Here is a 56,040-nt window from a genome sequence, read left to right as displayed (position 1 = left end):
CCGCGAGCAGCTTGACCAGGCGTGCCTGGACCGCCGGGCGGGTGGACTGGTTGACGTCCCAGCTGAAGGTCTTGGCACCAGTGACCATCGAGCTCTCGAGGGAGTCGGTGAAGTCGTTCTCGGGGCTCCAGGTGGGCGTGGAGAACTCCTTGCGCAGCCGCAGCGTCGCGCCCGCGGGGGCCTTGCCCGAGATGACCGCGTGGCTGCCGCGGTCGATGGCCTCCTCGAAGGCGATGAGGTACGCCTCGCGGTTGCCCTTGCCGGCGTACGCGCCTGCTCCGAGGTACTCGTCGACCACCTGGGCGAAGGGCGGGTGGAACTCGTCGGGGCCGATCTCGAAGGTGTAGCCGTAGCCGCCGGTGGCGTTGTAGGACCAGTCCTCGGTGGTGCCGGTCGTGTCGTAGAGCTCCCAGCCGTGGATGTTGGCATAGCCGTTCTGCGCGGTCATCCGCGCGCCGACCTTCTTCATCGCCTCCTCGTCGGGGGCGTCGCCCACCGGCAGCCCGTCGGCACCGATCGTCGTCGGGTTCACGCCGTTGGGCCGCAGCACCAGGTTGGAGAAGGTGTGGTTGGAGATCATCATCGTGACCTGCCGCGAGGAGATCAGGTCGCGCACGTTGCGGGTCTCCGGCTCCGAGAACGGCTCGGCGCCGCGGTAGGTCGGGTCGGCGAAGAGGTCCGAGGCGCCGGGCCCGCCCCACAGCCCGCCGTAGTTGCGGTTGAGGTCGGTGCCGACGAGGAAGCCGCCGGGGCTGGTCAGGCTGAAGGCGGCGCACGTGCCGTCGGGGGTGTCCTGGCCGTCGACGACCCGGCAGTTCTTGCGCTTGTAGGCGTTGCCGGGGGTGCCGAGGATCGAGGCGGTGCCGCCGCCGTCGAGCTCGCGCAGGTCGACCAGCTGGCCGTCGGTGAAGGAGAGGTGGAAGCCGTCGGGGTTCACCACCGGCACCACCACCATGCGGCCGCGGTCGAGAAGGCTGCGGATGCGCGGGTCGCCGGCGCGGGCGCCCTTGACGAGGTCGACGGCGAACTCCATCGCGTGCTCGCCCGAGGGCCACTCGCGGGCGTGGTGCACGCCGAACATCGCGAAGGTGGGTCGACCGTCACGGGCCGCGACGTCCGTCGCGATCTCGACGCCGTGGACCGTCCGCCCGTCCAGGGTCTTCTCGGGCAGCGTCAGCAGCCTGACCAGGCCGGGGTTGGCCTGGGCCATGGCCTTCATCTCGGAGTTGTAGTCGGCCAGGCTGCGGTAGGCGTCGCGGCCCGAGGGCAGCGCCGTGCGCAGCCGGGTGGCCGCGAAGAGGTCGTCGAGTCGGTTGATCTCGGCCTCGCGACGCAGCAGGTCGGGGATCCGCACGTCCCACGTGAAGCCGGCTGCCCGCAGGGCGTCACGGTCGGCGACGGTGTGGAGCACGATCTCGACGTAGTCGTGACCGGCGTGCTCGGTGAGGTCGAGGCCGAGTGCCTGGAGCCGCGACTTGTCGGCACGGGTCGGGGTGTCCACCGTGACCAGCCGCGGGGCGAACAGCTCGGTCGCGGAGGTGAGCGGGTCCTGGGCGGCGGACGGGACGGTGAGGGCTGCGACGGTGAGGGCGAGCGTCGAGGCCGCGAGTGCGGCCAGCGTCGACGCCTTCCGGAACCGGGACGGGTGAGTGCGCATGAGTTCCTCCGGGGGCGTGTGCGGCGGCTGAGGGGCGCCGCGTTGACCGGAACAACGCGGCGCCCTGCGTCAGGTCACGCCCACCGGAGGAGCTGCTGTCAGCGCGCCGGTGCGTTCCCCGCGATGTCGTCCGGGTCGCCGTACGGCATCTCGTGCGAGCTGTGCTCCACGAGGTCCTTCTGCACCCGCGGGTCGTCGGCGTCGGCGAAGTAGTCGAACGGGATCGTCTCGTCGCGACCGTTGGACACGTTCGCCGCCCGCAGCGCCACCGTCAGCACGGTCGCGACGGCCACGTTGATGACGAAGGCCGTCATCGCGATGTAGCCCATCTCGCCGATGCCGGGGATGTTGTCGAGCGAGCCGCCGAAGGCCTTCCCGGTGACCGGGTTCTTCACGTTGTAGGCCCCGACGGTGCCGTAGACCATGCCGACGGCCCAGCCGACGAGCAGGCCGTAGCGGTGGAACCACCGCGTGAAGAGGCTGAACACGATCACCGGGAAGGTCTGGAGCATCCAGATGCCGCCGAGGAGCTGGAAGTTGATCGCGTTCTGCTTGTCGAGGGTGAGCACGAAGATCAGCGCGAACGCCTTCACCAGCAGCGACATCAGCTTGGAGACCTTGGCCTCCTGCGCGGGGGTGGCGTCCTTCTTGAGCCACTCCTTGTAGATGTTGCGGCTGAACGTGTTGGCCGCGGCGATCGACATGATGGCGGCCGGCACGAGCGCGCCGATCGCGATCGCGGCGAAGGCGACCCCGGCGAACCACGCCGGGAACATGTCCTCGAACAGCTGCGGGATCACCAGCTGCGCGTTGGGCTCGCCGTCGAGGCCGATCGGCTGCGTGCCCGCAGCGATCGCGACCCAGCCGAGCAGGGCCAGCAGGCCGAGCACGAAGGAGTACGCCGGCAGGATGGCGGCGTTGCGACGGATCGTGTTGCGGGAGTTCGACGACAGTGACGCGGTGATCGAGTGCGGGTACATGAACAGCGCCAGCGCGGAGCCCAGCGCCAGGGTGGCGTACGCCCAGCCCTGGCCGGCGCCGGGGATGAACGATCCGGTGGGGCCGCCGGTCGCCTCGTTGGTGGCGGCCATCTTGTCCTCGGCCGCGCCGAAGATCGCGTCCCAGCCGCCGACCTGGCCGGGCAGGTAGACGATCGCCACGATGATCACGAGGTAGATCAGGATGTCCTTGACGAAGGCGATGACCGCCGGAGCCCGCAGGCCGCTGGAGTAGGTGTAGGCCGCGAGCAGCGCGAAGGCGATGAAGAGCGGCGCGTCCTTCTGGACGATGTTGTCGCCGCCGCCGAGCCCGGCCACCTCCAGCACCGCCTGGATGCCGACGAGCTGGAGCGCGATGTAGGGCATGGTGGCCACGAAGCCGGTGACCGCGACGGCGAGGGACAGCCCCCGGTCGTCGTACCTGCCGCGCACGAAGTCGGCCGTCGTGACGTAGCCGTGGCGGTGGCTCACCGACCACAGCCGCGCCATGAAGATGAAGATGATCGGGTAGAGCACGATCGTGTAGGGCACGGCGAAGAATCCGGCGACCGCACCGGTCGCGAACATCGCGGCCGGGACGGCGACGAAGGTGTACGCCGTGTAGAGGTCGCCGCCGAGCAGGAACCACGTGATCCAGGTGCCGAACTTGCGACCGCCCAGGCCCCACTCCTCGAGCGACTCCATCGAGTCCGCGCGCATGAAGCGGGTGGCCATGAAGCCGGCGACGGTCACCAGGGCGAAGAGGGCGATGAGGACCGAGAGCGCGACGCCGTTGATGCCGTCGGTCTCGGCGGCCATCACGGTCAGCTGCGGCGTCATCGGTCCCCACCCACCTTGTGCGTGGTCTTGCCGCGGGCCGACAGCGTGAGCTTGTACGCCGTCCAGGTCAGGGCGGAGCAGATGAAGACCCAGAGGAACTGGTACCAGAAGAAGAACGGGAAGCCGAGCAGCGTCGGCTCGACCTTCGCGTAGTGCGGCACCCAGAGGAGCACGACGATGGGGATGAGGAGCAGGACGGCGGCGAGCGCCATCTTGCCCTTGTCGGTCGGGGGGACGCCCGGGTCTTCAGGGCGCGACTGCAGAGGTGTGTTCCCGGAATTCACCCGCGAGACCTTACCGGCGCGGCGACGCGCGTCACCCCTCCGTCGGGGTGGCTCGACCAGCGGTCGATCTGCCGCGACGAGCGGTCAGAGGAGCTCGTCCGCCGCCGCCGGGCTGGATTCGCGGAGGAAGGTGGAGCAGCGCTCCCACTCGGGCGTCTCGCCGATGGCGCGCGCAGCCGTCGCGAGCAGGGCGAGCGAGCGCAGGAAGCCGCGGTTGGGCTCGTGCTCCCACGGCACGGGTCCGTGGCCCTTCCAGCCGTTGCGTCGCAGCCGGTCGAGTGAGCGGTGGTAGCCGACGCGGGCGTAGGCGTAGACGGTGACGTCGTCGGCGCCGGCCTGCTGGGCCTCGGCGGCCATCGCGGCCCAGGCGGCGGGCGACTCCGGGTGGCGGCGTACGACCGCGGCGGGGGCCTCGCCGCCGGCCAGCTCGGCGTCGGCGGGGTCGGCGGGAAGGTGGGTGGGCGGGGGACCGGCCATCAGGTCGCCGCCGAAGGGTCCGGAGGTCATGGCCCAACCCTAGGCGGGCGTCCGACACACTTCGGTCATGGCCCAGACCTTCACCACCGAGATCCAGGCGCGCTACCGCGACATCAACCTCGCCGGGCACGTCGACAACGTCGAGGCCGTGCGCGTGCTCGACGAGGCGCGCTACGAGTTCCTGCGCTTCGCGCACCTGCCGGGCCTGCCCGAGGGGGCGACCGGCCTGCTGCACGGCACGCCGGACGGGGTCTCGGAGCTGGTCGCGTCGCAGACCATCGAGTACCACGGTGAGATGCGGTTCGTCCCCTACCAGCCGTTCCTGGCCTCGCTCTGGGTGACGCGGGTCGGCCGGTCGTCGTTCACGGTCGCCGCGGAGCTGCGGGTCGAGGCGGGTGGCGCCCCGGCGGCGGTGTGGGAGTGCGTCAACGTCCTGTGGGACCACGCGGCGCAGTCGGCGTGGGCGATCAGCGACGCCGTGCGCGCCGACCTCGAGCGTTACCTCGGCGAGCCGGTCAGCTTCCGCAGCTGACCGGCCCACCGGGGCGTCGGAACGGTCGGTCAGCCGACGACGGCGCAGACGACGTCGATCGTCAGGGTGTCGGCGGTGTCGTAGTAGTTCGCGGCGTACGCCGTCGCCGACGTCGCGCTGAGGTCGATGCTGACCGCTGTTCCGGTGTAGGCCCCGGCGAGCTCGCCGGCGGCGCTGAGCACCTTCTTGCCGGGCGGGCAGTTGGCGACGACCTCACCGCCGTCGTCGGCCGGGATGACGGCAGACGCGGTGACGATCTGGTAGCCCGAGACGCCCGGCGCACCAGCGGCTCCCGGGGCCCCGGCGGGACCGGTGGCGCCCTTGAGCGAGGAGAGCGTCGACGACGACATGTCCCTCGTCGACAGGGTGCCGTTCTTGATGTCCTTCGTCGTGACCGTGTTGTCCTTGATCTGCTTGCCGGTGATGACGAGGGCAGCAGTGGCACCGCTCGTGGCCGAGGCCACGACGAGGGCGCCGGCGATGACGATGGTGGGGATGCCGCGGCGAACGGTGCCGAGCGCGTTGTTGAGCATGGATTTCCTCCGTGTGGTTGGGATGTCGGCATCCCACCACCGGCTCGTCAGGCCCGGCCTGACTTTCGGAATGTGCTCGAGGTGAAACGGCTCAGGCGCCGAGCAGCCGGCGCACCTTCGCCGGTCCCAGCGCCAGCACCAGCGTCGGCAGGCGCGGACCGCGGTCGGCGTCGACGAGGAGGTGGTAGAGCAGCCGGAAGAAGTCCTTCTGGTCCGCCTTCACCTCATGCGTCGGCGCGTCCTCGAAGCCGAGCCCGCGGGCGACCTTCGGCACGCCGTAGACGACCGAGGTGACCGCGTCGAGGTCGCCGTCCTCGGGGAGCCGGTCGAGGAAGATCCGCAGCCACAGCTCCTCGTCCTCGGACAACCTGGCCAGGCGCTCGGTGTCCGGCGTCTCGCGCACCGTGGTGCGCTCGTCGGCGGGCACGTGCTCGACCGTCCACTGCATGGCCTTGGACAGCCGCGGCTCGAGGTCGGCGACCGAGTCGTGCGGGAAGCCCGAGGACTCCACGATCCGAGAGATGAGCTCGGCCGAGCCCGCGGTCACGTCGGCGACCGAGGACAGGGTGCGGAACGGCACGGGGACGGCCGGGGTGGGCAGCCGGCCGGCGGACGCCGTCTCGCAGGCGCGGTGCCAGGCGAGGGTCGCGACGTCCGACTTCTCCGCAGCCTTGCGGCCGAGCGCGTCCCACTCGTCGTAGAGCCGCACGATGGCCGGACCGAAGTCGATGTCGAAGGCCTGGGTCGGGGCGCGGCGGACGTAGAGCCAGCGCAGCATCGGTGCCTCGAGGATGCGCAGCGCGTCGGTCGCGGTGGGCACGCCGCCGGCCGACGACGACATCTTCTGCACCCCGGCGAACCCGACGAAGGCGTAGATCACGCGGGCGGGCGCGCGCCAGTCGAAGATCGAGGGCGCGATCTCGGTGCCGACGGTGTAGGACGACCCGGGGGTCATGTGGTCGCGACCGGCCGGCTCGAAGTTGACCTTCTCGTAGGCCCAGCGCATCGGCCAGTCGACCTTCCACACGAGCTTGCCGTCGTTGTCGCTCGACAGGTCGGTGGTGCCGTCGTGGCCGCAGGAGGCGCAGGTGTAGGACAGCGTCGTGGTGGCCTCGTCGTACGCCGTGGTGGTGACGGTGTCGCGCCCGCACTCGCGGCAGTAGGGCCGGTAGGGGAAACGGACGATCGAGTCGGGGGAGGAGTCGGGAGAGGTCGTCGCCTCGTCGGCGTCCTCGTTGGCGACCGAGTCCGCGAGGTCGGCGGCCTCCTGCGCGGAGGCGTCGTCGCCGGCGCTCACCTTCTTGGTGCGGTGCCGGGCGAGCACCGCCTCGATGTCGTCGCGGCGCGCCACGGCCTCGAGGACCTGCCGGCGGTAGGCGCCGGAGGTGTACATCTCGGTCTGGGAGATCTCTTCCATCTCCACGCCGAGCTCGCGCAGCGCGTCCTGCAGGGGGGCCTTGAAGTGCTCGGCCCAGCTCGCGTGGCACTCCCACGGGTCGGGCACCGCGGTGAGGGGGCGCCCGATGTGGTCGGCCCACTCGGCCGGCACCCCGGCGGGGACCTTGCGGAAGCGGTCGAAGTCGTCCCACGAGTGGAGGTGGCGCACCGGCACGCCGCGTCGGCGCAGCTCCTCGGCGACGAAGTGGGGGGTGATGAACTCCCGCAGGTTGCCCAGGTGGATCGGACCGCTCGGCGAGGCGCCCGAGGCGACCGTCACCAGGTTGCCCTCGCCGGCGTGGCGTACGGCGTCGTCCGCCGCGCGCGTCACCCAGTCGATCGGCTCACCCTGTCCCTGTCGTCCACCTCGTGCCATGGCGCCAAGGCTATCGGTGGACACGGGCAGCGCCGGAGTCGTCCCCCGAAGCGACTCCGACGCTGTGCTCCCGAGGAGCTGACCTCGCCGCACACCCCCGCACGCGACTGGTCGCCTCATTATGGAGTGGCCGGTCGCTGCCACATGGTTCGCGAGTGCCGCTGGCACTAAACTGCCAGCATGGCCGGCGACCCCTCCTCCGTGCTTGCGGCGCTCGGGCTCACCCGCGACGCCGAGCAGCTCTACTTCCGCCTCGTCCCGGTCTCGGGCCACACCCTGGTCGGCGTCGCTCGCCTGGTGCAGGAGCCGCCCGAGGGCCTGCTGCGCGCCTTGAGGCCGCTGCAGGAGCGCGGGCTGGTGGCCCTCGACGGCGAGCGCCTCGTCGTACCCCCTCTCGTGGAGGTGCTGTCCGAGCTGGTGCGCAAGGAGTCGCAGCAGGCTGCGACCTCCGCGGCGCGGCTGGGTGAGCTGGCGAGCGCGGTGCCGCACCTGGTCGCCGCCGCCACGCGGCCCGACGAGAACGACCTCACCGAGATCCGTCCGCTCGACGGGGAGCTGAGCTCGGGCGGCAACCCGCTCGAGCTGCTCCAGCTGATGCTCCGCACCAGCCGCGGCGACATGCTCTGGCTGCGGCCCGACGCGTGGGCGATGCCGCGCGAGGCGCGGGTGAGCACGGTCCTCGCCGAGGCGATGGCGACGGGACGCCGCTCGCGGGCGATCTACCCCGTCCGGGCCCTCACCGAGGCGCCGGACGCTCTGCGCACGCGCGCCCAGCTCGGCGAGCAGGTGCGGGTGATGTCGGAGGTGCCGACCAGGATGTTCATCCTCGGTGATGCACACGCCGTGCTCCCCGAGCCGCTCGGCTACGCCGACGAGCCGCGCGTGCACGTGCGGCAGCGCTCGGTGGTCTCGGCGCTCACGCTCTGGTTCGAGCTCCTGTGGTCGCGCGCCGCACCCGTCCCCGAGCTGGAGTCGGGCCAGGGGAGCCCCGACGAGCGCCGGTTCCTCCTCGAGCAGCTGATGGCGGGGGCCACCGACGAGGTGATCGCCCGCAAGCTCGGGATCGGCCTGCGCACGGTGCGTCGCCGGATCTCGGCGCTGATGACCGACCTCGGCGTCGACACGCGCTTCCAGGCAGGGGTGGAGGCCGTGCGCCGCGGCTGGCTCTGAGCCGTGCCGGGAGCGTCAGGCCGGCAGGATGAGGCGGTACGCCGCGGGCTCGAGGCGCCAGCTCCGGCTGCGCTCCGGGCCCGATATCTCGCCGTCGGCCGCCAGCCAGAACTCGTCGCCGCTGACCTTGACCGTGCTCCCGCGCAGGGTCACCACGTCGTCGCGCTCGTCGTGGTCACCGGTGCGCAGGCGAGCGACGTAGCCGAGCTTGGCGAGCGGGGTCACGGCGCGGCTGATCATCACGTCGAGGCGCCCGTCCTCGGTGTCGGCGTCGGGGTTGAGCTCGGTGCCGCCGCCGACGTTGCCGCCGTTGCCGATGGCCACCATCAGGACCGGGCGGTCGACGTCGTTGACGACCTTGCCGTCGATCTCGACGCGCATCCGCCAGCTCGGCGGATGGAAGGCCGACAGCGCGGCACCGATCGGGTAGCCGAGCTTGCCGAGGTTGACCTTGCCCACGCCGGCCGACCCCAGACGGGTCTTCCACCTCGCGCCCTTGCGGCTGGCCTGGGCGCCGACGCCGACGTGGACGTTGTTGACCACGATGTTGCCGACCTCGTCGACGAGCAGGTCGACCTCGCGGGCCTCCCCGCTCAGCACCAGGCGGGCGGCGTCCTCGATCTCGAGGGGGATCCGGTTGCCGCGGGCGAAGTCGTTGCCGGTGCCCATCGGCAGCAGGGCCAGGGTGGTCTCGGCCAGCTCGTGGCGCTTGTGGAGGGCCTTCACCACCGCGTGCATGCTCCCGTCGCCACCGGCGACGACCACGGTGCGGCCGCCGGCGCGGTGCAGCACGCCGTCGAGCTCACCCGGGTTGGAGGTCTTGGCGACCTCGACGGAGGCGTCCTCGCGCAGGATGGCGAGGGCCACGGCCAGGCGCTCCTCGTCGGAGGTCCCGGCATCGGCGTTGGTGATGACGAGGAGTGAGCGCACGAGGCGGACACTAGTCCACGGCGACGAGTCCGAGGTGCGGTAGCGTGGCTCCGCAAGAGCCCCGATGCCTTGTGCCGGGGCTGTTTTCATTTCTGCCGGAAGACAGAGGAGGGCTGAGATGCCCGCAATCGTCGTGCTCGGCGCCCAGTGGGGCGACGAGGGCAAGGGCAAGGCCACCGACCTGCTCGCCACCACCGACCCGATCGACTTCGTGGTCCGCACCAGCGGCGGCCACAACGCCGGTCACACGATCGTGATCAACGGCGAGAAGTACGCCACCCACCTGCTGCCCAGCGGCATCCTGACGCGGGGCGCCACCTCGGTGATCGCCGGTGGCGTGGTCGTCTCGCCGGAGGCGCTGTTCCGTGAGCTCGACGGTCTCGTCGCCCGCGGGGTGGAGGTCGCCGACCTCAAGGTGAGCGCCAACGCCCACGTCATCGCCAGCTATCACGCGACGATCGACAAGGTCACCGAGCGCTTCCTCGGCAAGAACCAGATCGGCACCACCGGGCGCGGCATCGGCCCTGCCTACGCCGACAAGATCAACCGGGTCGGCGTACGCATCGCGGACCTCTTCGACGAGAAGATCCTCACCCAGAAGGTGGAGGCGGCGCTCGACGTGCGCAACCACCTGCTGACCAAGGTCTACAACCGGCGCGCCATCGAGGTCGACGTCGTCGTGGAGGAGCTGCTGTCCTACGCCGAGCGGCTGCAGCCGATGGTGTGCGACACCTCGCTCCTGCTCAACCAGGCGCTCGACGCCGCGCAGACGGTGCTCTTCGAGGGTGCCCAGGCCACCATGCTCGACGTCGACCACGGCACCTATCCGTTCGTGACGTCCTCCAACCCCGTCGCCGGTGGCGTCTGTGTCGGCGCGGGGGTCGGTCCGACCCGCATCGACCGCGTCATCGGGGTCATCAAGGCCTACACGACGCGTGTCGGCGCCGGTCCCTTCCCGACCGAGCTCTTCGACGAGGACGGCGTCCAGCTCCAGAAGCTCGGCGGCGAGATCGGCGTCTCGACCGGGCGCACCCGCCGCTGCGGCTGGTACGACGCGGTCGTCGCGCGCTACGCGAGCCGGGTCAACGGCCTCACCGAGTTCTTCCTCACCAAGCTCGACATCCTCGGTGCGTGGGACCGGATCCCGGTCTGCGTGGCCTACGAGATCGACGGCAAGCGGGTCGAGGAGATGCCGATGACGCAGACCGAGTTCCACCACGCGAAGCCGGTCTACGAGTACTTCGACGGCTGGAGGAGCGACATCTCCGGGTGCCGCAGCTTCGAGGACCTGCCCGCCAACGCGCAGGCCTACGTCCGGGCGCTCGAGGAGATCTCCGGCGCGAAGATCTGGGGCGTCGGCGTCGGGCCCGGTCGGGAGCAGACCGTGGTGGTGCACGGGTGAGGGTCCTCGTCGTCGGCACCGGCGGACGCGAGCACGCGCTGGCCCTGGCCCTGTCCCACGACGCGGCGGTGACGGAGGTGCACGCCGCCCCCGGCAACCCGGGCATCGGCGAGGTCGCCGCGCTCCACCCCGTCGACCTGATGGACGGGACGGCCGTCGCTGCGCTCGCGACGTCGATCGGCGCGGACCTGGTGGTCGTCGGCCCGGAGGCCCCGCTGGTCGCGGGCGTCGCCGACGACGTGCGCGACGCGGGCATCGCCGTCTTCGGCCCGTCCCGTGCCGCGGCCCTGCTCGAGGGGTCGAAGACCTTCTCCAAGGAGGTCATGGCGGCCGCGGGCGTGCCGACCGCCGGATCGCGCACGTGCACCACGCCCGAGGAGGTCGCCGCGGCGCTGGACGCCTTCGGAGCGCCGTACGTCGTGAAGGACGACGCGCTCGCCGCGGGCAAGGGCGTGGCGGTCACCACCGACCGCGCCGAGGCGCTGGCCCACGCGGCGGGCTGTGACCGGGTCGTCGTCGAGGAGTTCCTCGACGGTCCCGAGTTCTCGCTCTTCGTCGTCTGCGACGGCACCGTCGGCCGCCCGCTGCTGCCGGCCCAGGACTTCAAGCGCATCTTCGACGGCGGCCGCGGCCCCAACACGGGCGGCATGGGGTCCTACGCCCCGCTGACGTGGCTGCCCGACGGCATCGTCGACACCGTGATGGCCGAGGTCGTCGGACCGACGCTTGCCGAGATGCAGCAGCGCGGCGCACCCTTCGTCGGCTGCCTCTACGTCGGCCTCGCGCTGACCGCCTCGGGCCCGAAGGTCATCGAGTTCAACTGCCGCTTCGGCGACCCCGACGTCCAGCCCGTGCTCGCGCTGCTGACCTCGCCGTTCGGCACCCTGCTCCGCGCCGCGGCCGACGGCGACCTGTCGACCGTGCCGGCGCCGACCTTCGCCGACGGCGCCGCGGTCTCGGTCGTCATGGCCAGCGCGGGATACCCCGAGGGGTCGAGCACCGGCGACGTGATCGTCGGCACCGAGACCCTGGCCGTCGAGACCGACGTCGACGTCATCCACGCCGGCACCGCGCGGACCGACGCCGGACTGGTGACGGCCGGCGGCCGGGTGCTCGCCGTGCGTGCGACCGGCTCGGACGTCGCCGACGCTCGCGCGAAGGCGTACGAGGGCATCTCCTCGATCAGCTTCCCGGGCGCGCAGTGGCGTCGCGACATCGCCGCGGAGCCGCTCGGCGTCGTCGAGGGTGCCGCGTCCCGTGGCTGAGGTCCGGGGACCGGTCGTGCCCGGCAGGTGGGAGGATGACTGCCCGTGAGCGTCCCCAACGTCCTGGCCACCCGCTACGCCGGAGCCGACCTCGCCGAGATCTGGTCGCCAGAGCACAAGATCGTCCTGGAGCGGCAGCTCTGGATCGCGGTGCTCGAGGCCCAGCGCGACCTCGGGATCGACGTGCCCGACGGCGTCGTCGAGGCCTACGAGTCGGTCGTGGACACGGTCGACCTCGACTCGATCGCCGCCCGTGAGCGGGTCACCCGCCACGACGTGAAGGCCCGCATCGAGGAGTTCTCGGCGCTGGCCGGTCACGAGCACATCCACAAGGGCATGACCTCGCGCGACCTCACCGAGAACGTCGAGCAGCTGCAGGTACGCCGCTCGCTCGAGGTGGTGCGCGACCGCGCCGTCGCCGCGCTGGTCCGCCTCGGCCGGCTCGCCGCCGAGCACGAGGCGACGGTCATGGCCGGCCGCTCGCACAACGTCGCCGCCCAGGCCACCACGCTCGGCAAGCGCTTCGCGAGCATCGCCGACGAGATGCTCATCGGTGTGCAGCGGATCGAGGAGCTGCTCGCGCGCTACCCCCTGCGTGGCATCAAGGGCCCGATGGGCACCTCCCAGGACATGCTCGACCTGCTCGACGGCGACGACGCCTTGCTCGACGACCTCGAGCAGCGGGTCGCCTCCCACCTCGGCTTCGAGCAGACCCTGACCAGCGTCGGCCAGGTCTATCCCCGCTCGCTCGACTTCGACGTCGTCGCCGCGCTGGTGCAGCTCGTCAGTGGTCCCTCCAACCTCGCGACCACCGTGCGCCTGATGGCCGGCCACGAGCTGGTCACCGAGGGCTTCAAGGAGGGCCAGGTCGGCTCGTCGGCGATGCCGCACAAGATGAACACCCGCTCGTGCGAGCGGGTGAACGGTCTCGCGGTGATCCTGCGCGGCCACCTGTCGATGGTCAGCGAGCTCGCCGGCGACCAGTGGAACGAGGGCGACGTCTCCTGCTCGGTCGTGCGCCGCGTCGCGCTGCCCGACGCGTTCTTCGCCACCGACGGGCTCTTCCAGACCTTCCTCACCGTGCTCGATGAGTTCGGCGCCTTCCCGGCCGTCATCCAGCGCGAGCTCGACCGCTACCTCCCGTTCCTCACCACGACCAAGGTGCTCATGGCCGCGGTCCGCAACGGCGTCGGGCGCGAGGCGGCCCACGAGGCGATCAAGGAGGCCGCTGTCGGGACTGCGCTGGCGATGCGCGCGGGGCAGGCCGACAACGACGTGTTCGCCAAGCTCGCCGCCGACGAGCGGCTGGGCCTGACCCGCGAGCAGATCGAGGCGCTCGTCGCCGACCCGATCGAGTTCACCGGGGCTGCCGTGGCCCAGACCCGTGCGGTCGTCGCCCGGGTCGAGGCGCTCGCGGCCCGCCACCCCGACGCAGCGGCGTACGTGCCGGGCGCCATCCTCTGACCGGCGGGCCGAGGTTGTCAGGCTCTCCCGCAGGTTGTCGGGTCGTGCATGCCCTGACAACCTCTGGGATCCCCGGCCAGCCGGGGATCCCGAAAGACCGCCCGCCCGCCCTCTAGTCCCCGCGCCGCCAGGACCGTACGGCGGCGGCGAGGGCGGCGGACAGCACCACGAGCGCCGCGAGGAGCGCCGCCCGGGCGGCCACCGGCGCGGACGCGACGGAGTCGACCGCGAGGTAGACCGTCATCAGCAGGGCTGCGCCGAGCGCGGACCCGATCCGCTGGCCGGTCTGCAGGGCGCCACCGGCGGCGCCGCCCATCCGCGGCGGGACCTCGGCGAGGGTGAGGGTGAAGTTGGGGGAGATGACACCACCGCCCCCGATGCCGGCGAGGAACATCGCCGGCGCGAGCGTCCACCACAGCCGGTCGGCCGGCTGGGTCACCAGCGCGGCGGCGAGGGCCGTGCCCGTCATCATCACGCCGAGCGCGAGCAGCGTGACGCGGCGCCCGATCCGGGCCACGAGCCGGCCCGCGAGCGGTGAGGTGGTCGCCGCCCCGACCGCGAAGGGCGTCATCAGCAGCGCCGCCCCGAGCGGGGAGAACCCCTCGCCCTCCTGCAGGTGCACCGACAGCACGAGGAAGATGCCGGTGAAGCCGGTGAAGTAGAGGGTGCCGACCAGCAGCCCGTTGGCGTAGCCGGGCAGTCCGCGCAGCAGCGAGACGTCGAGCAGCGGCGGCCGCTCCCGGCGTACGGTCTCGCGCTCCCACCGCACGAACGCCCACGCCAGCACCGGGAAGGCGAGCAGGCCGAGCAGCGGCAGGCTGGCCCCGCCCTCGAGGCTGATCAGCGGGTAGAGGACCGACAGCACCGCGAGCCCCAGCAGCAGCGCGCCCACCAGGTCGACACGCGGGTCTTTCTCGGCCGCAGCGCCGGAGTCGTTGTCGGGCACGAGGCGACGGATCAGCACCAGCGCGACCAGGCCGATCGGGACGTTGATGAGGAAGAGCGAGCGCCAGCCGTTCTCCTCGCCGAGAACGGCGATGAGCGCCCCGCCGATCAGGGGACCTGCGGCGGACGCGACGGCCACGGTGAAGCCGAACATCCCGAAGGCACGACCCCGCTCCTCGCCGCGGAAGAGCTGCTGGATCAGGCCGGAGTTCTGGGGCGTCAGCAGCCCCGCGCTGGCGCCCTGGACGAGCCGGGCGACGACGATCGAAGCCGCGTTGGGCGCCAGCCCGACCGCGAGGCTGGAGAGGATGAAGCCGAGCAGCCCGATCGTCATCATCCGGCGCCGGCCGTGGGCGTCGCCGAGTCGACCTCCCGCCACGAGCGTCATCCCGAAGGCGAGCGCGTAGCCCGAGACGACCCACTGGATCGTGGCGGCGCTGGTGTCGAGGCCGGCGCGGATCGAGGGGACCGCGACGTTGACGATCGTGACGTCGAGCAGCGACATGAAGCCGACCACGAGCGACACCGCGAGCACCCGCCAGCGCCGCGGGTCGGGCTCGTACGCCGTCTCGCCGGCCGCCCCGGCGCGCGCGGTGCGCTGCTGCTCGTCCTGGCTCACGGCCGAAAGCCTTGCACCCGCCCCCACGCGTCGGGGCAGGATGTCCCTCGTGAAGGCAGTCCAGGCGCGGGTCACCGGACGGGTGCAGGGCGTGTCGTTCCGGTGGTGCACCCAGGAGCAGGCGCAGCGGCTCGGCGTGGCCGGCTGGGTGCGCAACGAGCCGGACGGCTCGGTGCTGCTGCATGCCGAGGGTGACGACGACGCCGTCGACGCGCTCGTGGCATGGTGCCGCACCGGACCTTCGATGGCGAGGGTCACCGACGTGGCCGTCCGCGACGCGGCGCCGTCGGGCGCGACCTCCTTCGACGTCGGCTACTGACAGGGCAGACCGACCGATCCGACGTGGCCGGGATCTCGTCGCCGTCGGCTTCGCACCGCATGCCGCCGCGCCCGATCATGGTCACCATGAGCGCCCCCGTCACCGTGTCCGTCACCCGTCACGTCGACCCGTCGCACACCACCCAGATGCTCGCCTGGATGCAGGCGGGGACGTCGATGGCGGAGAAGTTCGACGGGTTCCTCGGCTCGGGCTGGGTCCGGCCGAGCGCGGACTCGGCCGACTGGCACATGCTCTACCGCTTCGCCGACGCCGAGGCGCTGGCTGCCTGGGAGGCCTCCCCCCAGCGCGCGTGGTGGCTCGAGGCGGCCGCCGGCGACGTCGTGGAGTCGCGCCGTGAACGGCGTACGGGCATCGAGGGATGGTTCGACGAGCCGGCGTCGGTCGAGCTGCTGAGCGCCGCTCCGACGGCGCCGCCGCGGTGGAAGCAGATGATCGTCATCTACCTCGTCTTCCTCCCGCTCAGCCTGGCCGCCAACGCCGTGGCGTCGCAGACCATCGCCGACTGGGCGCTGGTGGCGCGCGTCGTCCTGGTGACCACGGTGATGACCCCGCTGATGACCTACGTGTTCCTGCCGTGGATCACGCGCCGGATGGCGTGGTGGCTGCACCGCTAGGGTCTCGCGCCATGGGGGATGGTGATGTGGCCGACGCCGGGCGTGGCCGACGAGACGCACGCTGGATGATGATGTGGCTGTTCAGCGCAGTGGTCGGCGGCGTCTACGGCTTCACCCTGGTATGGGTGGCCGTGCTGACTGTGTCGGTCCAGAGTGGCGGTGACGGGCTCACCCTGCCGCTCTTCAGGTACGTCATCCGCAGCGTGGCCTTCGCCCTCGCCCACGCCACCGCCGGCCTTGTGTGCGGACTCCTCGTCGGGGTGGTGCTCACTCTCGTCGTCGGCGGCGCCAGGGACTTCCGCACCAGACGCGCCGCACGCCTCGCCGGAGGACTGACCCACGCGGCAGTGGCGGTGCTGCTGTTGGTGCTGCTCGGAGGAGGCTTCGATCGTCTGCTCTGGATGGTCGTCACCTCGGTCCTGGTCGGCCTCGTCGCGGGCTGGTGGCACGACCGACTCGCGAGCAGGCCCCGCGTCGAGGACTTCTACGCGCACTAGGCTGGCCGCGTGGCCGACCTGAAGATCCCCGAAGCCCCTGCGATCGAGGGCACCACCCACGTCCACTCCGGGAAGGTCCGCGACCTCTACCGCATCGACGCCGGCGAGCACGCCGGCCGGCTGCTCATGGTCGCCAGCGACCGCATCTCGGCCTACGACTTCGTCCTGGACTCCACGATCCCGGACAAGGGCGAGATCCTGACGCGGATGTCGCTGTGGTGGTTCGACCGGCTCGCCGGGCTCGTCGGCAACCACGTCGTGTCGACCGACGTCCCTGCCTCCGTCGCCGGTCGCGCGGTCATCTGCGAGGAGCTGGAGATGTTCCCGGTCGAGTGCGTGGCGCGCGGCTACCTGACCGGCTCGGGCCTGCTCGACTACCACCGCACCGGCGCGGTCTGCGGCATCGCGCTGCCCGCCGGGTTGCAGGACGGCAGCCGACTGCCGGAGCCGATCTTCACCCCGGCGACCAAGGCCGAGCTCGGCGAGCACGACGAGAACGTCGACTACGAGTCCGTGGTCGAGACCATCGGCGACGACGCAGCCGCGGAGCTGCGGATGCTGACCATGGAGGTCTACGGCAAGGCGCACGCCCAAGCGCTCGAGCGCGGCATCATCCTGGCCGACACCAAGCTCGAGTTCGGCCGGCGCGTTGACGGCACCACGATCCTCGCCGACGAGGTCCTCACCCCCGACAGCTCGCGCTTCTGGCCGGCAGCCGACTGGCAGCCGGGCCGCGCCCAGGCGTCGTACGACAAGCAGATCGTGCGCGACTGGCTCACCGAGGAGTCCGGATGGGACCGCTCGTCGGGCGAGGCGCCGCCGCCCCTGCCCGGGGCGGTCGTCGAGCGCACCCGGGCGAGGTACGTCGAGGCCTACGAGCTCCTGACCGGGGAGTCGTTCTGAGCACCCGGGCGATCTCCGCCACCGTCGAGCTCCCAGTGACGGCGGAGGCGGCCTTCCGCTACCTGTGCGACCCGCGCAACCGGCCCGAGTGGCAGTCGTCCCTGCGCTCGGTCGAGGTTCCTGCGGACGAGGAGCCCCACCTCGGCCAGGCCTGGCGAGAGACCACCTCGGTCGGTGTACGCCCCCACATGGAGACCACCGAGCTCGTGCCGTTCCGGGTCTGGACCGAGCGCGGGACCTGGCGCGGGGTGAGCGCGACGCTGACGCTGCACTTCACCGACGTGACCGGCGGCTGCCGGGTGCAGGCGGACGGGACGGTCGAGGGACGCGGTGCGTGGGCGGTCCCCGCCGTCGCTGCCGGGCTGCTGGGATCGGCGGCGATCGCCGCCGACCTGCGCAAGGCGGGACGGATCATCGCCCGCCGGCGAGACGACGGGTGACGGCCGTCACGACCGCTGAGTAGGTTGGCCGCATGTCGAACCTCTCCTCGCTGCTCGAAGGCTCTGCCCAGGCCCACCCGGACCGTACGGCGGTCGTGCTGGGCGACACGCGACTCACCTATGCCCAGGTGGACGGCGCCGCCAACCAGGTCGCGAACCTGCTGGTCTCGCGCGGCATCGAGCCGGGCGACAAGGTGGCGCTGAGCTGCCCGAACCTGCCGTACTTCCCGATCGTCTACTACGGCATCCTCAAGGCCGGGGCGAGCGTCGTGCCGCTCAACGTGCTCCTCAAGGGCCGCGAGGTGGCCTACCACCTCGACGACAGCGACGCGAAGGCCTACTTCTGCTTCGAGGGCACCCCCGACCTGGCGATCGGCGCCGAGGGTCACGCGGGCTTCGAGCAGACCGACGCGTGCGAGCACTTCTTCCTGATCACCGCGGACCCGGCCGCAGAGTCGCCGATCGAGGGCGTCCAGACGCTGGGCCAGGCGCTGCAGGGCCAGTCCCCGGCCTTCGAGACCCGCGAGGTGGACGAGGACGACACCGCCGTCATCCTCTACACCTCGGGCACCACCGGCCAGCCCAAGGGCGCGGAGCTGATGCACCGCAACATGATCTCCAACGCGCTCGCGGGCGAGTCGATCTTCGGTGCCGACGCCGCCAACCCCGACACGCTGCTGTGCGTGCTGCCGCTCTTCCACTCCTTCGGCCAGACCGTGATCATGAACGCCGGCTTCGCCTTCGGCGGCACCGTCGTGCTGCTGCCCCGTTTCGAGGCCGGCCCGGCGCTGGCGCTGATGGACAAGGAGGACGTCACCTTCTTCGCCGGCGTCCCGACGATGTACTGGGGACTGCTCGGAGCGCTCGACGACTCCGGCGTCGACGTGAAGAAGCTCGCCGACACCCTGCGCGTCGCGGCGGCAGGCGGGTCCGCGCTGCCGGTCGAGGTGCACAAGGAGTTCGAGCGCCGCTTCGGCGTGACCATCCTCGAGGGCTACGGCCTGTCCGAGACCTCGCCCGTGGCCAGCTTCTCGGTCTGGGGCGAGCCGGCCCGCGTCGGCTCCATCGGCAGGCCGATCACGGGCGTCGAGATGAAGCTCATCAACCCCGAGCCGGGCGTGCGTGAGGACCTCGAGGACGCCGAGGACGCGGTCGGCGAGATCGCGATCAAGGGCCCGAACATCATGAAGGGCTACTACGGCCGACCCGATGCGACCGCCGAGGCGATCGTCGACGGCTGGTTCCGCTCCGGCGACCTGGGCCGCAAGGACGCCGACGGCTGGTACTACATCGTCGACCGGTCCAAGGACATGATCATCCGCGGCGGCTTCAACGTCTACCCGCGCGAGATCGAGGAGGTCCTCCTGACCCACCCCGACGTCTCGCTCGCCGCCGTCATCGGCGTGCCCCACGACAGCCACGGCGAGGAGGTCAAGGCCGTCGTGATCCGCAAGGACGGCGCCACGGTCACCGAGGACGAGCTCGTCGCCTGGGGCAAGGAGCAGATGGCTGCCTACAAGTACCCCCGCATCGTTCAGTTCGTCGACCAGCTGCCCATGACCGCGACGGGCAAGATCCTCAAGCGCGAGCTCACCTGATGCGCGCCCTCGGCATCGCGCTGGGCGCGCTGATGGTGGTCGTGGGCGCGATCTGGACCTTCCAGGGGCTCGGCTACATCGAGGGCAGCGTGATGACCGACCAGACGATCTGGGCCGCCGTCGGCCCGGTGCTCGCCGGCTTCGGGGTCGCGCTGGTGATCGTGGCGGCGCGCCGGCGCGAGTGACGTACGCCGTCGCCTGACGTCGCCGACCGGGGAACCCTTCGCAGGCCGCAGGCCGCGGGGCTCGTCCGGCCTGCACCTGGTTCCCCAGCCGGTCGTCCACAGCCGCGGGGACGTGCGCATACGCCGACCCACGGCGGGGCAGGTGCTCTCAGTGACAGACTTCCATCCCTCCTGCCCTGCGCCGGTCGGACTGGTGCGTCCGGTGCGCGTCGATCCCGACGGGGACTCCGGGCCACGCCGCGGCACCGCGGCTGGTCCGTCGTGGCGCACCAGCAGCCACGGCCTCGTGGTCCCCGCACATGTGCCGCAGACGGTCGAGCAACGCATCCTCGAGGCAGCGGTGCGCCTCCCCGAAGGCGGGGTGGTCACGGGCTGGGCCGCGCTCCGGCTGGCCGGTGCCGCCTACTACGACGGCCTCGCCGGACGGACCCCGCGGCCGGTTCCGGTGCTGCTGCCGCACACGTCACGTATCCGTGGACCGGGGGTCCTGGTCGAGCGCACGCGGGGGCGGCTGCCCGAACCGGTCGTGAGGCACGGCGTGCCGTGTACGCCCGGTGACCTCGCGTTGCTGCACGAGCTCAGCAGAGCGACGTCCACTCGCGCTGCCGGGGTGATGGTCGACATGGCGCTCGCAGCCGGCGTCGTCGACCTCGAAGGGGTGCGTCAGGTGGCCGCGGTGCGACGCCTGCCCGCGGCGGCGGCGTACGCCCTCGAGCGGGCCTGTGCGGAGTGCCGGTCCCCCCGCGAGTCCGAGATGCTGCAGGTCTGGGAGTCCGACGTCGGGTTTCCCCGACCGCTCATGAATCGTCAGGTGCTGGACCTGTCCGGCCGGGTGATCGCCGTGGTCGACCTGCTGGAGCCCGAGTCCGGGACCTACGGCGAGTACAACGGCGCATCCCACCGCAGCCGCGAGCGCCAGCGGCGCGACGAGGCGCGGGCGGATGCGCTGCGGGGCGTCGGGCTGGAGGGGTTCGTCCTCGTCGCCGGCGACTCCGAGCGCGTCTGGCGCGAGCGGATGTCCTCGGCCCGTGGGAGAGCGCTGTGGCTGCGCGAGGACCAGCGCCGGTGGCGGCTGGGAGCCTTCGTCCCCGCTCCGCCGCTGCCGGACGAGGACGAGGAGGCCTTCGAGGCGCTCATGCTCGAGCACTACCGCTCGCTGGAGTGAGGTGGGGAACGATCTGCAGAGGCGCAGCCGGTCTGGGCCCGCAGGTCGTTCCCCAGCGCCCTGGCCAGCCGTGTCCGTCCACCCTGGTGCCCGCCGGGTGCGCCCGCGCGGCGGCTCACTAGAATCGGGCTCGCCCGCCTCCACCCTGTCCTCAGGAGCACCCCGTGGCCCGAGTCGTCGTCGACGTCATGCCCAAGCCCGAGATCCTCGACCCCCAGGGCAAGGCGGTGCTCGGTGCGCTGCCCCGCCTCGGCTTCGACCTCGTCACCGATGTCCGCCAGGGCAAGCGGTTCGAGCTCCAGGTCGACGGCGAGATCACCGACGCGGTGCTCGCGGAGATCGACAAGGTCGCGGAGACGCTGCTGTCCAACCCGGTGATCGAGGACTACGAGGTCCACGTCGAGGACCACTCCGTGTCCGAGGTGGCCCACGAGGCCGGTCGCGCATGAAGGTCGGCGTCGTCACCTTCCCCGGCTCGCTCGACGACGTCGACGCCCGCCGCGCGGTCTCCATCGGCGGCAACGAGGCGGTCGCGCTGTGGCACGGCGACGAGGACCTGAAGGGCGTGGACGCGGTCGTCCTGCCGGGCGGGTTCTCCTACGGCGACTACCTCCGCTGCGGTGCCATCTCCCGCTTCGCGCCGGTGATGACCTCGGTGGTCGAGGCCGCCGGAGCGGGCATGCCGGTGCTCGGCATCTGCAACGGCTTCCAGATCCTCTGCGAGTCGCACCTGCTCCCCGGTGCGCTCATCCGCAACGACCACCGCAAGTTCGTCTGCCGCGACCAGCGCCTGCGCATCGAGCGCGTCGACACCCCGTGGACGTCGGCGTACGCCGCCGGTGCCGAGGTCACGATCGTGCTCAAGAACGGCGAGGGCGGCTTCGTCGCCGACGAGCCCACCCTCGACCGGCTCGAGGGGGAGGGCCTGGTCGTGGCGCGCTACCTCGACGACAACCCCAACGGCTCGCTGCGCGACATCGCCGGCATCTCCAACGAGCGCGGCAACGTCGTCGGCCTGATGCCCCACCCCGAGCACGCGGTCGAGGACCTCACCGGTCCCGGCACGGACGGGCTCGGGTTCTTCACCTCGCTCGTCGAGCGCGCGTTCGCATGAGCACCCCGCACCGCCTCTTCCGCACCGCAGCGTTCGCCGAGGCCGTCACCTGGGCGCTGCTGCTGACGGGGATGTTCTTGAAGTACGTCACCGAGACCACCGAGCTCGGTGTGCAGGTCTTCGGCATGGTCCACGGCGTCGTCTTCGTCGCCTACTGCCTGGCCGCGGTGCTCGTCGCGGTCGACCAGAGGTGGTCGCTGGGTCGCCTGACGCTGGGCCTGGTGGCTGCGGTGCCGCCGTTCGCCACGATCGGTTTCGAGAGGTACGCCGAGCGCACGGGGCTCCTCGGCCAGCACTGGCGGCTGCGGAGCGAGCACCCGGCCGGTCCGGTCGAGCGGGTCACGGCGTGGCTCCTGCGCCGACCGGCGCAGGGCCTGCTCGTCGGCCTGGTGGCCGTCGCCGGTCTCACCGGCGTGGCGCTGGTCATCGGCCCGCCCGCCTGAGCGGTCTCAGCGACCCTGCTGCAGCTTGTTCCAGGTCTGGCGCGTCGCGACGCCCGAGACGGGGATGCGCAGGCGTCGCTGGTAGGCCCGCAGCGCCGCCTCGGTCTTGGCGTCCACGACGCCGCTGGCCCGGAAGCGTCCGGCCCCGGCGGCATTGAGCGCGCGCTGGAGGCGGTGGACCGACTCGCCGACCGAGCCGCGCTTGACCGTCGTACGTGCACCGGCGGAGAGCAGCGCCGTCCAGTGCCGCTTCTCGAAGGTGTCGGTGGGGGTGAACTTCCGCTTCGCCTGCCAGGCGCGCGCCGCCGCGACGGTCGCTGCGTCGTAGGAGCCGTTGACCGGTCCGGCGTAGGTGCCCTGCTCGGTGAGCAGGCACTGGAGCACCTTGACCCGGGTGGGCTGGGCGGTCGAGGGCGTGAGGGTCGGGTACTTCCAGAACCCCAGCCGGGTGCCGGGGCAGCGGCCCTCGGGCACGGGCACGGAGCCGGCGCCGAGGTCGATGAAGTTGCTGTCGATGTTGATCGTGACGCCGCCCCACGTCTCGTTGTGGCCGCCGAGGTACTGCTTCATCCGGCCGCCGGGACGCCAGCCGTCCTCGGGGATGTAGGTGGTCGAGGTGTTGGGGACGCCGTCCCAGCGCGCGATCCAGATGCGGTCCGGCAGGGCGAACTGGCCCGGGCGCTTCGTGCGGGCGTCGTCGAGCATCTTGATGCCTGAGCTGGCGCTGGAGTAGAAGCCGGCGACGTAGCCGAGCGCCTTGATCCGGCTCACCCAGGCGCTGGTGAAGACGAGCGCCGACTCGCGGCAGTGGGTGTTGGTGAGGTCGAAGCCCTCGAGGTCGTACCAGATCGTGCTGCCGGGTCCGATGCCGTACGCCGTCGCGTCGGCGGCGTTCTTGTCGGCCTCGGTCGCGCCCTGCTGGGCCGCCCTGGCGTAGCCGCCGGTGGGGGTGGCGCTGATCCGGAAGTCGTCGGCGTAGCGGGGGAACCGCGGCTGGCAGGAGGCCTGCGGGCCCAGGGCGATGGGCAGCAGCCGCCAGCCGCGGGCGACCTGGGTGGCGACCCAGGTGGGACTGAGGTTGGGCTGGGTGCGGCAGGCGCGCGAGTCGCCGGAGATGTAGATGCCGACGGCGGAGAAGGGCGACTTCCTCCACCACGTGTTCATCGCCTTCTGCGTCGGCGCGACGCACTGGTCGAAGCCGTAGCCGGTGAAGTCACCGGGCGTGGCCAGCGCGACCTGGCGCTGCGAGGCCGAGCGGGGCGCCGGCTGGTCCGCGGCGCCGGCGGGCACCATGGTCGCCAGGGGCGCGGCGAGGACGAGCGTCGCGGCGGCGAGGAACGTACGGGGCAGGCGACGCATGATGGCTCCGGCGGGTCGGACGAGGGGTGGCAGCGGGGCCCAGAGAACCACACCAGTCACACCCGTCACAGGCCTTCGCGCGAACTACAGGCGTGTAGTTCTCACGCGTCGCGGGTGGGCACCTCGTCGAAGATGAAGTTGCCCTTGGCCTCCTCGGCCTCGATCAGCTCCTCGAAGGCCAGCGCGATGTCCTCCTGGTGCTCCTCGAACATGCGCGTCAGGTGGCCCTGCAGCAGCGAGCCGTTCGAGGACTCGCCGGAGAAGACCTGCTCCCAGGTGTCCTCGCCGTCCTTGATCTTGCCGACGAGGGTGCGCATGTCCTCGCCGAGCTCGCCGGACTCGGCCTGCTCCTCGAGGACCTTCTTCTCCTCCTCGGTGAGCAGGGGACGGGAAGTGAGCTCGTCCACGGTCGCCTGCAGGTCCGCGAGACCGGTGCTCAGGTCCTCACGCGCCCCGGCGATGGCGGCCAGGATCTCTGCCTGGCTGCGCAGCTCCTCGCTCATGCCGTGACGGCGACGGGACGCTGGCCGATGGTGGGCGTGGCGACCGAGCGCGGGTCGCGGGTGACACTGCCCGGCGCTCCGGTGAGGGTGGGCGCGGTGGCCGTGGAGACCGGCGCCCTGTCGCCGTCGAAGAAGCTCTTCACCGTCTCGATGAAGGCCTTGACCTGCTGGAGGACGCTGATGAGCTTCATGATCGCCTGGTAGGCCTTCATCACGGCCTGGAAGGCCTGGAAGACCGCCTGCACGACGCGAGCCCAGCCGACGCCCGGGATGCTCATGGTCGCCAGGGCCGCCGAGACGGTCTGCACGGCCGACTTCACGCACTGCACGACCGCCAGCGCGGTCTGCCAGGCGTCGCGGCAGATCTGGACGACGTTCTGGCCCATCTGCACGAGCTGCGCGGCCTGGGTGTCGAGCGAGCCGACCCACGCGCCGATCTGCCCGATCGCGGCGTCGGCGGCGCCGCCCTGCCAGGTCCTCGAGATGGTCTGGCCACCGCTCTGCAGGTTGGCCGCCACGCCCTTCATCGACGCTCCCAGGCCGCCGAAGCACGACCCCTGCATCGAGGCGCCGACCACGTCGCCGCCGATCTTCTCGGCGAGCTCGGCGCGGATGTCGAAGCCGGTCAGCATGCGCACCAGGTCGCACACGGTGTCGTAGGGGAAGCCGAAGCTGATCTGCGGCAGGCTCGTCTCGGTCGGCGCCGCCCGGCGGATCGTGGTCTCGGCGACGTCGAAGAAGCTGCTCGAGCCGTCCCGCGCGTCGACGCCGTGCGCATGGTGACGGCGCACGACCCCGTCCTCGGTCAGCGTGAAGTCGCGTGCCGTCGCGCGCAGGGCCTCGGCATGGTCGCGCATGCCCGTGCCGTTGTCCTCGAGCGACTGGTGCACCGAGGGGAGGAGCGCGTTGTAGGCGCCCATCATGGTCTCCAGGATCGGGCCGAAGTCGGTCTGGACCAGGCTGTGGCCGCCGTTGCGGGCGATCCCGGTGAGGTCGTCGCTCGCCCGCCGGACCTGCGCGGACCAGGCGTCGAGCTCGGACAGGTCGACGGTCATCACGGCGTGCATCGCGGCTCCTGGAGTCGTTGCCTGAGGCGGTCCCGGGGGTGGGGCCCGTGCTGGCCTGCTTCCCCGAACCTGCCGCCTCGAAACCGCGTCCACGGAATTGTTCACCCACAGGCGTCGCGCGAACGTGTTTGGTCCACCGGGTCGCGGGTATCCCGCTGACGTGAACGGAAGCGGCAAGCGGTCCCTGATGCAGGTCGAGCCGACCAGGCTGGTCGAGCTCGCCGCCACGTCCGAGAGCGTCCTGAGGTCGATGGCCCAGGACTGGAGCACCGCACTGCCCGACCTCGCGGCCGCCTGTGACGGGCTGGGCGACGCAGCCGGCGCGCTCGCGGTCTCCACGTCGTACGCCGACTCGCTCGCCGATGCGGGCGAGGTCGTGGCCGCGCTGGTCCGGACCCTCGGCCTCGGCGTCGCGGGCCTGGTCGACGCGGCGCAGGACGCGGTCCGGGCCGACGACGCGGTGGCCGTCGAGCTCGAGCGCGCGGCGCACCACGTCGCGCTCGACGGCTTCGACGTGGCGCCGCGCGGTCCGAGGGGCGGCTGACGTGCCCGCCCATCCCTGGCAGCTGCGTGCCGACGTGCGCCCGCTCGACGAGGCGGCCGAGACCTGGACCCGGGTCGCGGAGCTGATGTCGCGTCACGGCGACGAGATCGTGGAGGCGGCCCGCCGTGCGACGGAGGGCTGGGACGCAGCGGCTGCGGAGAGCTACGAGCAGCACCGCCGGCAGGTCCTGGTCAGTCTCGACCGGTTCACCGCCCTGGCCGCGCAGGTCTCGCTGTCGCTGCGCACCATCAGCTCGATCATCACCTCCTCGCAGGAGGAGCTCGACCAGGCCTGGACCGCCGTCGCGGTGATCCCCCACGAGGTCGTGGGCGAGTCACGTCACCTCGTCTTCCACCCCTCGGAGGACGACGACCGCGGCAAGGTCGACCGCGGGCACCTCCGGGCCGAGGAGATCCGTGGCCGGCTGACGCTGTCGCTGGACCAGGAGAGCGCGCGGTTGCGGGCCGCCCGTGCCGAGCTCGTCGACGTACGCTCCCGGCTCACCGAGCTCGCCGGCGGCGACTTCCCCGGTGGCTGGGACGGCGACGGCCACGAGCTCGGTGTCGGCGCGCTGGCGGGGCCGTCCACCTCGGTCGCCGGCTCCGCCCAGACCGGCGTGGGGGCACTTCCCCCGATCGCGTCGGTCTCGGTCTCCGTGCCCGACCTCACCGGCCTCGCGTCGACCGGCCTCGCGCCGGTCGCGGGGGCCGCCGGTGCGCTCCTGGGTCGCCGCGGGGCGGGCAAGCGCGCGGCGAGCAGCGGCTCGCCGATGATCGGCGGGATGGCGGCAGGGGCGATGGGAGCCCGGGCAGGCAGCGCGTCGCGGCAGGTCGCGGGCGGTCGGGCCGGCTCGCGTCGACTGGCGACGCCCCGCCCGGAGGGGGCCGACGACGGTGCCGCGCGCGGATCAGCCTCCACCGCAGCGAGCGCCGGCCCGGCCCGGGGCGTCGGGGCCGTGCCCCGAGTGGGGGACAAGGCCGACCGCGACGCCCTGGGGGCCGCGCCGAAGGACGCGGAGAAGGAGGCCAAGCGCACGCTGCTCGAGGAGAAGCGCGCCGAGCGGGCCGCCCGGAAGGCACAGCGCGAGGCGGAGCAGGAGTCCGAGCGCGGCCCGGGCGCCGCGGGGGAGGCGCCCCTCGACGACGACCTCGACGTCTGCGACGAGGAGGACGCGGAGCGTCCCGCCGCGATCACGGTCGTCCACCATGCGCCCGGCGAGGAGCCCGGGGAGCCGCGGCGGTAGATTGGGGGCCGTGCCCGAGACGAGCGTCCACCGGTCCGCATCCACCACCTCTGGCGCCTCGGGCACCCTCGACACGGTCGCCATCGCCGCGGCCGACGCCGAGCGGGACCAGCCGTGGGCCGAGCTCGGCCTGAAGGCCGACGAGTACGCCCGGATCCGCGAGATCCTCGGGCGCCGGCCGACGAGCTCGGAGCTTGCGATGTACAGCGTCATGTGGAGCGAGCACTGCTCCTACAAGTCGACCAAGGTGCACCTCAAGCAGTTCGGCGAGATCCCGCAGACGACGCCCGTGGGGAAGATGCTCGCCGGCATCGGCGAGAACGCAGGCGTGCTCGACATCGGCCAGGGCTACGCCGTGACGTTCAAGGTCGAGAGCCACAACCACCCGTCCTTCGTCGAGCCCTACCAGGGCGCGGCCACCGGCGTTGGCGGCATCGTCCGCGACATCCTCGCGATGGGCGCGCGCCCGGTCGCGGTGATGGACCCGCTGCGCTTCGGTCCCCTCGACGCCCCCGACACCGCCCGCGTGCTGCCCGGGATCGTGGCCGGCGTCGGCGGCTACGGCAACTGCCTGGGCCTGCCCAACATCGGCGGCGAGGCGGTCTTCGACGAGACCTATGCAGGCAACCCGCTCGTCAACGCGCTCTGCGTGGGCGTGCTCCGCCACGAGGACCTCCACCTCGCCAACGCCACCGGCACCGGCAACCAGGTCGTGCTCTACGGCGCCCGCACCGGCGGCGACGGCATCGGCGGCGTCTCGGTGCTGGCGAGCGAGACCTTCGACGAGGGCGGTCCGGCCAAGCGCCCGAGCGTCCAGGTCGGCGACCCCTTCATGGAGAAGCTCCTCATCGAGTGCACCCTCGAGCTCTTCGCCGCCGGCGTCATCGCCGGCATCCAGGACCTCGGCGGCGCCGGGCTGTCCTGCGCCACCTCCGAGCTGGCCTCGGCCGGTGACGGCGGCATGCACGTCGAGCTCGACCGGGTGCCGCTGCGCGACTCCACGCTGGCCCCCGAGGAGATCCTCATGAGCGAGTCGCAGGAGCGGATGATGGCGGTCGTCGAACCCGGCGACGTCGAGGCCTTCATGACGATCTGCGAGAAGTGGGACGTCGAGGCCGTCGTGGTCGGTGAGGTCACCGACACCGGCCGGCTCCACATCGACTGGCACGGCGAGCGCGTGGTCGACGTACCCCCGCGGTCGGTGGCGCACGACGGCCCGACCTACCAGCGCCCCTTCGCCCGCCCCGACTGGCAGGACGCGCTCCAGGCCGACGGCGCCGAGGCGCTGCCGCGGCCCACCTCCGGCGAGGAGCTGCGGTCCACGCTGCTCCGGCTCGTGGCCTCGCCGAACCTCGCCGACAAGTCCTGGATCACCGACCAGTACGACCGCTACGTCCAGGGCAACACCGTGCTCGCGCAGCCGGCCGACTCCGGCATGGTCCGTGTCGACGCCGGGACCAACCTCGGTGTCTCGGTCTCCACCGACTGCAACGGCCGCTTCGCCAAGCTCGACCCCTACACCGGTGCCCAGCTCGCGCTGGCCGAGTCCTTCCGCAACGTCGCCACCGGCGGCGCGCGCCCCCTCGCGGTGTCGGACTGCCTGAACTTCGGCTCGCCCGAGGACCCCGACGTGATGTGGCAGTTCGCCGAGGCCTGCCGCGGCCTCAAGGACGCCTGCCTCGAGCTCGGCATCCCGGTCACGGGCGGCAACGTCAGCCTCTACAACCAGACCGGCGAGACCGCGATCCTCCCGACCCCGGTGGTCGCGGTGCTCGGTGTCATCGAGGACGTCACGCGTCGTACGCCGACCGGCTTCGCTGCCGCGGGCGAGCAGGTGCTCCTCCTCGGCGAGACCCGCGAGGAGCTCTCCGGCTCGGAGTGGGCCCACGTGGTGCACGGCCACCTCGGCGGGCTCCCGCCCCTGCTCGACCTCGCCGCCGAGCAGGCGCTCGCCTCGCTGCTGCAGGACGCCTCGCGCGACGGCGTGCTCACCAGCGCCCACGACGTCTCCGACGGCGGCCTGGCGCAGGCGCTGGCAGAGTCGACCTTCGGTCGGGGGATCGGCGTCTCGGTGTCGCTGGACGGTGTCTGCGACGACCCGTTCGTCGCGCTCTTCTCCGAGTCGACCGCCCGCGTGCTGGTGACCGTGACCGACGAGCAGGCCGACGCGTTGACCGTCCTCGCCGAGCGCCACGGCGTACCCCTGGCTCCTCTCGGCCGCACCGGCGGCGACACGATCTCCGTCGAGGGCGTCCTCGACGTCCCGGTCGCCGAGGTGAAGGCCGCCTGGCAGGCGACCCTGCCGGCGGTGCTCGGCTCCTGACTCGTTCCCCCTCGTCGCGTTCCCCGGGTACCCGGGGAAACTGGAGCCTCCACCCCGAAGTTTCGGGGTGGAGGCTCCAGTTCGGCACTGGAAGCTCGCGCTCAGCCCGAGCGCCGCACCGCCCGTACGCCGACCACGAGCCCGACTGCCGCGACGACCCAGCCGCGCGCCTCTCGGCTCCGAACCCCTCCCATGCGCCGTCGTACGCTGCTCGCCCTGCCCGCACTCGGGCTGGTTCCGTCCGCGCTGCTGAGCGCCTGCTCCGAGGAGTTCTCCGTGTCCGACGCAGCCTCCGGTCCGACTGCCGCGCCGGAGGGCGCCGAGCTGATCGCCTACGGCGGCGACCCGTCGCAGGTCGTCGAGCTCCACCGCCCCGACGGTGACTCGCGCGGAGTGGTCGTGGTGATCCACGGCGGGTTCTGGAAGTCGGCGTACGACCTCACGCTGGGCCAGCCGCTGGCCCGCTCGCTCGCGGCCGAGGGCTGGACCGCCTGGAACATCGAGTACCGCCGCGTCGGCAACGGCGGCGGCACCCCGCAGACCTTCGACGACGTCGCGGCCGCCATCGACGCCCTTGCCGACGTGGAGGGCCTGGACACCTTGACCGTCGTGGCTCTCGGCCACTCCGCCGGCGGGCACCTCGCGGTCTGGGCGGCGGGCCGCGAGGCGCCTCGCGTCGCGGTCACCCACGCCATCTCCCAGGCCGGAGTCCTCGACCTCGTCATGTCGGAGCGGATGGGTCTGGGTGGCGGTGCCGCGGCAGCGCTGCTCGGCCACGAACCCGGCCCCGACGACGCCCCGTGGGACCCCCAGCAGCAGGTCCCGCTCGACGTGCCGGTGTGGTGCGTGCACGGCATCGACGACGCGATCGTCCCGCTGGGTCAGTCCGAGGGCTACGTCGTGGACGCCCGGGCCGCCGGCGCGCAGGCCGAGATCGTCCGCGTGGAGGGCGACCACTTCGTCGTCATCGACCCCGAGAGCCAGGCCTGGACCGCGACGCTGGCGATCCTCGACTCCATCGCCTGAGCCGGCCGTGCCCCCCCGGGGGCTAGCCTCGCCCCGTGCCCGCCCGCCTCCGGAAGCTCACTCGCTCCGACCTCGCGCACGCCCACGAGCAGGGCGACACCAAGGCGCTGGTCAAGCACTACCTCGCCGTCCTCGAGCAGCGCGCGCCCGGCCGCTCGGTCGAGGTCCGCGTGCCTCCCTTCGCTGCCGTACAGGTCATCGAGGGGGTCCGGCACACCCGCGGCACGCCGCCGGCAGTCATCGAGACCGACGCCGACACCTGGCTGGCTCTCGCCACCGGGCGTACGACGTGGCACGAGGCCGTCGGTGCCGGCACCGTCCGCGCGAGCGGGGAGCGCACCGACCTGACGGCCTACCTCCCGCTGGGGGCACCGTGAGGGCCGCCGTCGCGACCGAGGAGCTCGCCGACGCGATCGGTCCGGTCGACGGTGCCGAGGTCGTCGTCTGGAACGGCGACGGCCCGCCACCCGAGGGCGAGGTCGAGCTCTGGGTGCCGCACTACGCCACCCGCGCCGACGTGATCGACCGGGGCCACGAGCTGCGCGGCCTGCGCGTGGTGCAGCTCCAGAGCGCGGGGTACGACGGCGTGGCGGAGCGGCTGCCGGACGGCATCACCCTGTGCAACGCCACCGGCGTGCACGACGACGCCACTGCCGAGCACGCGGTCGGCCTCGTGCTGGCCAGCCTGCGCGGCATCCCGGAGGCGGTGCGCAGTCACGGCCACTGGCAGCCCATGCCCGGACGCCGTTCGCTGGCCGACGCGCACGTGCTCGTCCTCGGCTACGGCTCGATCGGGCGTGCGCTGGCCGAGCGACTGCTGCCGATGCGGACCTCGATCACTGCCGTCGCCTCACGCGGGCGCGACGACGACCTGGTCGGCCGGGTGCGCGGGATCGACGACCTGCCCGAGCTCCTGCCGGAGCAGGACGTGGTGGTCGTGCTCGTCCCCCTGAGCGACGCGACGCGCGGGCTCCTCGACGACGACGCGCTCTCGCTGCTCCCGGACGGCGCCCTGGTCGTCAACGTCGCCCGCGGCCCCGTGCTCGACACCGGGGCGGTGCTGCGCCACGCCGGACGGCTGCGCTTCGCGCTCGACGTCACCGACCCCGAGCCACTGCCCGACGGGCACCCGCTGTGGTCCGCGCACGAGGTGCTCATCACCCCGCACGTCGCGGGAGGCACGACCGCGATGCTGCCGCGCATCGCGGCCCTCGTCCGCGTCCAGCTCGAGCGGATGGTCGCTGGTGTTGCGCTGGTCAACGTGGTGAGCCACTAGCCTCCGCACCATGCACGTGAGCTCCCTGGGATTCCGCACCGACCTCGCCCTGCTGACCGCCTCCGGCAGCATCGTCGAGGACCGCGGCACGCACCTCGTCGTCCGCTCGCCCGACAACCCGTCCTACTTCTGGGGCAACTTCATCCTGCTGGCGCAGCCGCCCGTCCCGGGCGGCGAGCGCGAGGTCGTCGGCGCCTTCCACACCGAGTTCCCGCTGGCCGACCACGTCAGCATCGGCATCGACACCGCCGACCTCTCCGACGACGCCCGGGCAGCCTTCGAGGCCGCCGGCATGACCGTCGACGACGCCACCGTGCTGACCGCGTCCGCCCTGGTGGCGCCCCGCGAGGTCGCTGCCGAGGTCCGCGCCCTCGACGGAGACGACGACTGGGAGGCGCGCGCCCGACTGAGCCAGCAGCTCTACCCGCAGACGCCCGAGGAGGCCTTCATGACCTTCGCGCGGCAGAAGAACGTCCAGGAGCGCCGCCTCGTCGACGCCGGTCGCGGGCAGCGCTTCGGCGCCTTCGTCGACGGCACGCTCGTCTCCACCGCCGGCGCCTTCGTCACCGAGGACGGCGTCGCCCGGTTCCAGAGCGTCGAGACACACCCCGACCACCGTCGCCAGGGTCTTGCCGCAGCCGTCGTCCACGCCGCCGGCCAGGACGCCCTCGACCGGCTCGGCGTACGCACCCTGGTGATCGTCGCGGACACCGACGGCGAGGCCGTCGGGATCTACCGCCGCCTCGGCTTCGCCGACGCCGAGCGCCAGCTGATGCTCGAGAGGCGCAGCGGCGAGTGGGGCGCTTGACAGAGAGCGGTCGCGCAGCCTAGTTTCCGTTACCTGAATCAGGTCTCAGGTTTGTGCTGGGGCCATCAACGGAAAGGTAGGGGAGTCATGCGGCTCACCACACACCACGTTCTCGCCTCGGCCGCGGCGGCCACTGCCGCCGTACTGACCCTGACGGCGTGCGCGCCCAGCGCCAGCGACGACGGAGGCGAGGCAGGGGCGGGCGGCGGCTCGATCGAGGTCGGGGTCATCACGTCCGAGACCGGCCCGCTCGCGGCGTACGGCACGCAGTTCCTGAGCGGGTTCGAGGCGGGACTGGACTACGCGACCGACGGCACGGGCGAGGTCGCCGGCGTCACGATCGAGATCCGCAACGGCGACGACACCGGCGATCCGGACAAGGCCGTGCAGCTGGCCAAGGAGTACGTCGGCGACGGCGTCAAGATCCTGACCGGCACCGTGTCCTCGGGCATCTCGCTGAGCCTCGCCGAGCAGGCCGCGCAGAACAAGGTCCTCTACATCTCCGGTGCAGCGGCCGCCGACGCGATCACCGGCCTCAACGCCTACACCTTCCGCTCCGGACGCCAGAGCATGCAGGACGTCGCCACCGCCGGGACGTTCCTCGAGGACATCGACGGGCAGAAGGTCGTGGTCTATGCCCAGGACAACGCCTTCGGGCAGGGCAACTCCGCAGCGGTCGAGGCGCTCCTCGGCGCCGAGGGTGCCACCGTCGAGCCGCTGCTCGTGGGTGAGGACATCAAGGAGTTCACGTCGTTCTCCCAGCAGCTCAAGGACGCCGACCCCGACCTGGTGTTCGTGGCCTGGGCCGGTGAGACCACGGGGTCGATGTGGCAGTCGCTCGAGCAGCAGGGCGTCTTCGATGTCGCCCCGGTCGTGACCGGGCTCGGTGACGTCGCGACGTACGGCGCCTACGGCCCGGTGGCGGAGCGGATCAGCTTCCTCAGCCACTACTTCGGCACCGCTCCCGACAACGACGTCAACGCCGCGATGGTCGAGGCGGTCGAAGGCGCCGGCGGCACCGTCGACCTCTTCACCCCGGACGGCTTCACCGCCGCCCAGATGATCGTGCGAGCGATCGAGGAGGGCGACGGTGACGTCGAGGCGATGGTCGAGGCGCTCGAGGGCTACACCTTCGCCGCGCCCAAGGGCGAGGTGACCGTCCGCGAGGGTGACCACGCCCTGCTGCAGGAGATGTACCAGGCGCGCCTGGTCGCCGACGGCGACTCGTTCACCCCCGAGCTCGTCGAGACGGTGGCCGCCGACCAGGTCGCCCCGCCCGAGGCGGGCTGAGCGCGTCGTGCCCGCCCCAGCAACGCCCGCACTGCAGGTGAAGGACCTCGGTCTCACGATCGGGGGCGCCACGATCCTCGAGGGGGTCGACCTCGAGGTCGAGAAGGGGTCCTTCGTCGGCGTGATCGGTCCCAACGGTGCCGGGAAGACGACGCTGTTCAACATCGTCTCCGGCATCACGAGGCCGACGTCCGGCACGGTGCTCATCGACGGCCGGGACGTCACCGACCTGTCGGTGCACCGCCGAGCGCGGGCGGGGCTGGGACGGACGTTCCAGACCTCCAGCCTGTTCCCTCAGCTCACGGTCCGTGAGAACGTCCGGATGGCCGCGCAGGTAGCCCTCGGAGGCAGCCTGTCCCCGTGGCGGTTCCCGCGTCCGGACGACGCCGCCACCCGTGCGGCCGAGGAGCACCTGGTGGAGGTCGGGCTCGCCGACAAGATGGAGCTGCCGTCCGGCAGCTTGTCCCACGGCGACAAGCGGAAGCTCGAGATCGCCGTGCTGCGCGCCACCGACGCGGACGTCGTGCTCCTCGACGAGCCGATGGCCGGCGTGGGCTCGGGCGACGTGGGTGCGCTCTCGGAGACGATCCGCGAGATGCACCGCTCCCAGGGATCGACCCTCCTGATGGTCGAGCACCACATGGAGGTGCTGCTCGGTCTCGTCGACCGGGTCGCCGTCATGTACTTCGGCACCATCATCGCCTTCGACACCCCAGAGGCCGTCATGAACAACCCCACCGTGCAGAGCGCCTACCTCGGGACCGGCGCATGAGCGGCCAGGTCCTGGTGGTGGACCACCTCGCGGTCTCGGTCGCGGGGCAGCAGGTCGTCGAGGACGTGTCGTTCACGGTGCCGGCCACCGGCATCACCGCGGTCCTCGGGCGCAACGGTGTCGGCAAGACCTCCACGCTCAAGGGCGTGCTCGGTCTCTACCAGCGCACCGGCGAGGTCACCCTCGCCGGCGAGCGCATCGATGCCCTGCCCACCCACAAGGTGGTCCAGCGCGGTATCGGCTACGTGCCCGAGGACCGCGAGGTCTTCGCCCGGCTGACGGTGAGCGAGAACCTCGCCCTCGCCGAGCGGCAGGGCAGTGCGACCCGGGAGCGGCGCGAGATGGTGGACCGGCTCTTCCCCGACCTGGTCCAGCGTCGCGACCAGATGGCGGGCACCCTCTCCGGCGGCCAGCAGCAGATGGTCGCGCTCGCCCGTGTCCTCCTGAACGACAACCTGCTGCTCCTGGTCGACGAGCCGACGAAGGGGCTTGCGCCCCTCATCGTCGAGCAGGTCATCGAAGCGTTGCGGCTGGCGTCGGCGACGGTGCCGATCCTGCTGGTGGAGCAGAACCTCGACGTCGTACGACGACTGGCCGGCGACGCTGTCGTCATCGCGGGCGGCCGGGTGGTCCACACCGGGTCCGCGAGCGACCTCCTCTCCGACGAGCTCCTGACCCAACGGTTGCTCGGCGTCCACGCCGAGAGCGGCGAGGTGCGCCCGTGAGCACGATCGTCCTGCTCCTCGCCACCGGCCTCGGGCTCGGGGCCCTCTACTTCCTCGTGGCATCGGGTCTGTCCCTGATCTACGGCCTCATGCACGTGCTGAACTTCGCGCACGGGGCGTTCCTCACCCTCGGCGCCTTGCTGGGCTACGCCGCCGCGCTGCGGCTGGACGCCACCAGCTGGCCCGGCTTCATCGCCTCGATCCTGGTGGGCGCGCTCGTCGGTGCAGGGGTCGCGACGCTGACCGAGCTGCTCCTGATCCGACCGCTCTACGAGCGCCACATCGAGCAGGTGCTGGTCACGGTAGGCCTGTCGCTGGCGAGCGTGGCGCTGTTCGAGGGCATCTGGGGAACCGACCCGACCTTCATCCGAGGTCCGGCCTGGCTGGACGAGACGACCGGCATCCTCGGCGCGCGGGTCCCCAACGACAGGTTCGTGATCATCGGGGTCGCCGCCCTGGTCCTCCTCGCCATCGTGGTGTTCCTGCGCCGGACCCGCTACGGCATGATCATCCGCGCCGGCGTCGAGAACCGTGCGATGGTGACCGCGCTGGGGATCGATGTACGCCGCTCCTTCACCCTGGTCTTCGCGATCGGTGGCGCCGCCGCCGGCCTCGGAGGGGTCCTGGCGGCCCACTACTTCGGCTACGTCTCGCCGAGCCTGGGCGGCAGCCTGCTGATCTTCGCCTTCATCGTCACCGTCATCGGCGGGCTCGGGTCCCTCACCGGTGCGGCGGTCGCGTCCGTGCTGGTCGCCCTGCTCCAGCAGTTCGCCAACTACTACGCGGGCGGCACCGGCGACTTCGTCATCGTGCTCGCCCTGGCAGGGGTCCTGCTCGTGCGGCCCTCCGGACTGATGGGGAAGGCAGCCTGATGCGCATCTCGAAGATCGTCCCCGCGGGAGCCGGCGCTGCGTTCGTCGTGCTGCTCGCGGTCCTGCCGCTCCTGTCCGTCAGCCTGCCGGGCATCCTGCCCGGCCCGACCTACACGCCGGGTGCGCTGCAGCTGCTCGCCCTCTGCATGGTCTACGCCTCGCTCGCGCTGTCCTACAACCTGCTGCTCGGCACCGGTGGGCTGCTCTCCTTCGGCCACGCGCTCTACTTCGGCTGCGGCGCCTACGGGTTGGGCATCCTGCTCGAGCGCACCGACCTGTCGCTCTGGCCGGCGTTCGGGCTGACGCTGCTCGCAGCGGGGGTGATCGCGGTGGTCACGGGTGCGGTCAGCCTGCGGGTCACCGGCATCCCGTTCGCGATGGTCACCCTGGCCTTCGCCCAGGCGGGATCCGTGCTCGTGCGTCGCAACCCCGGCGGGCTCACCGGAGGCGAAGAGGGCCTGTCCCTCGCCACCGAGCACGTTCCTGACGCGCTGGTCGGCGTGGTCCACACGCGCAACCTCTACTGGGCGGCGCTCGCCGTGGTGGTCGTGGCCTACCTCGTCGTGCTGTGGATGGATCGCTCCCGCGTCGGACACGTCGCCGCCGCAGCCCGGGAGAACGAGCTCCGGGTGCGGGCACTGGGGTTGCAGCCCTACACCGCCAAGCTCGTCGTCTTCGTCGTCGGCGGTCTCATCGCCTCGTTGTCCGGCGTGATGTACCTGCTGCTCCAGTCCGGCACGGTCCCCCGCTCCGTCGGTGCCGACCTCACCATCACCGTGCTCGTGATGGTCGTCCTGGGCGGTGTCGGATCGCGGTGGGGCGCGATCGTGGGTGGCGTGCTCTACACCCTGCTCAACCAACGGCTCACCCTGCTGGCCGGCTCCGACGCGGTCGAGTCCCTGCCGGCGGTGCTGCACGTCCCGCTCTCGGAGCCGATGTTCATTTTGGGCGCGCTCTTCGTCCTCGTCGTCCTCTTCGTCCCCGGAGGCATCGCCGGGACGGCGGCGAAGCTGACCGGTCGCGGTGGTTCGCGCAGCGGCACCACGGTGCTCGAGACCGCCGACTCCGAGCGGGAGCTCGAGGAGGCCCGTCCGTGACCGACTCACACACCCTGGGCCGCTGGCTCGTCGACAGTGCCCGGCGCCATCCCGGCAAGGTCGCGATCGACGACCGCGGCGTGAGCGTCACCTACGCCGAGCTCGAGCGACGCAGTGACGCGCTGGCACAGTCGTTCGTGCGGGCCGGCTACGGCGTCGGTGACCGCATCGCCACGCTGTCGGGCAACTCCGCCGACCACGTCGTGCTCTTCTTCGCCTGCGCCAAGTCCGGTCTGGCGATGGTCCCGTTGTCGTGGCGCCTCACCGCGTCCGAGCTCGGACCACTGCTGCGGACGACGCGACCCGCCCTCGTGGTCGCCGAGGACGAGCTGTCTCGCCTGGCCCGGGAGTCGCTGGAAGCTGTGGAGGTGAGGGCTCCGCTCGTCACTCCCGGCAGCACGGGTGTCGAGGCGACCGTCCCGACCCGCATCGTCGAGGCGGGCGAGGACTGGCCGACCCAGCGCGACGTCGTCGACGACGACCCGGTGCTGGTGATCTTCACGTCGGGGAGCGAGGCCATGCCCAAGGGCGTCGTCCTCAGCCACGCCAACTGCTTCTGGAACAGCCTGGCCATGGCCCAGGCGGCGGGTCTGTCGGAGAACGACGTCGTGCTCGCGACCCTGCCCCAGTTCCACGTGGCCGCGTGGAACTGCCAGCCGCTCGCGGCGTGGTGGCACGGTGCGACCGTGGTGCTCGAGCGCGCGTTCGAGCCGTCGCGGGTGCTGCGGCTGATCGCCGACCGTCGGGTCAGCACGACGATGAGCGTGCCGACCATGCTGCACCTGCTGGCTCGCGATCCCGGCTTCGGCGGAGCCGACCTGAGCACCCTGCGGCAGGTCGTGGTCGGCGGTGACTCGCTGCCGCAGGCTCTGCGTGAGACGTGGGCGACGCGTGGGGTGGAGATCGCCCACGGCTACGGGCTCACCGAGGCATCGCCCAACGTGCTGTTCCTGCCCCCGAGTCGTTCCGCCGGCCACGCCGGCGCGGTCGGCTGGCCCTACCCCTACGTCGAGGTGCGGCTGATGACGACGACCTCCGTGGGCGCCGTGGTGGAGGGCGCTGGGAGGGGTGAGCTCCAGGTCCGCGGACCGGGTGTCTTCTCCGGCTACCTCCACGACCCCGACCGCACGGCGGCGGCGTTCACCGGCGACTGGCTGCGCACGGGAGATCTCGCCGAGCGTGACGAGGACGGTTGCTACCGCATCGTCGACCGGCTCAAGCACATCTACATCTCCGGGGGCGAGAACGTCGCGCCGGCCGAGGTCGAGGCGGTGCTGGCGCGACACCCCATGGTCGTCGACGCGGCGGTGGTCGCCGTGCCCGACGAGGTCTGGGGGCAGGTCGGGATCGCCTTCGTGGAGTCGGTCCCGGGAGTCGGGCTCACGGGCGAGGAGGTGCTCGAGCATGCTCGCGAGCACCTCGCGAGCTTCAAGCTGCCGCGCCGGGTCCACGTGCTCGGTGAGCTGCCGCGCACCGGTATCGGCAAGATCGCGCGGATCGACCTCCTCGCCACCGTCGATCACTCCGCCACGTCACGCAGGAGGCCCCATGACCACGTCTGACTTCAGTGAGCTCGAGCGACGTGCCGACCCGATGTCCCCCCACGCGCCGAGTCGCACCAAGCGGGGACAGGCCACGCAGCGCAAGCTGCTCGAGGCCGCCGAGGAGGTCTTCGCCGAGCTCGGCTACCACGAGGCGTCGATCGTCAAGATCACCGAGCGTGCCGGCATCGGACTCGGCACGTTCTACCTCTACTTCGACAGCAAGCAGACGATCTTCGAGGCGTTGGTGATCGACCTCAACCGCCGCGTACGCCGCTCCATGGCCGAGGCCATGGAGGGCGCGTCGTCGAGGCTCGAGGCGGAGCGGGCCGGGTTCGCCGGCTTCTTCAGGTTCACCGCCGAGCACCCTGCGCTCTACCGCGTGGTGCGCGAGGCCGAGCTGGTCTCGCCCGAGGCGTTGCACCTGCACTACTCGCGCATCGTCGCGGGCTACGTGGAGGGACTGCGCAGAGCACAGGTGGCGGGCGAGGTCTCCGACATCGACCCGGAGGTCGCGGCCTGGGCGCTGATGGGCATCGGTGAGCTGGTGGGGGCCCGGTACATCCTCTGGGAGCGCGACGCCCACGGTCGACGCCCCGAACAGATCGATCCGCACGTGCTGGACCACATGATGCGGTTCATCGAGACCGCGCTCGCCCCGCGTCCGACTGGCGCGCCGACACCGGAGGACCCGTCGTGACTGCTCAGACCCTGGCCGGGAGGCGAGCCGTCGTCACCGGAGGTGCGAGCGGCATCGGTCGCGCCACAGCGAGCCGCCTGGCCGAGCTCGGAGCCCGGGTCGTCGTCGCCGACCGGGACGCGGAGGCGGCCGAGGCCGTGGCGGCCGAGATCGACGGCGAGGCCTGGGTGGTCGACTTCTCCGACACCCGCGCGCTCGACGACCTCACCCTGGACGCCGACATCCTCGTCAACAACGCCGGCATCCAACGGGTCGCGCCCATCCACGAGTTCGTCGCCGACGACTTCCGCCTGATCCACCAGGTGATGCTCGAGGCGCCCTTCCTGCTCGTGCGTGCCGTGCTGCCGTCGATGTACGCCCGCGGCTGGGGTCGGGTCGTCAACGTCTCCAGCGTGCACGGATTGCGCGCCAGCGCCTTCAAGGCGGCCTACGTCTCCGCCAAGCACGGGCTGGAGGGTCTCTCGAAGGTGACCGGCCTCGAGGGCGGGCCCCACGGCGTGACCAGCAACTGCGTGAACCCCGGCTACGTCCGCACGCCGCTCGTCGAGAAGCAGGTCGCCGACCAGGCGAGGCTGCACGGGATCGCCGAGGCAGAGGTGCTCGAGCAGGTGATGCTCACCGAGAGCGCGGTGAAGCGGCTCGTCGAGGCGCACGAGGTGGCCTCGCTCGTGGCGTGGCTGTGCTCCGACGACGCCGGCATGGTCACCGGCGCGTCGTACACGATGGACGGAGGGTGGACCTCGCGATGAACGAGCGTCATCACGCACTCGACGTTCCCGTGCGCGGCGGAGTGCTCCGCGTCGGGGTGTGGGAGGCCGACGCGCCCGACGCACCGTCCGCGCTCCTCGTCCACGGCATCACCGCATCCCATCGCTCCTGGCAGTGGCTGGCCGAGCTCCTGCCGGGCGTTCGGCTCATCGCCCCCGACCTGCGCGGTCGGGGCCGCAGCCACCCCGGCACGCCCGCCGGGCATCCGCCCGGGATGGCCGGGCACGCCGACGACATGGTCGCGGTCCTGGACCACCTGGGCGTCGACCGCACGCTCGTCGTGGGCCACTCGATGGGTGCGTTCGTGGGCGTCGTGCTCGCCGACCGCCATCCCGACCGGGTGGACCAGCTCGTCCTGGTCGACGGTGGTCTGCCGCTGGCCGTGCCGGCAGGGCTCGGCACCGAGGAGGTCATCGCCCTCGTCCTCGGACCCACCGCCGAGCGGCTCGCGATGCGCTTCGCCTCGACCGAGGACTACCACGACTTCTGGCGTCGCCACCCCGCCTTCGCCGACGACTGGTCGCCGGAGCTCGAGGACTACCTCTCCTACGACCTCGTGGGCGCGCAGCCCGACCTCAGGCCGGCCACGAGCCACGACGCGATGGCCGCCGACACCGCGGACCTCGTCTCCGGGACGGCGCTCACCGGCGCCCTGGCCCGCCTGCGACACCCCGCACTGCTGCTGACCGCACCGCGTGGCCTGCTCGACGAGGCGCCGGGGCTCTACGAGAGCGGCCGGCTCGCGCAGATGCTGGCCGGTGTGCGGCTGATCAGCTCGCGCGAGGTCGAGGACGTCAATCACTACACGATCACGATGGGAGCCCGCGGGGCCGCCTGCGTGGCCGAGGCCGTACACACGGCGCTGGCAGCTGTCTGACGCGCGCGGCCGGGGCAGGAGGACGGGCGCCGAGCGGGTGGCGAGCGGGTCCGGACGAGCGAGCCCTAGGGTTGCGCGCATGACTGTCGACATCACCGCTCGCCTCGCCGAGGTCATGCCCGGCATCCGCCGCGACCTCGACGACCTGGTCCGCATCGAGTCGGTCTCCGCCGACCCGGCCCGCGCCGGCGAGGTCGAGCGCAGCGCCGAGGCGACCCGCGACCTGTTCGCCGCCGAGGGCTTCGAGACCGAGATCGTCCGTGCGTACGACGGAGCCCCGCCGGCCGTGATCGCGAAGAAGACCGGTCCCGAGGGTGCGCCGACCGTGCTGCTATACGCCCACCACGACGTGCAGCCCGAGAACGACCACGCCGACTGGGACTCACCGCCGTGGGAGCCCACTGCGCGCGAGGACGGGCGCGGCGACCTCCGTCTCTATGCTCGCGGCGCGGCCGACGACAAGGCCGGCATCGCCGCCCACCTCGGCGCGGTCCGGATCTTCGGCGACGACCTCCCGGTGAACCTGGTGATGTTCATCGAGGGCGAGGAGGAGGTCGGCTCCGACACGCTCGTCGAGCTGCTCGAGACCTACAAGGACCGCCTCGAGGCCGACGTGATCGTCATCGCCGACTCGGGCAACTGGGACATCGGCGAGCCCGCCCTCACGACCAGCCTGCGCGGGCTGGTGCGCATGGACGTCGAGGTCCGCACGCTGACCCACGCCGTGCACAGCGGCATGTGGGGCGGCCTGGTCCCCGACTCGATCATGACGCTGAGCCGGGTCATCGCCAGCCTCAACGACGACGCCGGCGACGTCGCGGTCGAAGGCCTGCACTCCGGCCCCGCGGCCGACGTCGACTACCCCGAGGCCCGTCTGCGGGCGGAGTCCGGTGCAGCGGAGGGCATCGAGTGGATCGGCTCCGGCTCGGTCGTGGAGCGGCTGTGGACCAAGCCGTCCATCAGCATCACCGGCCTCGACGCCCCCAAGGTCGAGGGCGCGTCCAACACGCTCGTCCCGGCCGCGCGCTGCCGCATCAGCATGCGCATCGCGCCCGGTGACACCACGGCCAACGCCGTGCAGTGCCTCCAGGCCCACCTCGAGAAGCACACGCCCTGGGGCGCCACCCTCACCACGACCGTCGTCGACACCGGCGAGGCCACGCAGATCGACGCCAGCGGTCCGGCGTACGACGCCGCGCGTGCCGCGTTCGCCGAGGCGTGGGACGGCACCGCGCCGGTCGACATGGGCGTCGGCGGCTCGATCCCCTTCATCGCCGAGTTCCTCGAGGCCTTCCCGCAGGCCAGCGTGCTGGTCACGGGGGTGGAGGACCCCGACACCCGCGCCCACGGCGCCAACGAGGGCCTGCACCTCGCGGAGTTCGAGAAGGTCGTCAAGGCCGAGGCGCTGCTCCTGCGCAACCTCGGAGAGCTCGCGCACTGAGCGTCGGTGGGTGAGGCAGGTCCTGCGGCTGCGGAACCTGCCTCACCCACCGCCCACCCCGGAGGAGGCAGGGCGCTGGGTGGGCGTCGGTAGCGTGACGCCATGGCGACCTTCCGTGCCCGCGACCGCTCGTCGGCGGTCCTCCAGTCCTCGCGCAGCGAGGTGTGGACGGCACTCACCGACCCCGACCTCATCGCCCGCCTGACGCCGTACGTCACCTCCATCGAGGCCGACGGCGACCGGTGGACCTGGCGGATGGGCACCATCCCGGTGCTCGGGATCTCCGTGGCCCCGAAGTTCACCGAGGTCATGGAGCTGCACCCCGAGGAGCGGATCGTCTTCACCCACGACGCCGAGCAGCCCGACGAGATGACCGCGGTGACCGGCACCTACGACCTCGCCGACCACGGTGACGGCGGCACCGAGGTGAGCATCGACCTCGAGATCGCCGCCACGCTCCCGCTCCCGGGCCTGGCCCGGATCGCGGTCGAGCGGGTGATGGCCGGGGTGGTCAAGCACATGGGCGCGGTCTTCTCCCGCAACCTGCTCAAGCACCTGGGGGAGGCGTGAAGGTCCTCGTCCTGGGCGCGACCGGCTACATCGGCTCCCGCCTCGTCCCGCACCTGCTCGAGCGCGGCCACCACGTCGTCGCCGCGTCGTCGTCGGTGCCCGACCCGGACCGGTTCGGCTGGGACGAGCGCGTGCGCGCGATCCGCTGCGACGTGACCGACGACGAGGCCGTCGCCGAGGCGGTCCGCGACGTCGACGCCGTGGTCTACCTCGTGCACTCCCTCGACCGCTCCGACTTCGGCGACCGCGACCGGCTGGCCGCCGAGGTGGTGGCTGCAGCGGTCGGCGCGAGCGACGTACGCCGCCTCGTCTACCTGTCCGGCCTCGTCCCCGACGTGCCCGAGTCCGAGCTGTCGGCCCACATCGCCTCGCGCCTCGAGGTCGAGCGGATCCTCCTCGGGTCGGGCGCGGACGCGGTCGCGCTCCGCGCGGGCGTGGTGGTCGGCGCCGGGTCGACGTCCTTCGAGATCATCCGGCAGATCGCCACGCTGTTCCCGGTGCAGCCGGTCCCGCTGTGGATGCGCAGCTCCGTGCAGCCGGTCGCCGTCTCCGACGTGCTGCGGGCGATGGACGACGCCCTGGCCGAGGACGGCCCGCTCGGCGCCGTCGACGTCGGGGGTCCCGACGTCGTGTCCTACCCCGAGCTGATGCGCGCCTGCTCGCGCGCCGTGGGGCTGACGCGGCTCCGGGTCCCCGCGCCCGTCGCGCCGATGGGGCTCGTCGGCCTGGGCGCCGCCCTGGCGACCACCGCGCCGTTCCACACGGTGACCGCGCTCATCGAGTCCCTGCGCCACGACATGGTGTGCCGCCCCGACGCGTCGTGGGAGCCGGACGGCGGCGGTCCGCTGCTGGGCCTCGAGCAGGCGCTGGACCTGGCCTCGACCGAGGCGTACGCCGGCCCCGAGGGCGCGCTGCCCTCGGACCCGGCCTGGACGAGGGGCAACGTGCTGCTCGACCTGGCACCCCTCCCGGCGTCGACGCGCGCCGCCGCCAGGCTCGCCCTCCACCGCGTCCTCGCGGTCCTGCCCGGCGGCTGAGGAGCCGGTCCGCGGATCGGCTGCGGCACCTGCACGTGCATCCGGGAGGCCATCGGGGCCGGTGCGTCGAGGATGTGAGACGCCACCTGAGCAGCCCGTAGACTCGTGGCCGTGCCCTACCAGACGAGCAGGCGGACGGGCGGCGACGGCCGTCTGACCACGGCCCTCGACCCCCAGGACCAGGGCCCGCAGGACGCCTGCGGCGTGTTCGGCGTCTGGGCCCCTGGCGAGGACGTGGCCAAGCTGACCTACTTCGGTCTCTACGCGCTGCAGCACCGGGGGCAGGAGTCCGCGGGCATCGCGGTCAGCAACGGGCGCCAGATCCTGGTCTACAAGGACATGGGCCTGGTCTCGCAGGTGTTCGACGAGTCGACGCTCGACTCGCTCAAGGGTCACCTCGCGATCGGCCACTCGCGCTACTCCACCACCGGCGCGAGCACCTGGCAGAACGCGCAGCCCACCTTCCGACCCACCGTCGACGGGTCGATCGCGCTGGGCCACAACGGCAACCTGATCAACACCCACGAGCTGCGCGAGATGGTCACCGGCCTCCCCGACCCGGACGGCGAGCTGCCGTTGCAGGCCCGCGACGTCGAGACCTCGACCAACGACACCGGCCTCGTCACCGCGCTCCTGGCGCACCACCCCGACACGACGCTCGAGCAGCGTGCGCTGGAGGTCCTGCCGCTGCTGCGGGGGGCCTTCTGCTTCGTCTGGATGAACGAGGGCACCCTGTACGCCGCCCGCGACCCGCAGGGCATCCGTCCGCTGGTCCTCGGTCGCCTCGACCGCGGCTGGGTCGTGGCCAGCGAGGACGCCGCACTCGCCACCATCGGCGCCAGCGTCGTGCGCGAGGTCGAGCCCGGCGAGATGATCGTCATCGACGAGAACGGCCTCCGCTCGCACACCTTCGCCGAGCCTGCCCGCAAGGGCTGCGTCTTCGAGTACGTCTACCTCGCCCGCCCCGACGCCACCATCAGTGGCCGCAACGTCCACGAGGCGCGCGTTGAGATGGGCCGTCGCCTGGCCCGCGAGTTCCCGGTCGAGGCCGACCTGGTGATGCCGGTGCCGGAGTCCGGCACGCCCGCGGCGTCCGGCTACGCCGCCGAGTCCGGCATCCCGTTCGGCCAGGGCTTCGTCAAGAACGCCTACGTCGGGCGCACCTTCATCCAGCCCAGCCAGACGCTGCGCCAGCTCGGGATCCGGCTGAAGCTCAACGCTCTCGAGCACATGATCCGCGGCAAGCGCATCGTCGTGGTCGACGACTCGATCGTGCGGGGCAACACCCAGCGCGCGCAGGTCCGGATGCTGCGCGAGGCCGGTGCCCTCGAGGTCCACGTGCGGATCTCGAGCCCGCCGGTGAAGTGGCCGTGCTTCTACGGCATCGACTTCGCCACGCGCGCCGAGCTCATCGCCAACGGCCTCACCCCCGAGGAGATCGCCGCCAGCGTCGGCGCCGACAGCCTCGGCTACATCTCGCTGGAGGGCATGGTCGAGGCCACCGGTCAGGCAGCCGATCGCCTGTGTACGGCGTGCTTCACCGGCGAGTACCCCATCGAGCTGCCCGACGAGAGCCTGCTCGGCAAGCACCTGCTCGAGGCGACGCTCCAGTCGCCGACGATGGGCCGGGCGCTGCCGGTCCTCAACAACCCCTGACCAGCACCCGCCGCTCCTGAGGAGAGACGTGACCGAGTCCCCCACCGCCCCCTCCGACGTGCCCCCGGGCACCTCCACCGGATCCGGGGCGTACGCCGCCGCCGGGGTCTCGATCGAGGCGGCCGACCGCGCCATCGACCTGATGAAGGGGTGGGTCGAGAAGTCCCGCCGGCCCGAGGTGATCGGCGGCCTGGGCGGCTTCGCCGGGCTCTTCGACGCCTCCGCGCTCACCCGCTACGAGCGGCCGCTGCTGGCCACCTCCACCGACGGCGTCGGCACCAAGGTGGCGATCGCGCAGCTCATGGACAAGCACGACACGATCGGCTTCGACCTGGTCGGCATGGTCGTCGACGACCTCGTCGTGTGCGGCGCCGAGCCGCTCTTCATGACCGACTACATCGCCTGCGGCCGGGTCGTCCCCGAGCGGATCGCGGCGATCGTCAAGGGCATCGCCGAGGCCTGCGTGGTCGCCGGCTGCGCCCTCATCGGCGGCGAGACCGCCGAGCACCCCGGGCTGCTCGACCCCGACGACTACGACGTCGCGGGCGCCACGACCGGCGTGGTCGAGGCGAGCAGGCTGCTCGGCCCCGGTCGGGTGCGCCCCGGTGACGTGGTCATCGCGATGGAGGCCAGCGGTCTGCACTCCAACGGCTACTCCCTCGTGCGCCACGTCCTGCTCGGGTCCCCGGACGCCGGCGGCGCCGGGTGGACGGTGGACCGGGAGGTCGAGGAGTTCGGCCGCACCCTGGGCGAGGAGCTGCTCGAGCCCACCCGCATCTACGCCAAGGCGTGCCTCGACCTCGCCGAGCGCACCGAGACCCACGCCATGTCCCACGTGACCGGCGGCGGCCTGGCCGCCAACCTCGAGCGCGTGCTGCCCGAGGAGCTGTCGGTGCGCGTCGACCGCTCGACCTGGACGCCGCAGCCGGTCTTCGACGTCGTACGCCGGGTGGGGCAGGTGCCCCAGGCCGACCTCGAGGCCACCCTCAACTGCGGCGTCGGCATGGTGTCCCTCACCGCGCCGGAGTCGGTCGACGCGGCCATCGCGCTGCTGGCCGGCCACGGCATCCGCGCGTGGGTGGCCGGCGAGGCCCGCAGGGACGACCGCGACGGCGGCCGCGTGCTGCTGGAGGGCCAGCACCCCGGCTGGTGACGACTTTCCGTGGTTCCGGTCACGAAATGCGGGACCAAGGTGTGCGGGAACAGCCACCGCTCAGGTAGCGTTGCCCCCACGATATGTAACCGATCAGACCGGGCGCGTCGGGAGAATCTCCCGACAGCCCCGGCCAAGTGTGCGAGGGGGTCGACCCTATGGGGCGCGGCCGAGCGAAGGCGAAGCAGACGAAGGTCGCACGCGACCTGAAGTACCGGACTCACGAGACGGACTTCGGCGCGTTGGCGAAGGAGCTGCACGGCGAGGACACCCACCGTTCGACGGACGTCGAACCCGACGATGACGAGTGGTCGGACTATGCCGACCCGCGTCGTCGCGCTGACTGACCGATCGACGCACGCACCACCCGGGTGATCGAGTGACCGGGTGTCCGTCGTACGAGCACGCCCTGACGCCGAGCGGGCAGTTCCTCGCGCTGGGACGCAGCGACCGGGCGGTTCCTCGCGGTAGCACCGCGAGGAACCGCCCGGTCAGCGACGTCGTGGGCGAGGAACCGCCCGGTCAGCGCAGGTGGATGCCGCGCAGTCGTCCGACCTCGCGCATGCGACGCTCGGCGAGTCGGTCGGCGGCCTCGGCGGTCGTGACGCCGTCAGAGCTCGCGAGCTCGAGGACACGGCGGGTGGTGTCGAAGATGCCCGTCGCGCGCTGCTGGGCGCGCTCGAAGGAGAAGCCCTCGAGCTCGTCGGCGACCTGGATCACGCCGCCGGCGTTCACGCAGTAGTCGGGTGCGTAGAGGATCCCGCGCTCCGCGATCTTCTTCTCGATGCCCGGGTGGGCGAGCTGGTTGTTGGCCGCGCCGCAGATGATCGTGGCGCGCAGCACCTCGAGCACCTCGTCGCTGATCGCACCGCCCATGGCGCAGGGCGCGTAGACGTCGAGCTCGCTCGCGACCAGCTCCTCGGTCGAGGCCACGGCCTGGACCTGCGGGAACTGGGCGCGGATCGCCTCGACCGACGGGGCGTGGACGTCGGTCACGACGACGGTGGCGCCGTCCTCGATCAGGTGGCGCACCAGGTGGCGCCCGACCTTGCCGACCCCGGCGATGCCGACGGTGCGACCCGCCAGCGTCGGCTCGCCCCAGGCGTGCTCGGCCGCGGCGCGCATCCCCTGGAAGGTGCCGTACGCCGTCAGCACCGAGCTGTCGCCCGCGCCGCCGTGCGCGACCGTGCGACCGGTGACGTAGTCGCACTCGCGGGCGATGTGGTCCATGTCCTCCGAGAAGGTGCCGACGTCGCACGCGGTGAAGTAGCGACCGTTCAGCGACTGGACGAACCGCCCGTAGGCGCGCAGGAGCGCCTCGGTCTTCAGCTCGGCCGGGTCACCGATGATGACGGCCTTGCCGCCGCCGAGGTCGAGCCCCGCGAGCGCGTTCTTGTACGACATCCCGCGCGAGAGGTTGAGCACGTCGGCGATCGCGTCGTCGGTGCTGGCGTAGGGGAAGAAGCGGGTGCCGCCGAGGCCCGGGCCGAGGGCGGTGGAGTGGAGGGCGATGATGGCCCTGAGGCCGCTCGCGCGGTCGTTGCAGAACACGACCTGCTCGTGCTCACTGCCGAGCTCGAAGACGTCGACTCCCGAACTGGTGGCTCCAGACATGCTCATGCGTCCTTTTCTGATGGGTGCGGCCGCGGGGTGTGCGGACCTGGTCGGAGCGGTCGAGGGGTGGTGACCGCCGTCACTCCCAGCGTAGTCCCGCCGCGTCACCGTGACCGCATCAGCACCAGGTCGCCGTGGGTGCCGTAGCCGAGCAGCGTCCCGCCCGCCCGGCGACCGTCGAAGGTCGCCATCACCCAGCCCCCGTCGACGGCGGCGACCGTCGGCCACGGCAGGTTGGTCGGGTAGGGCGCGTCCAGCGTGCCGCGTTCGGCCATCGTCAGGTCGAAGGCCGGGAACCGGGCCCGGAGCCGGCGCGGGGAGTCGCGGCCGTCGCTCGCCAGGACGACCGTCCGGCCGTCGACCTCGACCAGGGTGGTGCCCTCGGTCGCGGTCCGGTCCGTGGCCGCATCGAGCAGTCGCAGGTCGTCCAGGGCGGGTCCGCCCGCGAGGGCCGGATGGAAGTCGAAGAACCGCCGGGCGCTGACGAAGCCGACCAGCCAGCCGTCGTCGCGGCGCACCAGGTGCGGGTCCCAGGTGGCGATCGACGCGAGCCCGTCGGTGGGCAGGGGCAGCTCGCGGGTGTCGAGGACGTGGGCGCCGTGGAGCAGGTCGGCGCCCGACCCGGCGAGCGTGACGCGCAACCCCGCCGGCGTACGCCGTCCCGCGCGGGTCGCCGGCCGCTCGAAGTCGCCCCAGGTGCTCGTGGCGACCAGCCAGCCGCCCGCATCGGTGCGGACCAGGTGGGTGGCGTGGTCGCCGAAGACCCCGGGTCGATCGGGGCGTCGGAAGAACAGGTCGGCGCGATGGCTGACGTCGAGCGTGCCGAGGTCGAGCGACCACACGCTGGTGTGCGCGGTGTCGAAGAAACCCGGACCGGCGGACGTCGCGGTCAGCCACGCGGTGTCGCCGTCGCGCAGGGGAGTCCCGTCCTCGGCGGTGACGAACCTCGTGTCGCGCAGGCCGAGCTGGCCGAAGCGACCGGCAGCGCCCCCACCGGCGGGCAGCTCGACGACGAGGTCGGCCAGGGCGGCCTCGTCGCGGGTGTCGAGCACCTCACGCAGGTCGTGGCGCGCCCGAGCCACCCAGCCTGCCTGCTCGAGGGTCCAGGCGGTGACGTGGGTCCCGGTCAGGGTGAGCGCGGTGCCGCTCGGCCCCTCGGCGCGGTGGAAGCGTCGGCTGCGCAGCTCGCGACGGTCGCCGTCGCCGTCGACGGTGATCGTCACCGAGCCGTTGGTGAGCGTCATCCCCAGCCGGTGTCCGCCGAGGTGCAGCGCGGGTCCGGGGCCGTCGGCGGCCGGCGAGGTCACGGTGACGTACGGCGCCACGGCCGGCATGGCCACCGCTCCGGCGTCGCCGGTCCGGACCGCGACCGCGTGAGGGGCGAGGAGGTCCACCGGCCGCAACCGGTGGACGACCTCGAAGCGGGGGAGCACAGCGCACATGGTGCCGCACCGCAGTCAGCGCGCGGGGACTCCCCGCACCATCGCGCCGGGAGCCACGTCGTGCACGACCACCGCGCCCGCGCCGACGACCGCCTCGGCCCCGATCTCGACCCCGGGCAGCACCTGCGCGCCGCTGCCGATCCGGGCACCCCGGCGCAGCACGGGCGGTCCGGGCGGGCGCGAGCCCATGGTCGCGCCACCGTTGACCACCACCTGGGCCCCGAAGAAGCAGTCGTCCTCGACCTGCACCCGGCTCGCCAGGCCGACGTAGCCCTGCATCCGGACACGATCGCCGACGACGCAGTCCCGGCCGATCGTGCAGGCGTGCCCGATGGAGGAGTCCTCGCCGAGCCGTGCGCCCTCGCGGACCAGGCAGTGGTCGCCCACCCACGTGCGCGGACCGAGGACGGCACCGACGTTGACGACGCTGTGGCACCCCACGACCGCACCCTCTCCCACGACGGTCGGTGCGTCGGTCGGCGGCGGCGCCCCCGACCCCGTGCCCATCCGCGGACGACGTCCGAGCACGGCTCCGTCGTCGATGCGGCAACCTGCGCGCAGCTCGACCCCCGCGTGCAGCACGACGTGGGCGCCGATCTCGACGTCCGCGCCGATCACCACGTCGGCGGCCGCGAGCAGGTAGGGCGCCCGGTCGGAGGGCCTCAGGTCAGTCATCGGCCCGGCCGGGTGTCTCGGCCTGCGGGTCGTCGCCGAGGCGTCGCAGCCGTCGGCGCAGTCGACGGTTGCGCTGCTCGTAGTCCGCCAGCCGCTCGCGTAGCCGGTCCAGCTCGGCGGTGACCTGGGCCAGCGCGTGTCGGGCGTGCGCGGTCTCCTGGCGGGCAAGCTCCACCTCCTCGACGCTGGTCACGGCCCGCGCGGACGCGCGCCGTGTCTCGGCACGGAGGCCGAAGAGCTCCGCCTCGGCACTCCACCGCAGCTGGACCTGCCGGGCGAGCTCGGACTCGAGGGTGACGGGCCGCCCGTGGCCGGCCCCGAGTCCGGCCAGCACGTCGAGGACGGCGTGGGCGTGCTGGCGTGCGTCGTGGTGACGCAGGACGAGCTCGCGGCCCAGGCGCCCCCAGTCCGGGTCGTACGCGGCGAGGTCCGCCCGGAGTCGGTCGGCGTCGATCCCGCGCTCGCCCAGCTGTCCGGTCAGGCCGTCCGCCTCGAGCTCGGGGTAGTTGTCGGGGGTGATCCAGCCGTCGCCGCCGAAGCTGTCGAAGAGGTAGGCAGGTCGCCCGCACGCCATCGCCTCCAGCACCGCGCGCCCCTTGCCGACGACGAAGTCCACGTCGGCCATCAGGGCCTCGGGAGCCAGGTCGACGTGGTCGATGCCGATCGAGACCAGCTCGACGCCCGCCGCCGCGCACGACTCGTCCAGGACGTGGCGTTGGGCACCGTCGAGATAGGTGCTCAGGACCAACGCCCGCGTCGGCCTGGCCGCGGGGGAGGAGCGGGGGGAGAACCGCTGCGTGTCGATCGGCTGCTTCAGCCGCACGACCTCCAGGTCGACGTTGAGCGCCTCGACGCGCCGTCGGACGCGGTCGTTGAGGACGATCACGGCCGATGCCGTGCCGGGGACCAGCGGTGGCTGCTGGACGTCGAACAGCGAGCTGTGGCACACGAACGCCTGCGGGACCTGCGGCCAGGCGCCGGCGAGGTCGTAGGCCACGATGCCGTCCTGGGAGAGCACTGCGTCAGCAGCGACCCCGAGGTCGTCGACCGAGTCGATCACCTCGATGCCGTGACGGCGGGCGAGCATCGCCATGTCGCCTGCGACCCGGGTGTAGATGCGGACGTCGTGCCCCAGCCGCAGCAGGTTCTCCGCGAGCGTGGCCAGGTAGGTCTCACTGCCCCCGACGCGGTGGAAGGCCGAGTTGGCGAGCACGATGCGCATGGCCCGATCCTAGGGCCGGCGGCACCACGCAGGAGGGCCCCGATCGGGACGTGATCGGGGCCCTTCTGTGCTTGTGGGCAGGGGCGGGGTCGAACCGCCGACCTATCACTTTTCAGGCGATCGCTCGTACCAACTGAGCTACCTGCCCAAGCAGGACGAGAATACATGAGTCGCGCGGCACGGACGGAATCGGCTCGCCTCAGGAGCCGCGCACGGGCAGCTCGAGCCAGAAGGACGAGCCGATGCCGGGCGTGGACTCGCCGCGGACCGCGCCGCCGTCGCGCTCGGCGATGGTGCGCGACATCGACAGCCCGAGGCCGCTGCCCTTGGTGCCGCGGGGCGCGAACCGCACGAACGGCTCGAAGGCGTGCAGCAGCTGGTCGGCAGCGAGCCCGGGCCCGTCGTCGCGCACCACGATGCGCACCATCTCCAGACGGCTCTCGCCGCGCAGGCGCTGGGTCGTCAGGTGCACCTCTCCCGCGCCGTTGCGGTGGTGCTTGATGGCGTTGCCGAGGAGGTTGGCCAGCACCTGGCGTACGCCGGACGGGTGCGCCCAGACGGTGACGGCGGGGTCGATGTCGACGTGCACCTCGACCCCGGCCGCCCGGGCCGGGTTGCGGTGCCAGTGCACGACGTCGGCCACGGCCTCGGCGAGGACGACGTCCTGCTTGTGGTCGTCGCTCGACAGCGCGCGACCGGTGCCGAGCAGGTGGTCGACCACCGTCAGCACCTGCTCGCAGGCGCGCACCATCGCCGGACCGTCGCGCAGCAGGGCCGCTGACACCGGGTCCTGTGGCGACTGGCCGGCGTCGTCGAGGAGCACCTCGGTGTAGCCGAGGACCGAGCTGAGCGGCGTACGCAGCTCGTGACCGACCGCGCCGAAGAACTGCTGGTAGGCCAGCTGTGCCTCGGCGCCGGCGTCGATCGCCTCGGCCAGGGCCCGCCGCGAGTGCTCCAGCATGATGCGGGAGGTGATCGCCGAGTTCAGCAGGCGCACGTCCTCGACGAAGATCTCCGGCCATGGTCCGACGTCGGCGCTGACCGCCGACACGCTGCCGAACATCTCCCCGCGCGAGAGCAGGGTCGTCGAGACCAGGCTCCGCACGTCCGTCCTCTTCAGCTCGACGCGGTCCTGGGCTGCCTCGTCCGGCAGGAGCTCGACGTCGGTGAGAACGGCAAGGCCCTCCGCGCGGGCGTGGGTCGAGAGCCACGGCATGGTGAGCGCCGCCTCGGGGCCGGCATCCGGGGCCGGCAGGAGGGATCCGAAACCGGGGCGCGACCAGTCCCGCACCCACGCCCGGCCACCGAGGCGCAGCCACCCGGTCGGGTCCTCGGGGGCGAAGGTGGTGAGAGAGGCGATCACCAGGTCGACCCGGTCGCAGGACAGCAGGTGCGCGGCGGTGCGGACGATGGCCTCGTCGGCGCTGATCTCGGCCTCGAGGATGACCCCGGCGAGACGAGCGGCGTCCGCGGAGACCGGCCCGCGGGAGGACACGTCCTGCAGCGCGGACGGCTGGGTCACGGGATCTCCCTTCGCGAAGCGGTGAAGCGGCACGGTGAGGGCAGGATGCCCCGACTCTGGTCGATCGACACGTTCTCACTCAAGGCGATGGTCCGGTCCACTCCCCACCGGGCGAGGTGGACCAGTTGGGCGGTACCCAGCGTACGGCCCGGGCATGCGTGCGGTCCTGCGCCGAAGGGCAGCCAGGCTCCGGGCCGTTGGAGCCCGTCCTGCCACCGGTCCGGGTCGAAGGTGCCGCGGTCGTGGTCGTCACCCGGGACCAGGTCGTCCGAACGTCCGAGCAGCAGCGGGCTGACGAGCACCACGCGGCCGGCGGGCACCCGGGCGCCGGTGAGCTCCACCTCCTCGGTGGTGAGGCGCGCAGTGATCCAGGTCGGGGGAGTGAGTCGCAACGTCTCCCACACGGCGTACGTCGGATCGAGGTCCCCGGTCTCGTGCTGGCCGAGCCACGCCAGCAACCACGCGCCGGCGGCGATCGGGACCTGGATGCCCGCAGCGAGGAGCGTCGCCACCTGTGCCGGGGTGTCCTCGGGGCCGATGAGCGGCGCGAGCTCGTCCTCGAGGGCGTAGCGGGCCGCCTTCTCCGTGCGGCGGGTGCGGCGCCAGCGCCCGGGCGGTCGCCGCGCCGAGATGACGGGCGCGAGCGCGTCTATCCAGTCCAGCACGAGGGCGGCGACGCGGTCGCGCCGAGCCTCGTCGAGCTGGCCGAGCACCGCGGCGGTGGTCGAGCGCGCGACCGGTTGGCGCAGCAGCACCATCGCGTCGTACGGCTCCGCGGGGCGGGTGCGGTCGTGCGTGTCGAGTGCCGTCGCGAGCTCGCGCTCGAAGGTCAGGACCCCGCGGGCGACCTGGTCGGGGGCCAGCGGGGCGAAGACGGTGTGGCCCGACCGGCTCTCGCCGGTGCTCCCGGACAGGTCCCCGCTGCGGGTGACGTCGCCGGGGAAGTCGAACAGGTGCGGCTCGGTGAGGACCCGCCGGGCGTCGGCGTGGGTCGTGACGAGCCACGGCCCGGCCGGGGACAGGCGTACGACGCCCGTGCGCGGGGCGGAGAGGACAGCGCCGAGCCGGCTACCGGCCGACTCGGCGCTGTCCACGTGCATCACTGCGCGTGGGTCACTCGCAGGTCAGCGGCGGCCGGGGCCCGGACGCCACATGTAGTAGGCCTGCAGCTGGTCGGCGGCGCGCTTGGTCTCGATGGCGGTGCGGATGCGGTTCATCATGGTGATCTCCAGGGGTGGTGGGGTGGGGCCCCGCGCCGAAGGTGGTGCGGGGTGACACTGCTGGGAGTCCAGGGCCCGGTGGTGCATTTCAGGGACGGGCTCAGGACTCCAGGGCATGCAGTGTCTCGGCGATCAGGTCGGTCAGCTGTTGGATGCGCAGCGGCTTCTGCATGACCGTCTCGATGCCGAGTTCCTGGAGAACAGCTCGGTGCTCACCCGCCCATGCGCTGATCACGACGATCCGCACGTCCGGCGCGACCTCGGGGTGCTCCCGTAGCCAGCGCACGACGTCGACACCGCTCATGCGCGGCATCGTCAGGTCGAGGAGCATCACGTCGAAGGCTTCGCGCTGCAGCGTCTCCACGGCGTCCATGCCGTCCACGGAGGTGGCGGCCTGGTGGCCGGCCCTCTCCACGAGACGGCAGAAGACGTCACGAATGTCCTCGTTGTCATCGACGACGAGGAAGCGCAACTGCCGAGCCTTCCTGCTCACGAGGGCAAGAGTAGTCAAAGCAGGTGTCAATTCGCTGCCAGATGAGCAACTCGGGACGAAACTTCGACACGACCACCCTGGAGGGAGGCGGGAAAAGGGGTCTGCGGTTGGAGGGACGGGCCTCGCTGGCCCTATGCTGGGCGCGCTCGGTCGGGCGTGTCTGACCGAGCTGGCCCCCATCGTCTAGCGGCCCAGGACCCCGCCCTTTCACGGCGGTAGCGCCGGTTCGAATCCGGTTGGGGGTACGGCCCGGTTCGGGGGCGGGCGCCGATTGGTGGTCTCCGAAGAGCATGGGTTAGAGTTCCACCCGCTTCACCAGTTACAACCTGGCCCCGTAGCGCAGTTGGTTAGCGCGCCGCCCTGTCACGGCGGAGGCCGCGGGTTCGAGTCCCGTCGGGGTCGCCATTGCATGCCGATCAGGGTGAGCCACCAGGCTCACCCTGCTCGGCATTTCAGGCCCCTGCGGCCGCTTGGGCACCTCCCTAGGGTGGGAGCCATGCCCCTCGACCTGGCCCCGGCCGCCTTCGATGCGATGGTGGAGCGAGCCCTCGACGGACTGCCCGACGAGCTGGCCCGCCTGGTCGACAACGTCGTCGTGCTGGTCGAGGCCGAGGCCCCGGACGACGACCCCGACCTGCTCGGTCTCTACGACGGACTCGCGCTGACCGAGCGACCGGCCAACCACTCCGGCATGCTCCCGGACCGGATCCTGCTCTTCCGCGGTCCCCTGCTCGACATGGCGGAGACGGTGGAGGAGCTGGAGGAGGAGGTGCGCATCACCGTGGTGCACGAGGTCGCCCACCACTTCGGCCTCGACGACGCCCGGCTGCACCAGCTCGGCTGGGGCTGAGGGGCAGCCGCCCGACTAGCTGTGATCTCCAGCCAGGTTGTCCAACCGGGTGATGGGTGGTTGGCCACCGAGGGCTGAGTGGGGCCGGTGGTGGTTGTACTGATGAAGCCATCCTGACAGTGCTCCTCGACGGACGTCTTCTGAGGT

Annotated in this window: 58 protein-coding genes and 3 tRNA genes (1 of these 61 only partly in view); 41 read left to right on the top strand and 20 right to left on the bottom strand. The window is 72.1% G+C overall.

The features are described 5' to 3' along the window. The 4 genes from K4G59_RS18890 to K4G59_RS18875 all read right to left on the bottom strand — a co-directional run. Nucleotides 1–1,657: the 5' portion of a M14 family zinc carboxypeptidase gene (locus K4G59_RS18890; protein WP_231252611.1), read on the bottom strand. It extends 470 nt beyond the left edge of the window; the window shows 1,657 of its 2,127 coding nt (coding positions 1–1,657); the start codon lies at nt 1,655–1,657; its stop codon lies beyond the left edge, outside the window. A gap of 98 nt (nt 1,658–1,755) precedes the next feature. Beyond that, on the bottom strand, nt 1,756–3,474 hold the full coding sequence (gene mctP / locus K4G59_RS18885; protein ID WP_231252610.1) for a monocarboxylate uptake permease MctP: 1,719 nt from the start codon (nt 3,472–3,474) through the stop codon (nt 1,756–1,758). Beyond that, nucleotides 3,471–3,758, bottom strand: a complete 288-nt coding sequence (locus K4G59_RS18880) for a DUF3311 domain-containing protein (protein WP_231252609.1) — start codon at nt 3,756–3,758, stop codon at nt 3,471–3,473. Before K4G59_RS18880 ends, mctP begins: the two co-directional genes overlap by 4 nt. Nucleotides 3,759–3,842: 84 nt before the next feature. Then, nucleotides 3,843–4,265, bottom strand: coding sequence for a DUF3151 domain-containing protein (locus K4G59_RS18875; protein ID WP_231252608.1), 423 nt, complete (start codon nt 4,263–4,265; stop codon nt 3,843–3,845). Nucleotides 4,266–4,302: 37 nt separating this feature from the next. Here K4G59_RS18875 and K4G59_RS18870 point away from each other — a divergent pair, with 37 nt between their 5' ends. After that, nucleotides 4,303–4,767: an acyl-CoA thioesterase gene (locus tag K4G59_RS18870; protein ID WP_231252607.1), complete on the top strand. Its 465-nt coding sequence runs from the start codon at nt 4,303–4,305 to the stop codon at nt 4,765–4,767. A gap of 29 nt (nt 4,768–4,796) precedes the next feature. Here K4G59_RS18870 and K4G59_RS18865 read toward each other — a convergent pair whose 3' ends face one another. Further along, on the bottom strand, nt 4,797–5,300 hold the full coding sequence (locus tag K4G59_RS18865) for a hypothetical protein (protein ID WP_231252606.1): 504 nt from the start codon (nt 5,298–5,300) through the stop codon (nt 4,797–4,799). A 91-nt stretch (nt 5,301–5,391) separates the two neighbouring features. Further along, on the bottom strand, nt 5,392–7,113 hold the full coding sequence (lysS, locus tag K4G59_RS18860) for a lysine--tRNA ligase (RefSeq protein ID WP_231252605.1): 1,722 nt from the start codon (nt 7,111–7,113) through the stop codon (nt 5,392–5,394). A gap of 180 nt (nt 7,114–7,293) precedes the next feature. Between lysS and K4G59_RS18855 the strand changes: the two genes are divergently transcribed. Continuing rightward, on the top strand, nt 7,294–8,283 hold the full coding sequence (locus K4G59_RS18855) for a helix-turn-helix transcriptional regulator (RefSeq protein ID WP_231252604.1): 990 nt from the start codon (nt 7,294–7,296) through the stop codon (nt 8,281–8,283). A gap of 15 nt (nt 8,284–8,298) precedes the next feature. On the opposite strand, the gene K4G59_RS18850 is transcribed toward K4G59_RS18855, so the two are convergent. Then, nucleotides 8,299–9,213, bottom strand: coding sequence for a diacylglycerol/lipid kinase family protein (locus K4G59_RS18850; protein WP_231252603.1), 915 nt, complete (start codon nt 9,211–9,213; stop codon nt 8,299–8,301). A 118-nt stretch (nt 9,214–9,331) separates the two neighbouring features. On the opposite strand from K4G59_RS18850, the gene K4G59_RS18845 reads away from it, so the two are divergent. Genes K4G59_RS18845 through purB form a run of 3 tightly spaced genes read left to right on the top strand, consistent with a single transcriptional unit; the run spans nt 9,332 to nt 13,344 of the window. Beyond that, nucleotides 9,332–10,615: an adenylosuccinate synthase gene (locus K4G59_RS18845; RefSeq protein ID WP_231252602.1), complete on the top strand. Its 1,284-nt coding sequence runs from the start codon at nt 9,332–9,334 to the stop codon at nt 10,613–10,615. Next, nucleotides 10,612–11,880 (top strand): phosphoribosylamine--glycine ligase, encoded by a 1,269-nt coding sequence (purD, locus tag K4G59_RS18840; RefSeq protein ID WP_231252601.1) that lies wholly within the window; start codon nt 10,612–10,614, stop codon nt 11,878–11,880. Before K4G59_RS18845 ends, purD begins: the two co-directional genes overlap by 4 nt. Before the next feature lie 45 nt (nt 11,881–11,925). After that, entirely contained in the window at nt 11,926–13,344 is a 1,419-nt protein-coding gene (gene purB, locus K4G59_RS18835) for an adenylosuccinate lyase (protein WP_231252600.1), read from the top strand. A gap of 112 nt (nt 13,345–13,456) precedes the next feature. Here purB and K4G59_RS18830 read toward each other — a convergent pair whose 3' ends face one another. Further along, nucleotides 13,457–14,908 (bottom strand): MFS transporter, encoded by a 1,452-nt coding sequence (locus K4G59_RS18830; RefSeq protein WP_231252599.1) that lies wholly within the window; start codon nt 14,906–14,908, stop codon nt 13,457–13,459. 49 nt (nt 14,909–14,957) lie between these two features. On the opposite strand from K4G59_RS18830, the gene K4G59_RS18825 reads away from it, so the two are divergent. The 11 genes from K4G59_RS18825 to K4G59_RS18775 all read left to right on the top strand — a co-directional run bounded on the left by K4G59_RS18825 (nt 14,958) and on the right by K4G59_RS18775 (nt 22,207). Continuing rightward, complete coding sequence (locus tag K4G59_RS18825; RefSeq protein WP_231252598.1) at nt 14,958–15,227, top strand: acylphosphatase; 270 nt, start codon at nt 14,958–14,960, stop codon at nt 15,225–15,227. Nucleotides 15,228–15,313: 86 nt separating this feature from the next. Continuing rightward, on the top strand, nt 15,314–15,862 hold the full coding sequence (locus K4G59_RS18820; RefSeq protein ID WP_231252597.1) for an antibiotic biosynthesis monooxygenase: 549 nt from the start codon (nt 15,314–15,316) through the stop codon (nt 15,860–15,862). Between the two features lie 11 nt (nt 15,863–15,873). Then, a complete protein-coding gene (locus tag K4G59_RS18815) occupies nt 15,874–16,359 on the top strand; it encodes a hypothetical protein (RefSeq protein WP_231252596.1) in 486 nt (161 codons plus the stop codon). A gap of 9 nt (nt 16,360–16,368) precedes the next feature. Next, nucleotides 16,369–17,262, top strand: a complete 894-nt coding sequence (locus tag K4G59_RS18810; RefSeq protein ID WP_231252595.1) for a phosphoribosylaminoimidazolesuccinocarboxamide synthase — start codon at nt 16,369–16,371, stop codon at nt 17,260–17,262. Then, entirely contained in the window at nt 17,151–17,702 is a 552-nt protein-coding gene (locus K4G59_RS18805) for an SRPBCC family protein (RefSeq protein WP_269210433.1), read from the top strand. The genes K4G59_RS18810 and K4G59_RS18805 overlap by 112 nt, the downstream gene beginning before the upstream one ends. A gap of 32 nt (nt 17,703–17,734) precedes the next feature. After that, the gene (locus tag K4G59_RS18800) at nt 17,735–19,300 is read left to right on the top strand and encodes a long-chain-fatty-acid--CoA ligase (RefSeq protein WP_231252593.1); all 1,566 of its coding nucleotides are present in this window, start codon (nt 17,735–17,737) and stop codon (nt 19,298–19,300) included. Continuing rightward, nucleotides 19,300–19,485: a hypothetical protein gene (locus K4G59_RS18795; protein ID WP_231252592.1), complete on the top strand. Its 186-nt coding sequence runs from the start codon at nt 19,300–19,302 to the stop codon at nt 19,483–19,485. Before K4G59_RS18800 ends, K4G59_RS18795 begins: the two co-directional genes overlap by 1 nt. Nucleotides 19,486–19,636: 151 nt before the next feature. Then, nucleotides 19,637–20,650: a hypothetical protein gene (locus K4G59_RS18790; RefSeq protein WP_231252591.1), complete on the top strand. Its 1,014-nt coding sequence runs from the start codon at nt 19,637–19,639 to the stop codon at nt 20,648–20,650. 164 nt (nt 20,651–20,814) lie between these two features. Then, nucleotides 20,815–21,099 carry a phosphoribosylformylglycinamidine synthase subunit PurS gene (gene purS, locus K4G59_RS18785; protein WP_207082949.1) on the top strand — a complete coding sequence of 95 codons (285 nt, stop codon included), beginning with the start codon at nt 20,815–20,817 and terminating at the stop codon, nt 21,097–21,099. Further along, on the top strand, nt 21,096–21,764 hold the full coding sequence (gene purQ / locus K4G59_RS18780; RefSeq protein ID WP_231252590.1) for a phosphoribosylformylglycinamidine synthase subunit PurQ: 669 nt from the start codon (nt 21,096–21,098) through the stop codon (nt 21,762–21,764). The genes purS and purQ overlap by 4 nt, the downstream gene beginning before the upstream one ends. Further along, entirely contained in the window at nt 21,761–22,207 is a 447-nt protein-coding gene (locus tag K4G59_RS18775) for a DUF3817 domain-containing protein (protein WP_231252589.1), read from the top strand. Before purQ ends, K4G59_RS18775 begins: the two co-directional genes overlap by 4 nt. Nucleotides 22,208–22,213: 6 nt before the next feature. Here the strand turns inward: K4G59_RS18775 and K4G59_RS18770 are convergent, their stop codons facing one another. The 3 genes from K4G59_RS18770 to K4G59_RS18760 all read right to left on the bottom strand — a co-directional run bounded on the left by K4G59_RS18770 (nt 22,214) and on the right by K4G59_RS18760 (nt 25,136). Continuing rightward, complete coding sequence (locus K4G59_RS18770; protein WP_231252588.1) at nt 22,214–23,566, bottom strand: glycoside hydrolase domain-containing protein; 1,353 nt, start codon at nt 23,564–23,566, stop codon at nt 22,214–22,216. A 101-nt stretch (nt 23,567–23,667) separates the two neighbouring features. Continuing rightward, the gene (locus K4G59_RS18765) at nt 23,668–24,069 is read right to left on the bottom strand and encodes a hypothetical protein (protein ID WP_231252587.1); all 402 of its coding nucleotides are present in this window, start codon (nt 24,067–24,069) and stop codon (nt 23,668–23,670) included. After that, nucleotides 24,066–25,136, bottom strand: a complete 1,071-nt coding sequence (locus K4G59_RS18760; protein ID WP_231252586.1) for a hypothetical protein — start codon at nt 25,134–25,136, stop codon at nt 24,066–24,068. Before K4G59_RS18760 ends, K4G59_RS18765 begins: the two co-directional genes overlap by 4 nt. A gap of 160 nt (nt 25,137–25,296) precedes the next feature. On the opposite strand from K4G59_RS18760, the gene K4G59_RS18755 reads away from it, so the two are divergent. From K4G59_RS18755 to K4G59_RS18650, 22 genes are all read left to right on the top strand, one after another. Beyond that, nucleotides 25,297–25,680, top strand: a complete 384-nt coding sequence (locus K4G59_RS18755; RefSeq protein WP_231252585.1) for a hypothetical protein — start codon at nt 25,297–25,299, stop codon at nt 25,678–25,680. Between the two features lies 1 nt (nt 25,681). Then, the gene (locus K4G59_RS18750; RefSeq protein ID WP_231252584.1) at nt 25,682–26,923 is read left to right on the top strand and encodes a TrbL/VirB6 family protein; all 1,242 of its coding nucleotides are present in this window, start codon (nt 25,682–25,684) and stop codon (nt 26,921–26,923) included. A 10-nt stretch (nt 26,924–26,933) separates the two neighbouring features. Beyond that, the gene (gene purL, locus K4G59_RS18745; protein WP_231252583.1) at nt 26,934–29,246 is read left to right on the top strand and encodes a phosphoribosylformylglycinamidine synthase subunit PurL; all 2,313 of its coding nucleotides are present in this window, start codon (nt 26,934–26,936) and stop codon (nt 29,244–29,246) included. Nucleotides 29,247–29,438: 192 nt separating this feature from the next. Next, the gene (locus K4G59_RS18740) at nt 29,439–30,272 is read left to right on the top strand and encodes an alpha/beta hydrolase family protein (protein WP_231252582.1); all 834 of its coding nucleotides are present in this window, start codon (nt 29,439–29,441) and stop codon (nt 30,270–30,272) included. 35 nt (nt 30,273–30,307) lie between these two features. Next, nucleotides 30,308–30,649 (top strand): sterol carrier family protein, encoded by a 342-nt coding sequence (locus tag K4G59_RS18735; RefSeq protein WP_231252581.1) that lies wholly within the window; start codon nt 30,308–30,310, stop codon nt 30,647–30,649. After that, nucleotides 30,646–31,548: an NAD(P)-dependent oxidoreductase gene (locus K4G59_RS18730; RefSeq protein WP_231252580.1), complete on the top strand. Its 903-nt coding sequence runs from the start codon at nt 30,646–30,648 to the stop codon at nt 31,546–31,548. Before K4G59_RS18735 ends, K4G59_RS18730 begins: the two co-directional genes overlap by 4 nt. A 10-nt stretch (nt 31,549–31,558) precedes the next feature. Further along, complete coding sequence (locus K4G59_RS18725; protein ID WP_231252579.1) at nt 31,559–32,356, top strand: GNAT family N-acetyltransferase; 798 nt, start codon at nt 31,559–31,561, stop codon at nt 32,354–32,356. A gap of 87 nt (nt 32,357–32,443) precedes the next feature. Next, nucleotides 32,444–33,646, top strand: coding sequence for a substrate-binding domain-containing protein (locus K4G59_RS18720; protein ID WP_231252578.1), 1,203 nt, complete (start codon nt 32,444–32,446; stop codon nt 33,644–33,646). A 7-nt stretch (nt 33,647–33,653) separates the two neighbouring features. Beyond that, a complete protein-coding gene (locus K4G59_RS18715; protein ID WP_231252577.1) occupies nt 33,654–34,418 on the top strand; it encodes an ABC transporter ATP-binding protein in 765 nt (254 codons plus the stop codon). After that, complete coding sequence (locus K4G59_RS18710; protein WP_231252576.1) at nt 34,415–35,143, top strand: ABC transporter ATP-binding protein; 729 nt, start codon at nt 34,415–34,417, stop codon at nt 35,141–35,143. The genes K4G59_RS18715 and K4G59_RS18710 overlap by 4 nt, the downstream gene beginning before the upstream one ends. Then, a complete protein-coding gene (locus tag K4G59_RS18705; protein ID WP_231252575.1) occupies nt 35,140–36,015 on the top strand; it encodes a branched-chain amino acid ABC transporter permease in 876 nt (291 codons plus the stop codon). The genes K4G59_RS18710 and K4G59_RS18705 overlap by 4 nt, the downstream gene beginning before the upstream one ends. Next, a complete protein-coding gene (locus K4G59_RS18700; RefSeq protein WP_231252574.1) occupies nt 36,015–37,112 on the top strand; it encodes a branched-chain amino acid ABC transporter permease in 1,098 nt (365 codons plus the stop codon). The genes K4G59_RS18705 and K4G59_RS18700 overlap by 1 nt, the downstream gene beginning before the upstream one ends. Further along, the gene (locus tag K4G59_RS18695) at nt 37,109–38,674 is read left to right on the top strand and encodes a class I adenylate-forming enzyme family protein (RefSeq protein WP_231252573.1); all 1,566 of its coding nucleotides are present in this window, start codon (nt 37,109–37,111) and stop codon (nt 38,672–38,674) included. The genes K4G59_RS18700 and K4G59_RS18695 overlap by 4 nt, the downstream gene beginning before the upstream one ends. Further along, entirely contained in the window at nt 38,661–39,353 is a 693-nt protein-coding gene (locus tag K4G59_RS18690; RefSeq protein WP_231252572.1) for a TetR/AcrR family transcriptional regulator, read from the top strand. The genes K4G59_RS18695 and K4G59_RS18690 overlap by 14 nt, the downstream gene beginning before the upstream one ends. Next, entirely contained in the window at nt 39,350–40,102 is a 753-nt protein-coding gene (locus K4G59_RS18685) for a 3-hydroxybutyrate dehydrogenase (protein WP_231252571.1), read from the top strand. The genes K4G59_RS18690 and K4G59_RS18685 overlap by 4 nt, the downstream gene beginning before the upstream one ends. Continuing rightward, nucleotides 40,099–40,998 carry an alpha/beta hydrolase gene (locus K4G59_RS18680; RefSeq protein WP_231252570.1) on the top strand — a complete coding sequence of 300 codons (900 nt, stop codon included), beginning with the start codon at nt 40,099–40,101 and terminating at the stop codon, nt 40,996–40,998. Before K4G59_RS18685 ends, K4G59_RS18680 begins: the two co-directional genes overlap by 4 nt. 79 nt (nt 40,999–41,077) lie before the next feature. Next, nucleotides 41,078–42,439, top strand: a complete 1,362-nt coding sequence (locus K4G59_RS18675) for a dipeptidase (protein ID WP_231252569.1) — start codon at nt 41,078–41,080, stop codon at nt 42,437–42,439. Nucleotides 42,440–42,541: 102 nt separating this feature from the next. Continuing rightward, entirely contained in the window at nt 42,542–43,009 is a 468-nt protein-coding gene (locus tag K4G59_RS18670) for an SRPBCC family protein (protein ID WP_231252568.1), read from the top strand. Then, on the top strand, nt 43,006–44,046 hold the full coding sequence (locus K4G59_RS18665; protein WP_231252567.1) for an NAD(P)H-binding protein: 1,041 nt from the start codon (nt 43,006–43,008) through the stop codon (nt 44,044–44,046). Before K4G59_RS18670 ends, K4G59_RS18665 begins: the two co-directional genes overlap by 4 nt. 111 nt (nt 44,047–44,157) lie before the next feature. Continuing rightward, on the top strand, nt 44,158–45,702 hold the full coding sequence (purF, locus tag K4G59_RS18660) for an amidophosphoribosyltransferase (protein WP_231252566.1): 1,545 nt from the start codon (nt 44,158–44,160) through the stop codon (nt 45,700–45,702). A gap of 28 nt (nt 45,703–45,730) precedes the next feature. Next, complete coding sequence (gene purM, locus K4G59_RS18655) at nt 45,731–46,855, top strand: phosphoribosylformylglycinamidine cyclo-ligase (RefSeq protein ID WP_231252565.1); 1,125 nt, start codon at nt 45,731–45,733, stop codon at nt 46,853–46,855. A 158-nt stretch (nt 46,856–47,013) separates the two neighbouring features. Beyond that, on the top strand, nt 47,014–47,202 hold the full coding sequence (locus tag K4G59_RS18650; protein ID WP_231252564.1) for a DUF3073 domain-containing protein: 189 nt from the start codon (nt 47,014–47,016) through the stop codon (nt 47,200–47,202). A gap of 175 nt (nt 47,203–47,377) precedes the next feature. Here K4G59_RS18650 and K4G59_RS18645 read toward each other — a convergent pair whose 3' ends face one another. The 8 genes from K4G59_RS18645 to K4G59_RS18605 form a co-directional block, all read right to left on the bottom strand. Next, nucleotides 47,378–48,475, bottom strand: coding sequence for a Glu/Leu/Phe/Val family dehydrogenase (locus K4G59_RS18645; protein ID WP_231252563.1), 1,098 nt, complete (start codon nt 48,473–48,475; stop codon nt 47,378–47,380). Nucleotides 48,476–48,573: 98 nt separating this feature from the next. Next, nucleotides 48,574–49,902: a hypothetical protein gene (locus K4G59_RS18640; protein WP_231252562.1), complete on the bottom strand. Its 1,329-nt coding sequence runs from the start codon at nt 49,900–49,902 to the stop codon at nt 48,574–48,576. A gap of 24 nt (nt 49,903–49,926) precedes the next feature. After that, nucleotides 49,927–50,586 carry a DapH/DapD/GlmU-related protein gene (locus K4G59_RS20285; protein ID WP_269210432.1) on the bottom strand — a complete coding sequence of 220 codons (660 nt, stop codon included), beginning with the start codon at nt 50,584–50,586 and terminating at the stop codon, nt 49,927–49,929. Next, entirely contained in the window at nt 50,579–51,808 is a 1,230-nt protein-coding gene (locus K4G59_RS18625; RefSeq protein WP_231252561.1) for a glycosyltransferase family protein, read from the bottom strand. Before K4G59_RS18625 ends, K4G59_RS20285 begins: the two co-directional genes overlap by 8 nt. Before the next feature lie 74 nt (nt 51,809–51,882). After that, a tRNA-Phe gene (locus tag K4G59_RS18620) sits at nt 51,883–51,956 on the bottom strand. 51 nt (nt 51,957–52,007) lie between these two features. Further along, a complete protein-coding gene (locus K4G59_RS20610; protein WP_231252560.1) occupies nt 52,008–53,330 on the bottom strand; it encodes a sensor histidine kinase in 1,323 nt (440 codons plus the stop codon). After that, on the bottom strand, nt 53,327–54,430 hold the full coding sequence (locus tag K4G59_RS18610; RefSeq protein ID WP_231252648.1) for a cytochrome P450: 1,104 nt from the start codon (nt 54,428–54,430) through the stop codon (nt 53,327–53,329). The genes K4G59_RS20610 and K4G59_RS18610 overlap by 4 nt, the downstream gene beginning before the upstream one ends. A 220-nt stretch (nt 54,431–54,650) precedes the next feature. After that, a complete protein-coding gene (locus K4G59_RS18605; RefSeq protein WP_231252559.1) occupies nt 54,651–55,043 on the bottom strand; it encodes a response regulator in 393 nt (130 codons plus the stop codon). Nucleotides 55,044–55,215: 172 nt separating this feature from the next. Here K4G59_RS18605 and K4G59_RS18600 point away from each other — a divergent pair. The 3 genes from K4G59_RS18600 (at nt 55,216) to K4G59_RS18590 (ending at nt 55,893) form a co-directional block, all read left to right on the top strand. Next, a tRNA-Glu gene (locus K4G59_RS18600) sits at nt 55,216–55,288 on the top strand. 83 nt (nt 55,289–55,371) lie between these two features. Continuing rightward, a tRNA-Asp gene (locus tag K4G59_RS18595) sits at nt 55,372–55,448 on the top strand. A 91-nt stretch (nt 55,449–55,539) separates the two neighbouring features. Continuing rightward, nucleotides 55,540–55,893, top strand: a complete 354-nt coding sequence (locus K4G59_RS18590) for a metallopeptidase family protein (protein ID WP_231252558.1) — start codon at nt 55,540–55,542, stop codon at nt 55,891–55,893. 15 nt (nt 55,894–55,908) lie between these two features. On the opposite strand, the gene K4G59_RS18585 is transcribed toward K4G59_RS18590, so the two are convergent. Further along, a partial coding sequence (locus K4G59_RS18585; RefSeq protein ID WP_231252647.1) for an integrase core domain-containing protein occupies nt 55,909–56,040 on the bottom strand: 132 nt, incomplete at its 5' end.

Origin of the sequence: Nocardioides furvisabuli, assembly GCF_021083185.1 — a bacterium.
GTDB classification, from domain to species: domain Bacteria; phylum Actinomycetota; class Actinomycetes; order Propionibacteriales; family Nocardioidaceae; genus Nocardioides; species Nocardioides furvisabuli.
This window is presented reverse-complemented; position numbering and strand designations above follow the sequence as displayed.

Bases quoted from the DNA above. Each gene is read 5' to 3' on its own strand.
- K4G59_RS18820 (WP_231252597.1), top strand. From the start codon at position 15,314: ATGAGCGCCCCCGTCACCGTGTCCGTCACCCGTCACGTCGACCCGTCG.
- K4G59_RS18590 (WP_231252558.1), top strand. From the start codon at position 55,540: ATGCCCCTCGACCTGGCCCCGGCCGCCTTCGATGCGATGGTGGAGCGA.
- K4G59_RS18740 (WP_231252582.1), top strand. From the start codon at position 29,439: ATGCGCCGTCGTACGCTGCTCGCCCTGCCCGCACTCGGGCTGGTTCCG.
- K4G59_RS18675 (WP_231252569.1), top strand. From the start codon at position 41,078: ATGACTGTCGACATCACCGCTCGCCTCGCCGAGGTCATGCCCGGCATC.
- K4G59_RS18625 (WP_231252561.1), bottom strand. From the start codon at position 51,808: ATGCGCATCGTGCTCGCCAACTCGGCCTTCCACCGCGTCGGGGGCAGT.
- mctP (WP_231252610.1), bottom strand. From the start codon at position 3,474: ATGACGCCGCAGCTGACCGTGATGGCCGCCGAGACCGACGGCATCAAC.
- K4G59_RS18760 (WP_231252586.1), bottom strand. From the start codon at position 25,136: ATGCACGCCGTGATGACCGTCGACCTGTCCGAGCTCGACGCCTGGTCC.
- K4G59_RS18770 (WP_231252588.1), bottom strand. From the start codon at position 23,566: ATGCGTCGCCTGCCCCGTACGTTCCTCGCCGCCGCGACGCTCGTCCTC.
- K4G59_RS18870 (WP_231252607.1), top strand. From the start codon at position 4,303: ATGGCCCAGACCTTCACCACCGAGATCCAGGCGCGCTACCGCGACATC.
- K4G59_RS18680 (WP_231252570.1), top strand. From the start codon at position 40,099: ATGAACGAGCGTCATCACGCACTCGACGTTCCCGTGCGCGGCGGAGTG.
- K4G59_RS18800 (WP_231252593.1), top strand. From the start codon at position 17,735: ATGTCGAACCTCTCCTCGCTGCTCGAAGGCTCTGCCCAGGCCCACCCG.
- K4G59_RS18805 (WP_269210433.1), top strand. From the start codon at position 17,151: ATGGGACCGCTCGTCGGGCGAGGCGCCGCCGCCCCTGCCCGGGGCGGT.
- K4G59_RS18610 (WP_231252648.1), bottom strand. From the start codon at position 54,430: ATGCACGTGGACAGCGCCGAGTCGGCCGGTAGCCGGCTCGGCGCTGTC.
- K4G59_RS18815 (WP_231252596.1), top strand. From the start codon at position 15,874: ATGGGGGATGGTGATGTGGCCGACGCCGGGCGTGGCCGACGAGACGCA.
- K4G59_RS18865 (WP_231252606.1), bottom strand. From the start codon at position 5,300: ATGCTCAACAACGCGCTCGGCACCGTTCGCCGCGGCATCCCCACCATC.
- K4G59_RS20285 (WP_269210432.1), bottom strand. From the start codon at position 50,586: ATGACTGACCTGAGGCCCTCCGACCGGGCGCCCTACCTGCTCGCGGCC.
- K4G59_RS18690 (WP_231252572.1), top strand. From the start codon at position 38,661: ATGACCACGTCTGACTTCAGTGAGCTCGAGCGACGTGCCGACCCGATG.
- K4G59_RS18645 (WP_231252563.1), bottom strand. From the start codon at position 48,475: ATGAGCATGTCTGGAGCCACCAGTTCGGGAGTCGACGTCTTCGAGCTC.
- K4G59_RS18845 (WP_231252602.1), top strand. From the start codon at position 9,332: ATGCCCGCAATCGTCGTGCTCGGCGCCCAGTGGGGCGACGAGGGCAAG.
- K4G59_RS18855 (WP_231252604.1), top strand. From the start codon at position 7,294: ATGGCCGGCGACCCCTCCTCCGTGCTTGCGGCGCTCGGGCTCACCCGC.
- K4G59_RS18710 (WP_231252576.1), top strand. From the start codon at position 34,415: ATGAGCGGCCAGGTCCTGGTGGTGGACCACCTCGCGGTCTCGGTCGCG.
- lysS (WP_231252605.1), bottom strand. From the start codon at position 7,113: ATGGCACGAGGTGGACGACAGGGACAGGGTGAGCCGATCGACTGGGTG.
- K4G59_RS18725 (WP_231252579.1), top strand. From the start codon at position 31,559: ATGCACGTGAGCTCCCTGGGATTCCGCACCGACCTCGCCCTGCTGACC.
- purQ (WP_231252590.1), top strand. From the start codon at position 21,096: ATGAAGGTCGGCGTCGTCACCTTCCCCGGCTCGCTCGACGACGTCGAC.
- K4G59_RS18700 (WP_231252574.1), top strand. From the start codon at position 36,015: ATGCGCATCTCGAAGATCGTCCCCGCGGGAGCCGGCGCTGCGTTCGTC.
- K4G59_RS18720 (WP_231252578.1), top strand. From the start codon at position 32,444: ATGCGGCTCACCACACACCACGTTCTCGCCTCGGCCGCGGCGGCCACT.
- K4G59_RS18650 (WP_231252564.1), top strand. From the start codon at position 47,014: ATGGGGCGCGGCCGAGCGAAGGCGAAGCAGACGAAGGTCGCACGCGAC.
- K4G59_RS18775 (WP_231252589.1), top strand. From the start codon at position 21,761: ATGAGCACCCCGCACCGCCTCTTCCGCACCGCAGCGTTCGCCGAGGCC.
- K4G59_RS18875 (WP_231252608.1), bottom strand. From the start codon at position 4,265: ATGACCTCCGGACCCTTCGGCGGCGACCTGATGGCCGGTCCCCCGCCC.
- K4G59_RS18795 (WP_231252592.1), top strand. From the start codon at position 19,300: ATGCGCGCCCTCGGCATCGCGCTGGGCGCGCTGATGGTGGTCGTGGGC.
- K4G59_RS18765 (WP_231252587.1), bottom strand. From the start codon at position 24,069: ATGAGCGAGGAGCTGCGCAGCCAGGCAGAGATCCTGGCCGCCATCGCC.
- K4G59_RS18670 (WP_231252568.1), top strand. From the start codon at position 42,542: ATGGCGACCTTCCGTGCCCGCGACCGCTCGTCGGCGGTCCTCCAGTCC.